The sequence below is a fragment of the Polyangium sorediatum genome (genome assembly GCF_029946465.1).
Taxonomy (GTDB): domain Bacteria; phylum Myxococcota_A; class Polyangia; order Polyangiales; family Polyangiaceae; genus Polyangium; species Polyangium fumosum.
In genome coordinates, this window is sequence record NZ_JARZHI010000079.1 from 1 (window position 1) to 47,811 (window position 47,811).

The following is a 47,811-nucleotide window of genomic DNA, read 5'->3' on the forward strand; positions in this document are numbered from 1 at the left end:
GGCGGTGGCGGCGGCGGCGGCGGTGGCGGCGGCGGCGGCGGTGGCGGCGGCGGCGGTGGCGGCCCCGGAGGAGGCGGTGGCGGCGGCCCCGGAGGAGGCGGTGGCGGCGGCCCCGGAGGAGGAGGTCCCGGAGGAGGAGGAGGTCCCCCCCGCGCCCTTCGGAGATCCCGCGCCACGCCGACGCCGCCGAACGCGGTCGTACCCCAGACGTACGCCGGGTGATCGGTAACGCGCGTGATCACGTCCGCGACCTCCTGGTACCCGAGCCCCTGAGCAATCGCTGCCGTGTACCCGGCCGCCTTGTCGGCGAACGTGAGCCCGCGCGAGACGCGGTCGTACAGCCTCCACCATTTCGAGGGGTCCGCCGCGCCCGTCGGCGCGAGGATCGTGACCCAATCGACGACCTCGCGGCCAACGTAGAACCACTCCGGCAGCTCGCCCGAAAACCTCTTGGCCAAGACCCGCGCAGACGGGCCGCCGTAAACCACCGTCTCGCAGCCCGTCTTCAGCTTGCCGTCACAGACGGTCTCCTCCTTCACCCGCGCCGCGAGTTCCTGGTTGATGAGGATCGTCGCGCACCCGGTGGCGATCTTCAGGTCGTGACATCGAACCTTGTCGCGCGCACGCGCTGCGTTTCTTCCTGGCTCCCCGACGAATACGTTCGGGGACCCCTCCGACACGTCCCCCGCTTCGTGCTTCAGGTTCTTGAACGCCTTCTCGCCAGCGTTCGAGAAGTAGACGGCGACCCCCGCGGCGGCGAGCCACCCGAGCGGGCCCGTACCAAACACGAGCAGGCCAAGCGCGAGCCCGCCGAGGGCGCCCAGGACCGCGCCGAGGAACGCCAACGAATGTTCGACCGCGTCGTCGATCCGAACCGCTTGCTCGAGCGGCGTCGCTTCGCTCATGCCCCTACCCCTCCCTTCAGGCCCCGCTCGGCCGCGCCCGCAACGAGAGCGTGGACGCCGCGCGCTCGAAAATGGCGTCCGCCTCCGCCTGCTGCGAAAGCGTCGCCGTGACGCCCAGCGAGACGAATCGCCCCCCGATCACGAACCCCAGCGTCCGCTGGTATATCTTCTGCTTGGAATCCTCGTAGGTCACCTTCACGTCGATCGCCGGAAGGCCCGCGCAGAGGCGCTCCGACCGCCCGAGGAGCTCGAAGAACGGGAGCTTGCGCCGCTGCTCCACGTGCCGCTCCTCCACGCACGCGGCGAGGTCCTTCCCGCCGCGCTCGCTGCGCGACACGCCCACCCGGATCGTGCCCTCGGGGCGCGCATATTCGAGGAGGTTGACGGTCCCATCGACCCAGTTCGCGGGCAACTCGAAGCCCGCCTCGTGCGTGATGTAAAGGCTCAAAGAAAGCTCCTCCTCGCCCTATCGCTTCTTCAATCGCAAGCTCGTGAGCAGCCGCTCGACGACGGCGTCGCACTGCGTGCTCTGCGCCCGCGCCGAGGTCGCGATCACCGAGATGAAGGTGCCATAATGGCCGACGAAATAATACCGCTGGTAGACCGGGTGTCCCTGCTGCGTCGCGTGCGCCCGCGCCTCCCGGCCCGGGAGCGCGCCGAGGGGCCGATCGCGCTGCGCGATGATCTTGAGGCCGGGGACCTTGGTCGAGAACACCTTCAGGATCCTCGCCGCCTGCTGCACGACCGTCTCCTCCGTGCGCGGCTCCCGCGTGATCACGAGGTTTTGCGTTCTCACCCGCGTCATGGCCTCCCGCGGGAAGAACAGGTTCATGCTGCGATCGACGTACCCGTCGGGCACCTCGAACGAAAACTCGTCCACCTCGTAGATCGCCATGCCCTCACCCGAGCCGGATCACTTGATCCGCCTGCACGCTCGACACGAGCGCCGCCGATTGCGTCGCCACGATGAGCTGGTTGTTCGTGCCGAGCGTCGCGAGCGTCTTCACGAAGTCGCGCGCCTCCGCGTCGCCGAGGTGCTTCTCCGGCGTATCGATGAGCACGATCGATTGCCCGACGCCCGCCCGCACGAACGTCGTCGCGAAGAGGAGCGCGTCGAGCTCGCTGTCCGAGAGCTGCGCCAGGCTGTAGGCCCTGCGCTGGCCGTCGAGGAAGACCGGCAGCATCGCGTCGTTCGCACGATAAAGCCCCCCGAGCTGCTTCGTCGGGCAGAGCGCCTCGAAGGCCTTCTTGATGCGCCCCGGGGGCTTCGGTTTGCCCTCGGCGTCCACGTCGAGCCCGAGCCCCGCCTCCACGATGAAGCGCACGAGCCCGCTGTACTTCATGTCGTCGCGGCCGAGCCGCACCATCCGATCGAGGCTGTCGCCGGCCGACCGCGAGAGATCGATCGCCGACGCGAACGGGAGCCGTCGCGAGGCGTGGAAATACTCGACCTTGCCGAACGCCGGATCCGGGATGTACTCCGCGAGCAGCGCCGCGAGCGCCGGATCCGGCTCCGGCGGCTCGAGCACGAGGTCGCCGAAGATCGACTCGCTCACGAGGGCGCGCGCGCCGGTGCCATACCGATCCCGCTCCCCGTTCGAGAGCTCCCATTCGACGCGCACCTTCGCCGTGGTGACGCCGGGCCGCAGGAAGCTCGACGACGGCGCGGCGGGGCCATAGGGCCCGACTTGCTCCTTCGCCGCGAGGATCGCTTCGAGGAAGCTCGTCTTGCCGCTCGCGCGCGTGCCCGTGACGACCACGAGCTCGTGGGCGCCGTCCGTGCGCGTGTTGATCAGGGAAAACTCCTGATCAGGCAAACCTCGGAATCCGTCGACTCGTACCTTGCGAACTCTCATGGCGCTCCGATGTATCCCGTGACGGCCGTCGCGTCCTCGATCGCCGCGGGCTGCGGCGGATTCGGGACCCGGAGCATGCCCGGGTTGATCTGCACGATCGGCGATTGAATCGTGATCCCGCTTTGCGAGATCACGATGAACGAGTCCGGCGAGGTGGAGAGGATGATCATCTCGCTGAAGAGCCGGATGGCCTGCTTCGACAGGTGCGTCGACACGCCGTTCACCGACTGCACGAGGATGTTCTCGCCGACCTGGTGCTGCTGGTCGAGCTTGACGCGCACGGTGCGCTTCTTCGCGACCTTCACGGTCTGCTCGCCGACGACCGACTCCGCGTCGTTGTTGCCGACGTTGTGCGTGCGGTCGTTCTGGATGTTCATCCGGAGGTCGTGCTTCACGAGGCCCGTGAAGTCTTTCTCGGCCTGGAGCCGCATCAGCTCGCGGCCCGCGGCGTCCTCGAACATCAGCTCGTTGTAGCCGCCCGTCGCGGGCGACGAGGCCGAGCGGAGCCCGCTCTGCGTCTTGTTCGCCGGCAGCGGGTACGGCACCTTTTGCAGGTTCGTGAAGACACGACCCACGATGATGGGCCGGTCCGGATCGCCGCCGAGGAAATCGACGATCACCTCCTGGCCGATGCGCGGGAGCTGCACGCCGCCGTAGCCCGCGCCGCCCCACGATTGGCTCACGTGGATCCAGCACGAGCTGTCCTGGTTCATCTGGCTCTCGCGATCCCAGTGGAAATGGGCGCGCACGCGGCCGAACTCGTCGGTATGGATCTCTTCGCCCGCGGGGCCGACGACGGTCGCGCTCTCGACGCCGCTCACCTTCGGCTTCGGCGTGACGAGCGGCGGGCGGTACGGGATCTCGGCGCTGCGCGTCTCCAGCCTGTGGACCCACTCGCCATACGAGGTGCCCTCGTAGGTCGAATGCACCACGAGCAGCCGGTTCGAAAGCTCGCGCCGCGGATGATCGACGACGCGCATGACGGTCCCGGGCCGCAGCTCGACGAGGTTCGTGCGGAACGTGGCCTTGCGGGCCTCGGCGCGCTTCGCCTCCAGGCGGATCTTCGCGATTCGCTTGGCCTCGCCCTCGTCGTGCCGCGCCGCGCCCTTGTCGTCGGCGCTCGGCGTGGGCTCGCGCCCGTCGGTGCGGAAGAGGGAGGCGCCGGGCACGTAATGGAAGCGCTCCATCTGCTGCTCGAACGCCTCGCCCTCGGCGTGCGTGCCCATCAGCTTGTAATTCGCGGGGCGCCGGTAGTCGTGGTCGAAGATCGTGTACTTGCCGGGCCGCGTGCGCTGTCCGACGCGCACCTCGGTGACGAACTCGAGATCCTTGTCCACCATCGGTTTGTCGACGAACCGGACGGAGGGCTCGCGGGTCGGATTGTCCTGCGGGGCGTCGTGGAGGACGAGCACGGTCGTCTCGCCTTGCTGGTCGAAGTAAAACGTGATGCCCGCGTCTTCGAGCAGGCGGCAGAGGAACGCGTAATCGCTCTCGCCGTACTGCACGCGATATTTGCGTTTCTTGTAGGTGGCCGCGTCGACCTTCTGCACGGGCTCGATGCCCCACTCGCGGAGGAGCTGGAGCACGACGTCGAGGTCCGAGAGCTGCTGGAACATGCGGTGGTTGCGGCGCTGCGTCAAAAACCAGAGCTTCGGCACGATCACGAGCTCGTACGTGGAGAGCCCCGCCTCCTCCGTCTCGACCTGCTGGATGTGATGGCAGATCCCGCCCCACGTGCGGTAGGCGGTGGCGAGGAGCTGGTTGCGGGAGAGCGTGAACGTCGCCTCCCGGCCGAGCACCGCGTCAAAGTCGATCTCGGGGTTCGGCGAGAGCGCCACGAGGCGGACCTCGAAGAGGTCCGACACGCGCTCCGTGACCTGGAACTTGCGCACGTCGAGCGTGTCCCCGGACGCGACCTCGAGCTGCAAGTTGGGGCGCAAGGCCTCGGCGGGCGCGAACATCACCATGGTTGTCTCTCTCCTCGGGCGACTCTACGCGCGGATGATAAGGGAAGATCCTACGAGACGGAAATGTCCTCCTTGCCCCAACTTGCTCCCATGCGGCCGGCTTCGTGGTATGGTCCGCGCCCCCATGAGGAAGACGAGCCTCGACACCGTACTTCGCGTCAAATGCAAACACCGCGTGGGCCAGCTTGCACGCCTCGCGACGGCGATCGCCGAGCAAGGTGGTTTGCTGGGTGACCTCACCACCTTGCGCAGCATGGAGGGCGATACCCTGCGTGAGGTCACGGTCGAGACGCTGGACGAGGAGCAACGCGACCGCGTCATCGAGGCCGTGCGCGCCGTCGACGGCGTCGAGATTCTCGACACGATCGACCGCGTCTTCGACCTGCACAAGGGCGGCAAGCTCCACATGACGAGCCGGATCGAGCTCCGGCATCAGCGCGATTTGCGTTACATCTACACGCCCGGCGTGGCGCGCGTCGCGCGTGCGATCGAGCGGGAGCCCGAGCGCGCGCGGCACCTCACGGGGATCGGCAACTCGGTCGGTATCTTCACGAACGGCACGCGTGTGCTCGGCCTCGGCCACGTCGGGCCGCTCGCCTCGCTGCCGGTCATGGAAGGAAAGGCCGTCCTCTACGACAAGTTCGTCGGGATCAGCGCCTCGCCGATCCTCGTCGACACCCTCGATCCGCGGGAGTTCGTGGACACGGTCATGCGCCTCTCGCTCACGTTCGGCGGCATTCACCTCGAAGACATCCGCATCCCGGATTGTTACAAGATCGAGGAGGAGCTCATCGAGCGCCTCGACAAACCCGTCATGCACGACGACCAGCACGGCACGGCGACGGTCGCGCTCGCCGCGGTGCTCAATGCCTGCAAGATGACGGGGGTGGCGCTGGAGAAGGCGCGCGTCGGGCAGATCGGGCTCGGCGCGGCGGGCAGCGCGATCGCGCGGCTCATGATGGCGCACGGGGCGCGCGACGTGCTCGTGACGGACCGGTCCGAGGAGGCCATGAACTGGCTGAAAGGCATGGGCGCGCACCCGGTCGATCTGCCCACGCTCATGCGCGAGGCCGATATCGTGATCGCGGCGACGGGCAGGCCCGGCCTCATCGATCCGAAATGGATCCGGCCGGGGCAGGTGATTTTCCCGCTCTCGAACCCGGACCCGGAGATCGAGCCGACGGACGCGATCGCGGCGGGCGCGGCGTTTTGCAGCGACGGGCGCAGCATCAACAATGCGCTCGCGTTCCCGGGCCTGTTCCGCGGCGCGCTCGCCGTGGAGAGCCGCGCCATCACGCCGGAGATGCGTATCGCCGCGGCGCGCGCGATCGCGTCGTGCGCCGAAAAGGGCGAGGTCGTGCCCTCGCCGCTCCTGCCGCACGTGCACGAGGCCGTGTGTGAGGCCGTCGTCGAGGCCGCGCGCGCGCAGGGGCTCGAAGGCACTGCGCGCCTGACACCTCGCAAGCGTTCCTGAATCAGCCCGCCTCGCTGGTGATTGCCACGACGGTCACCAGCATCCCCTGCACCTTGTAAAGCAATCGCCGCGCGCCCATGCGGCTTTGCAGGTGTCCGTCTTTCCGACCGTGGAACGCCATCACCCCGCGCGGCACCGGATCAAAGGCGAGCGCGTCGATCTCCAGCGAAATGTCCTCCCGCTCGGCCGCCCCGAGCGCTTCGAGGTCGCGCACCGCGCGCGAGAGCAGCTCGATGTCGCGCACGTCCCTCCCCCGCCCGCGCCGGCTCGAGCGCGCCGCGCTTCCGCGCCACGACACCGGCTCCTCGTGCCCTTGCTCGGCCCAGGCCGCGCCAATCGCCTCGTCGTCGATGCGGAGCGCAAGCTCCTCGGCGAGCTTGGCCACGAACTCCGCGGGGAGCAGCGTGTCCCCCTTCGAGAGCCGCCCCGCGAGCGCCGAAAGCACCTGCGCTTGGGCGGCCCGTACATCTTCGTCACCGCGCATCTCGTCCATGGGGAGCACGATACACGAACGTGCCCGGCACGCGCGAGCCGTGGTAGGGTCGGCCCATGCGCCCGGCGGCCTTCGCGTTCGTCTTCGCCCTCCTCGCGGCGGGCCCACGTCCGGCGTCGGCCGAGGCCCCGGCGGTGGAGGTCGACACGCGCCGCTGGTGCGCGGCCGAACTCAAGGCGCTGGCGAACGAGGTGTGCGTGTTCGTCCCCGAGAAGCCCGCGCCCGGGCCTCGGACGCTCATCATCCACCTCCACGGCGTCATCCAGCCCGATACGCACGATCAATGGAACTCGCAGCGCAACGCGGCGCGGGTGGGCGCGACGTACGGGCATACCGTGATCATGCCGCGGGGCCGGCGCGGGATCGGGCCGAAGACGATGGAGAGCTGGTGGGCGTGGCCGACGGGCATGGACGCGCGCCGGATCCACGAGGACGCGCTCATCGCCGAATGGACGGCCGCGCGCAATGCGCTGGAGCAAGCCGCGGGCACACCGTTCGAGCGCGTTTATGTGTTTGGGTTCTCGAACGGCGCGTATTATGCGACCTCGCTCGCGATGCGCGGCCGGCTCGACGTCGCGGGGTATGCGCTCTTCGCGGGCGGCTCGGGCGCGCCGTACCACGAGATGGAGGCCAAGGGGACGAAGAAACGCGCGCCGATCGTGGTCGCGTGGGGCGCGGGGGATCCCACGCACGACAAGCAGCAGGCGCTCGCGAAGATGCTGAAGCGGATGCGCTGGCCGCACCTGGAGATCGGGCGTCCGCGCGCGGGCCACGCGATGACGGACGAGCAGGTCGAAAAGGCGCTCGCCTTCCTCGGCAAGCCCTGATTTCTCCTTTTACGAAGCGCGCCTGGCCGGTGTCTCTGGCCGCATGCGCACATCCATCCTCGCGATTCCTCTTTCCATGGGTCTCTTCGCCGTCCTCGCGGCCGCGTGCGGCGGCGGCGACGGGAGCACCGGCAGCTCGGGGACGACGCCTCCTCCGGACACCCCCGTGACCGTCCTCGACCCCACGTGCGGCGTCGAGGCCACCGTCTCGAAGACCCCCACGTATGCCGAGGATGTCGCGCCGATTTTGATGAAGAACTGCGCGACGTGCCACACGAACGGCGGCATCGCGCCCTTCCCGCTCCTCGATTACGAGCAGACGAAGCCGCTCGCGGGCCTCCTCGCGGAGCGCACGACGGCGCGCGAGATGCCGCCCTTCAATCCGAACAACTGCGGCCATTGCAACACGTTCCAGGACGCCCGGTGGCTCACGTCGGAGGAGATCGCCACGATCTCCGCGTGGGCCGAGGCCGGCGCGCCCGCGGGCGACCTCACGAAGGCCCCCGCGAAGCCCGAGCCGCCCACGGGCCTCGCGGACGCGAACCTCACGATCGACATGGGCGTCGCCTACACGCCCGATGGTTCGAAGGTCGACGATTACCGCTGCTTCCTCGTCGATCCGGGCATCACGGCCGACAAGTTCCTCACCGCGTACGAGGTCGTCCCGGGGGATCCGCGCGTCGTCCACCACGTGATCGCATTCGCGCTCGACACGGCGGCGGCCGAGGCCGAGGCCGAATCCCTCGACGCTGCCGAGGCGGGCCCGGGATACACGTGTTTCGGCGGTCCGGGCGTCGGGGCCTCGCGGTTCGTCGTGGGCTGGGCCCCGGGCGGCGGGCCCACGCGTTTCCCCGCGGGCACGGGCCTAAGGCTCGAAGGTGGGCGCAAGATGGTCGTGCAGGTCCATTACAACCTCGCGAGCGGCGCGTTCCCCGATCAGACCCGCATCGCGGCCGTCGTGCAGGACTCGGTCGAAAAAGAGGCGACCATTTCGCGGATCGCGGCGCAGGGGATCAACCTGCCGCCGCAGCAGCCGATGACGACCGTGACGAACGACGAGCCCGTCCCGGCGGGAGCGGGCACCGTGACCTTGTGGGGCGTGGCGCCGCACATGCACGGGACGGGGAAGACGCTGCACGTGGAGGCCGAGCACGAGGGGCAGAAGCAATGCTTGCTCGACGTGGGGAACTGGGATTTCCACTGGCAATCGTTCTCGATGTACGAGACGCCCCCGAAGGTGCAGGGTGGCGACACGATCCGGATCACCTGCGGCTACGACACGACGGGCCGGGACACCGTGACGAAGCAGGGCGAAGGGACCGAAGACGAGATGTGCATCGCGTTTTTCTATGTGACGCGTTGAGGGGCACCACGAATCTCTCCCCTCGCGACGAGCCTCGGCATGGGCGCGCCCGTGACCCGCCCCGTCACGCGCCGAGGTGCAACCGCGCCGGGGAATGTGCTAGCCTCGGCGCGTGGTGAAGGAACGGGGGCGCGAGCTAGGGGCGGGCGTGATCGCGCTCCTCGCGCACGTGCTTTTCCTGTCCGTCGCCCCGCGCGCACCGGCGCCGGGCGCCGAGCCGTTGCCGCCGCGCGTCGAGCCTTCGGCGGATACGACGGTCGATATCGAGGAGGAAAGCCCGCCCGGCGCGGTGACCCGCGCGCCGGCCCCCGCACCCGAACAAGCGCCCACGCCCGAAGCGGCCCGCGTGGCCGTGCGTGCACCTGCGCCCGTGCCGGCGCCCGCGCCCGAATCCGCGCCCGCGCCCGCGCCCGAATCCGCTCCCGCTCCCGCGCCCGAATCCGCTCCCGCTCCCGCGCCCGAATCCGCTCCCGCTCCCGCGCCCGAACCCGCTCCCGCGCCCACGCCCGCCGCGCCGAGCCCTCCCGTTGACGAATACGGCGGTGCGCCCGCGCCGGCCCCCGTCGTCGGCGCGCTTCCCGGTCTCGGTTCGCCCGTATGGGCCGTCCCGGGCGTCGTGCCCGGCGCGCCGGCGGCGCGGCCCGCGCCCACCACCATCGAGGCGCCACGCCCCGTCGATTCCGACATCGCGAGCCGCGTCATCGCCGGCACGCTCCACAACAAGGACAAATCCAACGGCATCGACGTCCCCGCGGCCGGCGTCGTCGCCTCCACCATTGCCTCCGCCGTGCGCGCGTCGGCGGTCAAGGACGCCCGCGCCACGTTCGAGGTCAAGCTCGACGCGCAAGGCAAGGTCGAGGGCGTCCGCCTCGTCAGCACCACGGACGCGAATGCGAACCACTGGACCGGCGTCGTGGAGGCCGTGAAGAGCGGGCTCTCTGCGCGGTCCTTGCAAATGGGCCCGGACAAACAGGGCGTCACGGTCGTCGTCAAGATCGAGTCGAAGGTCCAGTATCCGGCCGGAAGCGTGGTGAAGGGCGAGATCAGGCCCCTCTGCGCGAACGAGGTCATCGAGCAGATCGCGCAGGCGGTCCAGGACGGGATGTCGGCGGGCGGCGGTGGCTATACGCGCGGCGTCCGCGACGATACGGGCCGGTTCATTCCGTACAGCGACCTCGACGAGGAGCGCAAGCGCCTCTTCTGCATTCCGATCGGCATCGCCGGCGGGGGCGACCTCTCGAATTTCGGCGGCGCCCACATGTACAACGTCGTGAGCTCGTCGTTCACGATCAAGCGCGCCGGAGAACAAGCGTTGCCCGCGGATACGCCGCTGCCCGTGGATCGGAGCGCCCCGTGGACCCCCGCCGCGCCGGGCAAGACGCGGCCGCCGCCGCCGCCGAAGAAAAAGAAGAAAAAGAAGCGGTGAGCTTCGGGCGCGGACCCGACGCGCCTATTTGCCGGCGTTCGGATGCACGGGGCTCACGACGACCTCGACGAGGCCGGGCTTCTGCCCTTTGACGTAGACCAGCGGCTGCTTGTGGACCGCATACCAGAACTCGCCGTCCGGTGCGACGACGAAGCCGCTGACCGAGTAGGTGTCGAACATGTCGAATTTGGACTGATCGGCCTGGATCTCGAACGCGTAGGGCGCCGGCCCCGAGAGCTTCTTCGTGATCTTCCCGAGCTCCACGTGCCCGGTCTTGCCGCCGGTGACCGTCAGGCGGAGCTCGAAGTCGGATCCCTCGATCGGCTTTGCATTCTCGGCCAGCCGGACGACGCCGGTGATGGTGCCGCCCGTCCACTCGGAATGCTCCACCGGCGCGTCGTCGGCGGGCGGCGTGGCGGGCAACGAAGGTTCCGGCGTCGCAGGGTCGGGCTCGGCAGAGCCTCCGCAACCGAGGAAGGCGACGGCGGCCAAGGTCATCACGAAGCACTTCATCCGCCACCCTTACCCCGGCTGCGCGGGCCGTTCAACGGACGAAATGCATGCTCAGGGCGCGGCCTGCGGCGCGGCGCGTTTCTTCGATTCGATCGCTTTTTGCGTTTCGAGCGCCTGGATCTGCACGTCGAGCGTTTGCTTCTGCCTGCGCAGCCGCTCGAGCCGCACGAGGGTGTCGACCGTGGAGAGCGTTTCCTCGGTCGCGGCGCCGTCGACCATGCTGGCGAACCCGAGCGCGCCGCTCGCGCTGGCGAGGCCGTCCGCGACCGCGCCGGTCGCGCTGGGGAAGGTCGAGGCGCTGCTCTGCTCCAGTCGGACGAGGCGGCCTTTCGTGTCGAACCCGAGCGCGAGCCTGCGCTTGGCGAACGCGGCCGGATCAAAAGAGATCGTCGCCGCCGGCTCGCGGGGATCCATCACGTCGATGATCCTGGCGTCGACGATTCGAATCCCCTCGTACGACTCCCCGATGCGCGCTTCCTCCGGATCCGCGACTTTCCCTTGCGAGAGCAGCCGCAGCGTGGCCGCGCGCGACGGACGATAAAACACGCGCCCTTCCGCCTCTTCCTCGGCCGGCGCCGCGCCCTTCGGTTTTTTCGGCGGCGCGCCGCGATCGGGGGTCAATGCGATCGCGATGCGGGTCGCGTTCCAGAGCTCCCGCATGGCCGGGTGCTGCGCGAGCTTCGCCGGCACGTCGGCCGATTTCGTGCCCTCGGGCAGCGTGGCCTCCTCGGGGATCTCCGCGACGTCGAAGACACGCACGACGTCCCGCGTGATCGACGCCGGCGCGAACCGTTGCTCCTCGGCAAATGCCTGGAGCCGAGCCTCGAACGCGGCGCGCACCTCCTTGTGCTCGTCGAGGGCCGCGCGGAGCGAGGCGTCGAGCATGGCGCGCTTCGATTCGAGCGCGGCGAGCTCTTTCGCGTCCGCGGCGCCGATCCGATCCTCGACCTCCTTCTTCGTTTTCCTGCGCTCGCTCGCGACCGCGTCGAGCTCGTGGCCGCGCAAAAAGAGCTTGCGCCCCTCCGCGCTCGCCGCGAGGAAATACAAGGTCTGCATGGGCAACCCTTCGAGATCCTCGCAGGGAAATTTCGCCGCGGAGGGATCGGCGCGGAGTTTTCCGCAGACGCTCGTCCGCGCGGCCTCGGTCCCGCGGTCCGCGAGCCCCACGAGAAATCCCGCGATCGTGGCCGCCGCTTCGAGCGTATCGGTGACGACCTGCCCTTCACGCCCCGCGCTCTCCATGTTGATGGACTTGAGCAAGCCATTGCCATACGTCTCGACGGCCAGCGCGTCGTCGGACGTGCGGCCCGGTTCGAGGTGGAGCGCATAAAACGCACGCGTGTCCGGCACGTGCAAGACCGTGACCGTCGCCGCGCTCTCTTCGACGTCGAAGGGCAGGCTCTTCACCTTGAACTCGTAGAGCCCCGCGTCGTTTTTCTCGTACGAGACGCTCCGCCGCGACGTGAGCGTGGTCCGGACGCTGACCTCGATGAGCGTCTTCGGCAGGTGATACCGGATGCCCTCGGGCGCGGCGTCCCCGTACGCGTGCGGGCCGCTCCCGATCATCCGCGTGCCCCCGCAGCCGGACAGCGGCAGCACGAGCGCCGCCGCGGCGAGGAACCATCGTGCAGCGTGTTTGATTCGCATCAGAGAATCACCATCGTCCCGAGCGTCTGCCGCATGTCCCGGAGGTCCTGCGCGTACCCCGGCGGCGCCGTCACGAGCCACGCCTCGACGAGGCCGAGCCAGCGCACACGAATCTCGTCCACCGCCTTCGGATCGAGCGTATCGACGACCGCGCGCACGGTCTCGGCGTCGAACTCGCGCCACCGCTGCCGGCCCTCCGGCGAATGCCAGCGCGGTTTGCCCTCGAACCCGACGACGAGGCGCGCGCCGAGCCCCGCGAGCCGCGCGAGGAGCGGGCCCGCGCCCGTGTCGCAGCACATGAAATGCAAGGCGCGGTTCTCCGCCCAGAGCCGCAGCTCGTCCTCGGGAAAGTCGTCGGCGAGGAGCAGGCCCTTGGGCGAATTCGTGTCGAGGACGCGGCTCGGCTCGCCGTGCGAGGTCACGAGGATCGCCGCATAAGGTCGCGCCTCCTCCGCGGCGACGCGGAGGGCCGCGAGGACGGTGCTGCGCTCGGTGAGCGTGCGCCCGAAGCGCACGACGCCGCCGCCGAGGCCCGCATACAGCGAATCCCGCATCCGCTGGACCTCGACGGTGTCCTCGTCGTACGCGCTGTCGATCGAGAGGACGCGGCGCTCGCTCCGCGGGCCGATCTCGACGGGCAACGTCATGCCATGCCCTTCGCTTCGAGCCATTGCCGCGCGAGGCCGTCGATCTCGGCCTCGAGCGGATGAAAATCGCGCCGAAGATACGACTTGATGCCCCGCACGAAGACCCGCTGGCCAATCGGATGCTCGCGGAGCTTTCGAAGCTCGGCCCGGAGGTCGACATCCCCGCGGCGGCGGTCCTGATCGAGGAGCACGAGCGTCCCGGCGATCCAGAACGCCGCGAGCGTGGAGGCGGCGAGGGCCATGCCGGCGACGCGCAGGGCATAACTCGGCGCGACCTTCCCGAGCACGTCGAAGGCGACGGCGCGGTGCTCGATCTCCTCGGCGGCGTGCCAGAACAAGAGATCGCGCAGCGCCGGGTGGGCCCGATCGAGGAACCGCTCGCGGAGCGCATTCTCGGCCATGATGGCGGTGAAATGCTCGGCCGCGGCGGTGACGGAGAGGCGGAAGGCCGGGGGGAACGCAGGTTCGAGGACGCCGTACGCGATCTTCTCGTAGATGCGGAGGAACGGCTGGATCTCGTAGCCTTGCTCCTCCAGGCGCTCGAAGAAGCGCTCGTGCGTGCGGGCGTGGCGGCCCTCCTGGGCGAAGAAGCCCTTCACCTGGGCGCGGAGCTCGGGGTCGTCGAGTTTGTCGAGGTAATGGTGGACGCTGCGCACGAAGAAACGCTCGCCCGCCGGGAACAGCAGATTGACGCCGTTCGCGATGTGCGTGGCGAGCGCGTTGCCCCCGAACCAGTGGCGCGGGACGCTCTCGTCGAAGTCGAGGCCGGGATCACGAGGCTTGAGGGCGGGGCGTTCGTGGGAGGTCTGCATGGCCGACTCCAGGGACGATTCGAGGGTACCCTCACGCCCTTGCCCGGTCAACGCGATGCTCCGGACAATCACGGCAAGCCGGATGCTCCGAGGAAGAGGCTTCCGCCGAGCGTGATCCAGCCATTTTCATCTCCCGCGACTTGCGCCAAACTCGCGCCCCGCGATGTCTGCCCGAAGCGCCCTCCTCCTCGCCACGCTCTCGCTCACGGCCTGCTCGGCCGCGGAAATCCCGACACCCGAGCGCGCCGCTCCACCCGCCGCCGCTGCCGCGCCAGCGACCACGACCGCCTCCGCCGCCGCGCCTGCGACCGCCTCCGCCTCTGCGTCCGCCGCCGCCCCCGCGGTCGTTCCCCGTGATCCGAACGTCGACAAACTCCAGAGCGCCGCGCAGACCAACTCGCGGGCGTACGACATGGTGCGTTCGCTCGTCGACGAGGTCGGGCCGAGGCTCGCGGGGTCGCTCGGGGACAAGGCCGCCGTCGCCTGGGCCCTCCGGACCCTGAAGGACAAGGGGCTCGAAAACGTACGCGCCGAAAAGGTCATGGTCCCGCATTGGGAGCGTGGCCTGGAGAGCGGCCGGATCGTCGCGCCGTTCGCGCATACGCTCGCGCTCGCCGCGCTCGGCGGGAGCGTCGGGACGCCGCCGAAAGGGCTCGAAGGCGAGATCGTCATGGTCGAGTCGCTCGACGCGATGGCGGCGATGGACGAGGCCAAGGTCAAAGGCAAGATCGTCTTCTTCTCCGCCCCCATGACCCGCACGAGCGACGGCTCGGGCTACGGCAAGGTCGCCGGCATCCGTCACCGCGGCGCCGTCGCCGCCGCCAAAAAAGGCGCGATCGGCGTGCTCCTCCGCTCGATCGGCACCGACCACGACCGGCTCCCCCACACGGGCGCCATGGGCTACGAGAAAGACGTCCCCAAGATCCCGGCCGCTGCACTCGCGGTGCCCGATGCGGAGCTGCTTGCACGGCTGGTCGGTCAGGGCAAACCCGTGCGCGTGAGCTTCTCGCTCGGCGCGAAGCTCTTGCCCGACGCCGAGAGCGCGAACGTGATCGGCGAGGTGAAGGGGCGCGAGAAGCCCGACGAGATCGTCCTCCTCGGCGCGCACCTCGACGCGTGGGACCTCGGGCAAGGCGCGATCGACGACGGCGCCGGGTGCGCGGCGGTCGTCGAGGCCGCGCGGCTCGTGCTCGGCCTCGGCACGCGGCCGCGACGCACGATCCGCGTGGTGCTCTTCGCCAACGAGGAGAACGGCCTGCGCGGCGCGGTCGCATACGCGAAGGACCACGCGGCCGAGCTCGACAAGCACCAGCTCGCCCTGGAGATCGATCTCGGCTCCGGCCGCGTGCACACGACGCGCTTCCTCGTCGCCGACGCCTCGCGGCCCGTGGCCGAGCGGATCGCGAGCCTCGTTTCGCCGCTCGGGATCCAGTACGACAAGGCCCCGGCGCGTGGCGGCGCCGACCTCATCCCGCTGCACGCCGCGGCCGTGCCGATCGTGGATCTGCACCAGGACGCGACGAAGTACTTCGACGTCCACCACACGGCGAACGACACGCTCGACAAGGTCACGAAGGAGGACCTCGATCAGGTCGTCGGGGCTGTGGCCACGGTCGCATGGGCGGCTGCCGAAGCCCCCGAGACGTTTGCCCGCGTGCCAGAGGAGCTCCGGAAGCGCTGAGCAACACGCTTTTCCGGGAAGCCCGCGCCGGCCTATAGTCGCTCGATGCGGATCGGAATTGTCTGGACAATCCTCGTCTTCGGGACCTCGCTGGGGCTTTTTGCATGCGGCGCGGAGGAGCCCCCTCCCTCTTCGACGACGACGAGCGGCTCGGGCGGCAGCGGCGGCGGCGAGCCGAAGTTGCCCCCGGCGAGGTGCGGCGAGCTTTGCGACCACGTCTCGCAGATCAAATGCTTCGTGTGGCCGAGCTGCGCGAAAGATTGCGCGGACTACCTCCGCGCGGACGAGGCGTGCGAAAGCGCGTTCGAAACGCTGCTCGGCTGCTGGGCCGATCAGAAAGCCGATTTCACGTGTCTGCCGACGCAGGTCGTGCCGCCGGCCGGCTGCAAGGCCGAGGAGGACGCGTTCCGGGCCTGCGCGCAGGGACAAACGCGGAGTGATACGGCCGCGTGCACGGGACAAAGTGGCACGAACGCGTCCGACGCGTGTACGAGCTCGACGTTCTGCGCAGGGGTCGGCGAGCTGCGCACGTCGTGCACGCGCCTCGGCGACGGGACGTGGCAGTGCACCTGCCGCTCGGATGTGTCGCTGCTCGGGACGTGCACGGAGCCGACGGGCAAATGCGACAATCTCGAGGGATGTTGCGCGGCATTTTTCTTCTGACGGTCGGGACCACGCCCGGGAAAACCTCCTCGGCGCGGCGCGCGTTTCGGGGCCATCGATGGCGGGTACGTCATGGCCGCCCTCGGAGCAACGCGTCCCCCGCGCCCCGCAGCGAGGCCTCGGGGATTTCCGTATACGCGCGGGACACGCGTGACAGCGCCCCCTGAACGGAGGGCACGGGGGACGAAAAACCCGTCATCGACTCTCGACGCGGGCCCGCCTCCGCGTTAGAGGGGCGAGCCATGAAAACCACGGTATCGTTTGTCGGGATGCTCTCCCTCGTCGTGAGCGCTTTCGCGTGCGGCGGCGCGGAGACCGAGGTGAAGGAACCGTCGCAGGACGAGGCGAAGCCGGCGGAGACGACGGCCGCGAAGACGCCCGAGCCCGCGGCCACGACGGCCACGACGGCCGCGACGACGACGGCCACGACCACGACGACCGAGGCGAAGCCCGCGCCGCCGCCGCCCGTCGTCGAGGACATGAAGCCGAGCGAGGACCCGAAGCCGCTGCCGAGCGTGAAGATCACTGCGCCGAAGAACGACGCGTCGATCGGGGACCTGGCCAAGGCGAAGGACTTCGAGATCAAGCTCGACGTGAAGGACTGGGCCACGGTCGAGAAGGGGCCGCACGTCCACCTGATCCTCGACGATCTCCCGTACAAGGCGATTTACGACACGAAGAAGCCCGTGAAGGTCTCCGAGCTGCTGCCCGCGGGCACCGAGCTCAAGGAGGGCGAGCACACGCTCGTCGCGTTCGCGAGCCGCGCGACGCACGAGTCGGTCAAGGGCAAGGGCGCGCAGCAGCTCGTGACGTTCTGGGTCGGCAAGAAGGGCAAGAGCACGTTCGACCCGAAGAAGCCCCACGTCGTCTACAGCCGCCCCAAGGGCGAAAACAAGGGCGCGATGGGCAAGGAGCTGCTCCTCGATTTTTATCTCTTCGGCACGGCGCTCGACAAAGGCGAGAAGGTCAAATACACGATCGCCGGCGCGGGCCTCGCCACGCCGCTCACGGGCGAGTTCACCACGTGGGCCCCGAAGGTCGCGAAGAACCTGCCGAAGGGCGACTATGAGGTGACGGTCGAGCTCGTCGACAAGGACGGCAAGCCCCTCGAAGGTCCGCTGACGAAGACGACCCGCAAGGGCATCTCGGTCGATCCCGAGGCCGCCGCGAGCGACCCGCACGCCGGCCACGGCGCCGAGCCCGCTGCGCCCGCCGCCGCGCCCGCCGCCGCGCCCGCGCCCGCCAAGAAGTAACGCGCCCAGCGATTCGTTGGACGACCAACCGTTCGTGAGGAAGGGGGGTCGTCGCGCAGCGGGTGTTCCACAGGCGTCGCGAGCGGCTCGAGGCTAGCAGCCTGTGGACTTATCGTCGCGAGCGCCCCGAAGCTAGGGCGACGGAGCGAGGAATCCTCAAGGATTTCGAGCGATGTCGACCGACGATTCGGGGCGCGCAGCAGATAAGTCCACGGGCTGCTAGGGAGGCCGAGCGAGGCGTACACTGTACGTCGAGCGAGGCCGACCGACGCATCGAGCCGCGCAGCAGCCTGTGGAATACCCGCTCAAGGATCCAGCGCGAGCCGGCCCATCCAAAGTGCACCGTCGTTGCGAGGAAGGAGCCCGTCCTTCCCCTCGGAATACCCGAGGACCGCACTCACGAGCGACACCTCGCCCGCCCCCACATCGAGGACGGCGAACCGCCCCCCGTTGCACGAAAGCACCCGATGGCCGAGCGGCGCGCCCGCGGGGTCGAGGACCAACGCAAACAGCGCGCTCCCGAGGCCCCCGCCGATCGTCGAGGTGCCGCCCGGGAGCGGCTGTCCGCCGACGCTGAAGCTCGACGTCGCGCGGCCCGCGAGCACGACACGCCCGTCCTCGGCGACAGCCACGTCGGCGAGCGTGAACGCCTCCACGACCGGGTTCGGCGGATGATCGAAGTGCTGCCCCCAGATCGGACTGCCGGTCGCGTCGAGCGCCACGACGAACCCATCGTTGCCCGGGCCCGTGCTCACGAGCGGCTCCATTCCAACGTCGATCACGCCGGTAAAAGCCCCCGCCACCACGACCCCGCCCCCGGGCCGCACGGCGAGCCGCACCTGGTCGTTCGTACGGAGCAGGACCTGCCCGAGGTCCCGCGCGAGGATCGGCGTGCCTTGGGGATCAAACGCCGCGACGAAGAGCCTTGTCTCCGGCGGCGAGACGATCCCCGGCCCCACGATCGGCGGCAGGCCATGGCCGAAATCGAGCACGCCCTCGGAGACCCCCACGAGCCAGGTGGTGCCCTCGTCGTCGACCGCGACGTCGAGGGCTTGTTGCGCGTACGCGTCCCCGAAGCGGCTCGCGTAGAGCAGCGCACCCGTGGCGTCGTACGCAGCGACGAGCAGGTCCGGGCCGCAGTCGCCCACGGGCGGCGTCACCTCGATCGGGCCGCTGGCGAACGAGATCGTTCCGTGGAGGCTCTTCACGAAGCTCACGCCGCCGTCCGGGCGGGCCGCGATACGCGGGTAGGGCAAGGAGCAAATGGTGAGCGGAGGAGCCACGTCCTCGATGAACCCGGCGCTCCACACGGTCGTGCCCGCCTCCGACATGCGCGCGACGAAAGAGCCGTATCCGCTGGTCGGGTTCTGGAGCACGCCGGCCCCGAGATCGATCGTGTAGTCGTAATGCCCTCCCACGAAGAGATCCGCACCGTCACGCTGCGAAAGGGAGGAGATCCCTTCCATGCCAATGTTGCTGAACTTGTGATCCCACAGGACGTTTCCCTGCGCGTCGAAACGAACGAGCACGGCGTCGCCCGCGCCGTCTGCGGAGATCTGCCGATCCCCGAGGTTCAGGCTCGAGAGGAGCGAGCCGCCGAGGACGAACCCGCCCCACGCGTGCTCGACGTCGAGCTCGGTGAGGTCGCCCAAGCCCTGCGGGAAGCTCGACGCGAAGCGCGGCGGGAGCGGCCGGGAGGTGGAGTCCTTGCGAGAGAACATGATCTCGTGCATCGGCCCCTGGAGCTGCGACGCCGCGTCGTAAAACGACTGGAAGGCGCCGGTCTCGGCGTCGTACACGGCGCCCTGGAGCTCCATGGGCCGGCCGATCGAGCAGAGCCATGCGAGCTCGTCGCCCGGCATCTCCAGGCTCGTGCCCGTGAAGGGGACGCGGACCGTGCTGTAGCTGTACTCCCCGACCGCGAGCGGGAACAAAGACGCGCCCTCGGGCACGCGGATCTCTCCCACGACCGGCGCGTGCGTCGCGTCCGGCGTCGTCACGTCGAGTTTGTCGAGCCAGATCTCGGCCTCGGTCTCGTCGCTCCACGTGGAGAGGGTGGCCGTGAGGTCGAACGCGCCGTCGAGGTGAACGCGGCCGTCCACACCCGTGGAAAGCTCGACTTCGGGGTGCAGGAAGTCGACGTGCACGCTGTCTCCGTCGCCGCGGCAAGCGATGAGCACGAGCGTGGAAAGGGTCGCGGCGAGGAGGGGCGCGGCGGACGAACGGGGGGCCATGGCAGTCAGTAGCGTACCGTGAACTGCGCCGAGGTCGGCCCCACGCGCAAAGAAGCGGCGGTGGGGCTCGACGCGTCACGCCCGCCGTAAATCCAGAAGCCGAGCCCCGCAGCGGTGCTCGCGAGCGCGAACGCGAGAGCCCGGGGGATGAACGGGGCCGCGAGGCCGTCGACATTCTCGTTATGGGCCATGGCGGCCGCGAGGCTCACGCCGGCGAGGCCCGCGCCGAGGGCCGTCGCGAAGATGCCGAGCTCCGTGAAATGGTCGCTCCGGCGGGGGACGGGCTTTCGGTCGGACGCGAGCCCCACCGCTGCCGCCGTGCCGGCGGCGAGGCTCATGCCGATGCCGCCGGCGAGCACGAGCTGGCCGACGAACTCGAGCTTCGGATCGAGCACGCCATAACAACCCGCGACCCCGCAGCGCTCGACGTGCGTGTCGGCGACCCCCATGAGGACGCCGCCGGTCACGACGAGCGCCGCGCTGAAGCCGAGCAGGCCGAGGCTATACGGCACCGTGGGCGTGCGCGCCGGTGGCAGCTCCTTCGGCGCGGGCGCGGGCGCGGGCGTAGGCGGCGTCGGCCGCAGGGCCGGGCGCGGCGGCGCGGAGGGTTTGTCTTCAATGCTGATTGTCGTGTCCTCGCGCGCGGGCGTGGACGACGGCGCGGGCGGCGCGGGTTCGTCCGGGCGCGCCGCGGCCGGCGTGGTCAGGACCAAGAGCGCGCCCGCGAGCGTGGTGGAGAGGAGACGGTGGCCGGTCCGCCGCACGGGAGCCTCAGGAGGACGCCGCGGCTGCGCAGCCCACGGACGCGTGCTCCGCGCAGCGGAAGCCGGTGATGTGACGGACCCTCTCCATACCTTCGTGCTCCCCTTTCGGACGCGCGGATGGCGTGCTCGTTCGCGCCCTTGGCGCGCATCCACGTTCTCAAAGTTTCACGCCGCGGACAAGCCGGCGACACGTTCGCCTCGGGCTGGATCGCGTACGAAGCCACACGAAAAAGACAACCACCTCGAACAGCCTTCGATCGCCGCAATGTTCTTGATCCGCTGGAGGATCGCCCTGTAACATCCCACACGATGCGGTGTGTATTGTGGTTTCTCGCGGGCCTCGCGGTGTTTCACGCCGGAACCGAACGAGCGTGGGCGCAGGACACGAGCGGGGATGCGCCTGCACAGGCGAAAAACGCGCTCGACAAGGCGCAGGAAGATCTCGACGCGGGTCGTTACGCCGAGGCGTGCAAAGCGCTCAGGCAGATGTACCGCGAGGATCCGCGCCCCGCGACCCTCTACCGCATCGCGCAGTGTTACGACAAGTGGGGGCGCATCGCCACGGCAGCGGTGCACTACGACGACTACCTCGCCACGTTCGGCCAGCTCTCCGACACCGAGCAGAAGGCAGAACGCGACCATGAGGAGACGGCCTCGGCGCGCCGCGAGGCGCTCGAAAAACGTATCCCCAAGGTCGTGCTCCGGGTCCCGCGCGAGGCGCCCGGCACGACACGCGTCCTGCGCAAACCCCTCGACGAGGGTCCGCTCGTGCAGGTCGCGATCGGCGTGCCGCTGCTCATCGATCCGGGCGAGCACGTGCTCATGACCGAGGTCCCCGGCCGCGCCACGACGTTCACCAAGTTCACGCTGCGGGAGGGGGAAAACCGCATCGTCGACGTGACGATTCCCACCGAGGGGACCACGGCGGGCTCGCCCACGAAGACGGCCAAACCCCTCCAGCCCGTGCCTTCCCTCATGCCCGCGCTCGATCCCGGGATCTCGGCGCGGCGGGTCGCGGCCTACACGCTCGGCGGCATCGGCGCCGTGGCGATCCTCGGCGGCGCGGTGACGGGCGCCATCACGTGGGCGCAAATGGAGCCCGCCGAGACGAATTGCCGCGAAACGACAGACGGCACCGTCTGCAACACGACGGGCCGGGGAGCGAAGGACACCGGCGCCGCCACGGGGCTCATCAGCACCGTGCTTTTCCCGGTCGGTTTCGCGGCGCTCGGAGCGGGCGCCCTCCTTTATTTCACCGAGCCCCCGCCGTCCAAGTTCGAGAGCGGGGCGCCGAAGGTTCGTGTCGGAGCGACCATGGGCCCGAACGCGGGTGCCGTGGAGGTTGATGTAAAATGGTGAGCACCAAGCACTTCGCTTCCTGGCTCGTGCTGCTTTTTGGCCTCGGCGTGGTCACGAGCTGTACGAACCTCCTCAACTTCGATACCGACTACGTCTCGAACCCGTGCGACGAGGAGAACCTCCCGCCGCTGAGCTGCGGCGACGGCGCCTGCCGGGTCTCCGTGCCCGCCTGCGTGAACGGGCTGCCGAACCAATGCGTGCCCAAGCAGACGCAGGCCGAGGAGATCTGCGACGGCATCGACAACAACTGCGACGGCCAGATCGACGAGGGCTGTCAGTGCAGCGGGATGCAGTCGTGTTACAGCGGCGATCCGCTGACGCGCAACGTCGGTCTCTGCACGGACGGCCTCCAGAGCTGTGAAAACGGCATCTGGTCCGATTGCTTGGGCGACGTCATGCCCGAGATCGAGATCTGCGACCAGCGCGACAACGATTGCGACGGCCAGGTCGACGAGGGCTGCGAGTGCAGCGGCACCCAGGAGCAGGAGTGTTACAGCGGCTCCAAGGACTCGTTCCTGACGGGCACCTGCAAGCCCGGCAAGCAGAAGTGCGAGAACGGCACGTGGGGCGACTGCAAAGGCGACGTGCTCCCGACGTTCGAGGATTGCGACGGCTTCGACGACAACTGCAACGGCGTCATCGACGACGCGAACCCCGTCTGTAGCTGCATCGGCAACGAAGAAGAGGCGTGTTACTCGGGCGACCCGACCGACATCGGCAAGGGCGCGTGCAAGGCCGGCAAGCGGCAATGCATGAACGGCATGTGGGGCCCGTGCGTCGGTGAGGTGACGAAGCAGCCCGAGATCTGCAACACGATCGACGACGATTGCAACAACTCCGTCGACGATGGCGTGCAGGGGCTCGGCCTGCCTTGCGTGAACGGCATGCAATCGGGCCCGTGTGCCGAGGGCACGACGATCTGCACGTCCGAGGGCCTCTTCTGCAAGCCGAACGTCTCGTCCTCGCCGGAGGTCTGCGACGGGATCGACAACAACTGCGACAGCACGATCGACAACGGCGATTTCTGCTGCCCCGACGGCTTGAAGAGCGGCTCGGAGCCGGACGTCGACTGCGGCGCGGCCTGCCCGCTCAAGTGCCCGGTCAACAAGAAGTGCTCCACGAGCGGCGACTGCGAGACGGGCGTCTGCCAGGGCGGCGTCTGCCAGGGCGCGAACTGCGCGGACAACGTGCAGAACGGCTCGGAGAGCGACGTCGACTGCGGCGGCACGAGCTGCCCGCCCTGCGTCACGGGCTTCACCTGCAAGCAGCCGAACGACTGCGAGAGCTCGATCTGCATCGCCACCAAGTGCGGCGCGGGCACCTGCAATGACGGCGTGAAGAACGGGCTCGAGACGGACACGGATTGCGGCGGCCCGGCCTGCGCGGATTGCCCGATCGGCAAGGGCTGCACCGTCGGCGCCGACTGCCTGAGCGGCGTCTGCGTGAGCACGACGTGCGCCACGCCGGAGTGCAACGACAACGTCAAGAACGGGACCGAGACGGACACGGACTGCGGCGGCCCGAATTGCCCCGACTGCTCGGACCTCAAGAAGTGCCTGACGGACGGCGATTGCACGAGCAGCGTCTGCACGGGCGGCTTCTGCCAGACGCCGACGTGCGGCGACAGCAAGCAGAACGCGTCCGAGACCGACGTCGATTGCGGCGGCCCCGCCTGCTCGAAGTGCGGGACGGCCAAGAAGTGCTCAGCAAGCACGGATTGCTCGAGCGGCGTCTGCACGGGCGGCTTCTGCCAGGCGTCGACGTGCAGCGACAGCGTCAAGAACAGCTCGGAGTCCGACGTCGACTGCGGCGGCGGCACGTGCCCCAAGTGCCCGCTCGGCAAGCTCTGCAAGCTCGACGGCGACTGCCAGGCGAACTTCTGCAAGGACGGCTCCTGCCAGGCAGCGCAGTGCAACGACGGCATCAAGAACGGCTCGGAGACGGACGTCGACTGCGGCGGCCCGGCCTGCGCCGGCTGCGGGGCCGGCAAGGGGTGCACGGGCACCACGGATTGCCAGAGCAGCGTCTGCACGGGCAACCTCTGCCAGGCGCCGAAGTGCAACGACGGCGTCAAGAACGGCAACGAGTCGGACATCGACTGCGGCGGGACGTGCACCGACTGCTCGGTCGGCAAGATCTGCACGACGGACGGTGATTGCCAGAGCGGCGTGTGCAGCCTCGGCACCTGCCAGGCGCCGAAGTGCAACGACAGCGTGCAGAACGGCAGCGAGACCGACATCGATTGCGGCGGCGCCGTGTGCCCCAAGTGCCCGAACGGCGACACATGCGGCCAGCAGTCGGACTGCCAGAGCAACGTCTGCTCCGGCACCCTCTGCCAGTCCGCGACGTGCAACGACGGCGTCAAGAACGGCACCGAGACCGACATTGATTGTGGTGGAGCGGGCTGCGCCAAGTGCTCGCCCTCGAAGACGTGCAGCATCGCCGGGGACTGCACGAGCGGCGTGTGCCAGAACAGCGTCTGCACGACCCCTGTCTGCAACGACGGCGTCAAGAACGGCAGCGAGACCGACGTCGACTGCGGCGGCCCGACCTGCGTCGATTGCCAGAACGGCAAGTCGTGCGGCGCCGGCTCGGATTGCCTCAGCGGCGTCTGCATCGGTCTCGTCTGCCAGGCCGGCGCGTGCAACGACATGGTCAAGAACGGCAGCGAGACCGACGTCGATTGCGGCGGTCCGGACTGCGCCGACTGCGCGACGGGCAAGGCTTGCGTGGTGAACGGCGACTGCCTGAGCAGCGTCTGCAACGGGCTCGTCTGCCTGGCGCCGAGCTGCGGTGACAACACCAAGAACGGCAGCGAGACCGACGTCGACTGCGGCGGGCCCGCGTGCGTCGATTGCGCCGTCGGCAAGCTGTGCAGCTCCGGGAGCGATTGCATCACGGGCGTCTGCCAGAACGGCTCCTGCCAGTCCGCGCTCTGCAACGACGGCGTCAAGAACGGCAGCGAGACCGACATCGACTGCGGCGGTCCGACCTGCGTCGACTGCGGCGTCGGCAAGAGCTGCGCGACGGGGAGTGATTGCACGACCGGCTCGTGCGTGGGCAACGTGTGCCAGTCGCCGACGTGCAGCGACAACGTCAAGAACGGCACCGAGACCGACGTCGACTGCGGCGGCTCCTGCGCGAACAAGTGCGTCAATGGCAAGCTCTGCCTGATGGGCGGGGACTGCCAGAGCAACGCATGCGCCGGCGGCATCTGCCAGGCGCCGCTCTGCAACGATGGCATCAAGAACGGCACCGAGACCGACGTCGACTGCGGCGGCCTCGCTTGCCCCGACTGCACCGCGGGCAAGACGTGCGGGATCGACGGCGACTGCATCAGCCTCGTCTGCATCATGGCGAAGTGCCAGTCGCCGACGTGCACCGACCAGGTCAAGAACGGCACCGAGACCGACGTCGACTGCGGCGGCCCCTCGTGCAGCAAGTGCGCGGTCCTGAAGGTCTGCTCGTCCGGCACGGATTGCGTGACGAACGTCTGCACGGGTGGCCACTGCCAGAACGCAGCGTGCAACGACCTGAACAAGAACGGCAACGAGACCGACGTCGATTGCGGCGGCGGGATCTGCACGGGTTGCTCCCCGGGCAAGTCCTGCAACCTACCGAGTGATTGCTTGAGCACCGTGTGCACGAGCAACGTTTGTCAGGCTCCGACGTGCATGGACGGCGTGCACAACGGCAGCGAGACGGACGTCGACTGCGGCGGCCCGACCTGCGTCGACTGCGCGAACGGCCTGAAGTGCGCGGCGGGCACCGACTGCCTGAGCAACGTTTGCAGCGGCAACATCTGCCAGACGCCCACCTGCCTCGACACGGTCAAGAACGGAAACGAGACCGACGTCGATTGCGGCGGCCCCGTTTGCCCCGACTGCGCCTCGGGCAAGATCTGCAGCGGGGCTGGTGACTGCCTGAGCGGTGTTTGCACCGGCAACACCTGCCAGGCGCCCACCTGCCTCGACACGGTCAAGAACGGCAGCGAGACCGACGTCGATTGCGGCGGTCCTGTTTGCCCCGACTGCGTGGCCGGCAAGGCGTGCAGCGGCCCCGGCGACTGCGTGAGCGTCGTCTGCACCGGCAACATCTGCCAGACGGCGACCTGCAGCGACGTCGTCAAGAACGGCAGCGAGACCGACGTCGATTGCGGCGGTCCCGTTTGCCCCGACTGCGTGGCCGGCAAGGCGTGCACCGGCGCTGGCGACTGCGTGAGCGCCGTCTGCACCGGCAACGTCTGCCAGGGCGCGACGTGCGCCGACCTGGTGAAGAACGGCAACGAGACCGACGTCGACTGCGGCGGTCCGGCCTGCCTCGATTGCGCGAACGGCAAGGTCTGCTCGATTCCCGGGGATTGCCTGAGCAGCGTCTGCACCGCGAACATCTGCCAGGTGCCGACCTGCAACGACGGCGTCAAGAACAGCACCGAGACCGACGTCGACTGCGGCGGCCCGACCTGCCTCGATTGCGCGAACGGCAAGGCATGCTCGGTCCCTGGTGATTGCGTGAGCAGTGTCTGCACCGGGAACCTCTGCCAGGTGCCGACCTGCACCGACCTGGCGAAGAACGGCACCGAGACCGACGTCGATTGCGGCGGCACCTGCCCCCTCGATTGCGGGACCGGCAAGGGATGCACCGGGCCTGGCGACTGCCAGAGCGGCGTCTGCATGGGCAACGTTTGCCTCATGCCGACGTGCGCCGACCTGGTGAAGAACGGCGGCGAGACGGACGTCGACTGCGGCGGCCCGACCTGCACCGACTGCGCCACCGGCAAGGCGTGCAGCGTGCCCGGCGACTGCCTGAGCGGCGTTTGCACCGGCAACCTCTGCATGGCGCCGGCGTGCAACGACCTGGTGAAGAACGGCGATGAGACCGACACCGACTGCGGCGGCACCTGCCCGAACGATTGCGCGAACGGCAAGGTGTGCAGCGTTCCCGGCGACTGCCAGAGCAGCGTGTGCACCGGCAACCTCTGCCAGGTGCCCACGTGCTCCGACGGCGTGAAGAACGGCACCGAGACCGACATGGATTGCGGCGGCACGTGCGCCGCCGATTGCGCGAACGACAAGGCGTGCATCGTTCCCGGTGACTGCCAGAGCGGCGTGTGCACGGGCAACGTTTGCCAGGTGCCCACGTGCTCCGACAACGTGAAGAACGGCGCGGAGACCGACACCGACTGCGGCGGTTTGTCCTGCGTGGGGCAAGGCAAGACGTGCGCGGACACGAAGGGCTGCGGCGACGGCGACGACTGCACGAGCCGCGTGTGCGGCGGGAGCAGCACGTGCTCGGCGCCCACTTGTTACGACGGCGTGCAAAACGACCGCGCACCGCACAACGAAACCGCTCTCGACTGCGGCGGGGCGTGCGGCCCCTGCCGGTTGCTGTTCGCGGCGAGCAACGCGACGGACATGCTCCTCGCCGAGTTCAACGCGGACAGCGCGACGCCGAGCTGGACGACGACGGCGAAGGCCGGCTCGTTCACGGCCGTCCCGCCCGACATCGCGCTCACGACGACGGGTGTCGGCCTGGCTGCGATCCGCGATGAAGGCGCGACCTTCAAGGCGCGGGCCGTGCGGTGGACCCAGGCCGCTGGCTGGGGGAACTTCGCGGACATCAACGCCACGGCGGTCAACTCGACGCCGATGCTCGTGCCCGTCGGCACGTCGAACACGATCCTTGCGACCTGGGAGCGAAGCCAAACCGTCAGCGGGACGACGACCGGACGCGTCAAGTTCGGCCAGTACGACGCCGCTGCCGGGACCTGGAACCCGACGGAGGAAGAGGCGGATCAGCTCGCCATTGGTGCTAGCGTGATCTCGCCCGACATCACGTATCTCGGCACCGAAGCGTCCCCGACGCCCTACGTCGTCTTCGTCGATGATGGTTCGGGGAGCAACAAGGACCTCTTTTTCCGCACGCGAACCGGCGTGAACACCTGGACCAACCAGACCTCGTTCGAAACTCAGGTCACCGCCGCGGGTTTGCCGGTCATCACGCGCCTCAGGGGCGGGACGTTGCTCGTCGTGTTCAAGGACAGCGATGGCGAGTGGAAGTCAAAGCTCCGCAGCACCGGTGGAACGTGGAGCGGAAACTCGAACAACCTCGGCGCGTGGTCGAGCCGGCCTTCGTTGACGGCGCTCGCCGACGGCAGGGCGATGCTGGCCTACATCGACGGCACCAACATCGTGCGAGCGAGGACCTTCAATCCGACGGACTCCACGTGGTCGGGCGCGCTGGACGTCTCTGGCACGGCCGTGACCGGCTCGGTCTCCGTGACCCGCGGCCTCAACACGGCCACCGCGGAGATCGTCTACGTCCTCAACAACGCGACCAAGGACGTGATGCACGCGCGGTTCGTCGGAGGCTCGTGGGTCGTGACGGCGATCTCGGGCGTCACGGACCGCCCGCACCTCGCGATCACGTCCCCGCCCCTGCTGCCCTGACGCCCGCCTCCTCCCCCTCTCCCGCCCCGGGAGAGGGGGCCGGGGGGTGAGGTAAAACCTCCCCTACCGCTTCCCCGCCGCCACCGCCGCCGCCTTCTTCTTCGCCAGCTCCGCCTCTTCCACGAGGCAACGATGCGGCTTCGTCCCCGCGCTCCCTTCCCCGCAGATCAAACAAAAGAACGCCGTCACCGGCTCCGGCGGTGGCGCCTGCTTCCCCGGCCTCCGCGACGGCGCCGCGGAGAGCGGCTTCCCCTCCGCCGCCGCCGCCGCAGCCGCCGCCTGCTCCGCGGCCTTCTTCCGCCGCTCCAGCTCATCCCGCAGCGCCCGCACCTCCACCGCGAACGCGTCCTTCTGCACCGACAGCGACTCTGCGTCCTGCTCGGCTTGCCTCAGGGCGCGGGAAAGCTCCTCGATGCGCCGCGCCGCCGCGGAAACGTCCCCGGTCCGGCCGTCGGGCTTGTCCCGCGCGGCGGCGAGCTCGCGGTCGCGTGTCGCGAGCGCTTCCTCGGCCGCGGAGAGCGCACGCTCGCGCGCTTCGAGCGCCTCCCGAAGCTCGGAAAGCTCCCCGTCACGTTTTGAAAGCGTTTCCCGAAGCTGGAACAGCTCTCGTTCGCGTTGCGCAAGCTCCTCCCGAACCTCGGAACGCTCGCGGTCGCCTTTTGCAAGCGTTTCCCGAAGCTGGAACAGCGCACGCTCGCCGTTCGCAACCTCTTCCCGAAACGCGGAAAGCTCCCGCTCCCCTTTCGCGACCGTTTCCCGAAGCTGGAACAGCGCACGCTCGCCGTTCGCAACCTCTTCCCGAAACGCGGAAAGCTCCCGCTCGCGTTTCTCCAGGTCTTCCCGCGCCGCGGAGAGCTCTCGCGACCACGTCTCCGCCTCCGCGCGCGCCTCCGCCGCCGCCGCCGCAGCCGCGCGCGCCTCCGCCTCCGCAGCCGCGCGCGCCTCCGCCGCCGCTTCCGCCTCCGCCTCCGCCTCCGCGTCCGCAGCCGCCGCCGCTTCCGCCTCCGCCGCCGGCAGCGCCTTCTTCGCTTCCTCGGCCGCCTTCGACAGCGCCCGCGCTTCCTCCCGCGCGGCCTGAAGCTCTCGCGCGAGCGCCCCGCGCGACCGCAAGAGCACCCCGATCACCAGCGCGAGCGCGGAGACCACGGCGACCAGAATCAACGACAGCCCATCCATACGCGCGACCGGCGAGCGCGCAGCATGCGGCCTATCGGCCCTTCAAGGCAAACACTTGCGCCCGCTCCCCGATCCCGCCAAGGTGGCCCGCCCTTCCGGAGGACGCGCGTGGCCGTCGCGAACGAGGATTATTTCTACGAGGCCCTGCCCTTCGCCGAGACGCACCCCGATCACCTCGGCGCGATCGGCGTCCTCTTTGGCCTCCGGCCCGCCCCGCCCGCTCGCTGCCGCGTCCTCGAGATCGGCACCGCCACCGGCGGCAACGTCCTGCCCATGGCCGCCGCCTTCCCCGAGAGCCGCTTCGTCGCCCTCGACCGCGCCGAAGACTCCCTCGCCGTCGCCCGAAAACACGCCGAAGGCGCCCGCCTCCGCAACGTCGCCCTCCACCTCGCCGACATCCGTGAATTCGAAGACGAGCCCAACGCCTTCGATTACATCGTCTGCCACGGCGTCTACTCGTGGGTACCCGACGACGCACGTGAGGCCATTCGACGCGTCGTCCGGCGCCACCTCGCGCCCCACGGCCTCGCGTACATCAGCTTCAATACCCTCCCCGGCTGGCACCTGCGCGGCGCGATCCGCGACATGCTCCGCCGCGAGGTCCCCGCCGAGGGCTCGGCCGCCGAGCGCGTGGAAAAAGCGCGCGCTTTTTTGCGCTTCCTCGGCACGGAGACGCTTCGCTCCGATCCCACGCGCGCCTGGCTCGCGAGCGAGCTCGAGACGATCGCCGAGCTTTCGGATCATTACCTGCTCGGCGAGCACCTCGTCACGTACAACCACGCCGAGTACTTCGCCGACTTCGCCCGCGACATGAAAGACGCTGGGCTCGCCTTCGTCACCGACGCCCAGGTGCCGCTCGTTTTCCCCGAGCGCCTCGGGCCCGCCGCCGCCGAGGCCGTCCGCGCGCGGGCAGGAAACGATCTCGTCGCCGTCCAGCAATCGCTCGACCTCCTCGAGCTCCGGTGTTTTCGACGCGCCATCCTCTGCCGCGACGACGCGCCGCTCTCGCCGCGCGTCTCGGCCGATCGCCTCTCGTCGCTCGTGCTCGCCTCGCCGCTCTCGCCGGGGGCCATGGCGCCGGACCTCGCCGAGGGCGTCGAGGAGACGTTCGTCGGGCCGGGCGGCGCGATCGGCACGGACCAGGCGACGCTCAAGGCCGCGCTCGTCACGCTCGCCGCGTACGCGCCGGGCGGGCTCTCGTTCGACGCGCTCGCCTGGGAGACCGGCGAAAAACTCGGGCTCGCCGCATTCGAGGGCGAGGCGCGGGCGCGGCTCGCGCGAAACCTGCTCGGCCTCTACACGAAGGGCGCGATCCGGCTCTGGGCCTCGGCGAAACCCGCGGCGCGGGCGCCCGACGAAAGGCCACGCGCCTTCCCGTTCGCACGTTATCAGGCGAGCATCGGCAGCCCGTTTTGCACCACGCTCCTGCACGAGGGTGTGCAGGTCGATTCGTTTGATCGGGTGGTCCTCGCGCGCATGGATGGCACGCGCGACGCCGCCGCGCTCACGGAGGCGGCGCTCGACGAAGCGCGGCGCGGCGTGGTGTCGGTGGAGATGAACGGCGCGCCTTGCGTGGACGGAGACGTCTTCGCCGAGATCATGGAGCAGAAGCTCCTGCGCTTCGCGCGCATGGGTCTTTTGATGGAGTGATCGGGCGCCGCGGCGTGTATCATCCCCTGCGGGATCGCCATGGCAGGCATTACGCACGAGGTCAAACCGGGGGAGTGCATCGCGACCATCGCGGCCAAGTACGGCCTTCCCTGGAAAGCCGTGTGGGAGGCGCCGGAGAACGCGGCGCTGCGCAAGACGCGCAAAGACCCGAACGTGCTCGAGCCCGGCGACAAGGTGACGCTCCCGAAGCCGGTGCCGAAGCAGGCGCAGATCCAATCGGGCAAGGCGCACAAGTTCATCATCAAGCGCGAGAAGATCCGCATCTACCTCAAGCTCACGGCGAGCCGAAAGCCGCTCGCGAGCGAGCCGTGGAAGCTCACGTGCGGCGAGCGCGTGTTCGAGGGGACGACGGGCAGCGACGGCATGCTCGAAGCCGAAATTCTGGCCGAGCAACCGGAGATCGAGCTGGAGCTTTCGAAACGACAGATGACGTACAAGCTCGCGCTCGGCGAGATCGATCCGATCGACACGATCCGCGGGGTGCAGGCGCGCCTCTACAACCTCGGGCTCTACGGGCGTGATCGCTCGGGCAAACTCGACGAGGCGACGACCGCGGCGATCGAGTCGTTCCAGCGCATCGAGAAGCTCCCCGTCACGGGCAAGAACGACGCGGCGACGCAGAAGGCGCTCGCCGACAAACCGATCCTGGTCAAGGGCATGACGCTCGTCGCGCGCTCGGCGGACGGGACGAAGCTCGTCAACGCGCTCGACGTGACGCCGCGGTTCGAGCTCTCGGTCTGAGACGGCCTTTTACTTCTTGCCTTCCGCCGCGATCCGATCTTCGAGCCAGCACTTGAACTCGGCCACGATCTTCTTCGACAGCTCCGTGATCTCGGCGAGCTGGCCCTGGTAGTCTGCCTCGGCCTTCCTGTATCGATCCCACGCCTCGGATCCCCCGTAACGATCCGGGGGGACGGGCTCATGCGGCATGAGGCCGCGGAACCCGCCGTAGGCGCGCATGAAGCGGTCGACCTGGTCCGGCAGCTTGTCCCAGTCGACCATCTCGTTGAACGTCGAATACCGCTTGCGGAAGTGCACGTGGGGCACCCCCTCCGTCATGAAGACGGGATCGCAATAGTATTTCGTGAGCACCTCGCTCACGTTCGTGTCCTCGAAGGACGGATACGCGAGCCCCAGCAGGAACCCGTCGATGTCGCCCACGAGCTCCGCGTCGGTCGCCTCGGTGTCCGTGGCGTGCCCGCCGAGCAGACGCGTGGTCGCCTCTCCACGCTTGGTCTTCTGGTAATGGTAGTACTGGATCGCCGACTGTCCGAGGTCGCCTGAGATCGTGACGGCGTAGAGGTTGTCGACGCCGTGCGCCATGGTCACGGACTCGTCACGGTGCGGCCCCGCCGACATCCCCGAGAAGACGTGCCCCAACGCCAGCGCTTGGCCGCGACAATCCTTGACCACGCCGAGCTCGTTCCCTGCGTTGTCGTGGCCGTGGATGGCTCGCCGCCGGATGGCGTCCGAGACCGCTTGGTCGGAGATCACGTTGCCATCCGTCCAGTCGGCCCACTTTCCGGCCATGACCGTGCCGTAGAAGTACCGGAACAGCATGGTGTCCGTCGCCGAGAGCCTGCGAAGAGCGTTCAGCGTATCCTCGCCGTCCCAATCGGCCGCGAGCGCCTCCGCCCTCCGGACGAGCCCGATGAACGCGCAGATCCCGTCGTCGGGCCCCTGCTCCAGCGTCACGGTGATGCTCGCGCCGTCGGTCTTCGGGTCGGTGAAGAACGCATGAATCGTGAGCTTCGTGCCGATTGGCAAATCCTGAAGCGTCGAACGCTCCACGAGCTCCGTGAAGGGCAACGTCACGTCCGCCGGGGAGGGCGGCGACTTTCCGTTCCCCTGGGCGGAAACGATGACCGGTTCGAGGGCATCCCACAGGACATGCCCCTTGTCCGTCGAGACGCGCCAGCGGAGGCGCAGTTTGTCGTCTTCCGTCGGGTTCCCCCGGAACCCCGTGACCTTGAAGACAACATCCCCGCAGCACGCGTCAAGCTTCGCGGGTCCCTCCACCTTCGTCACGCCGAAGCTGCCCGACGGGGTGGTCGAGCCTCCGCCCGCAGGATTCGCCTTCTTGCACGTCGGGCATCGGCACCGCTCGTGATGGGTGTACGTCGTTGCCGTCGCATAGCTGCCGTTCTTGAATTTCGGTCCGTACGCGAGGTCCTCCGGCCGCTTCTTCGGCGTGATGTGCACGTCCGTGGCGATGACGATCTGGTTTCGATTCGGCTTGCCGGTCTTCGCTGGGTCCGTGTAGCTGATGTGGAGCCAGCCGTCGGGGCCGTGCTCGTAAATGAGCTGGTCGAAATCGAGGCCCGACTCGAAGGCGATCCAGTTGTAGACGTCGATGTTCGCAGTCGCCTTGACCCCGAAGTCGGCCGCCTCGCCCTTCATGTGCTGGCTCGTGGCCGACGCGCCGTTCGTCTTGTCGTTGAGCGCCTTGCTGCGGTAGCCGCTGCCGACGCCGATCGATTTGCCGAAGTGCGCGCGGATGGGCTCCAGGATGTCGCGGCAGAGGTGGATCGCGGCGGTCTTGTGCTCCGCCGTCATCGAGTTGTCGATCTTGAGCTGCGTCGCCTTGTAGGAACGGATGAACTCGGGGTGCGTGAAGTTCGGCGAGAGGTACTCCACGCCGTCCTTCACGGTGGACGTGTACGGCGGCCCGAGCCCCTTCACGCTCGTGCTGCCGCCGCCTCCGGACGAGGACGACGATGACGACGACGACGACGAGCTGCTGCTGCTCGCGCTGCTGCTGCTGCTCGACGTGCTCTGGTTTGCCGGGGGCGCGTCGGCGAAGTGCATCGTCACCCAGTACTCCGCCGAGCTCGCCTTCTGCGAGGCCAAGCGCTGCGATTTGCCGATCACGAGCGGGGCATACGGCGGCATCCAGGCGTCCTCGATGATGAGGTCGTCGTCGATCGTGTCCTCGTCGTAGATCCGCAAGAGGACCGTGCCCGAGAAGGGCATGAGATCACGGAGCGGGATCTTGAACGTGTGCTCCTGCCCGTCTTCGAGCGGGACCGGCTTCGTGAGCGTCTTCCTTCCATTTGACGCGAGCTCGACGAAGACGTGATCGGCGCCGAACGTGTCCTCCGTGTCGACGACGTGCACCTTCACCACGACCTCGCGCTTGGCGAGCTCCTCTCGGGCCGCCCAGTGATTCGCGGCCTGCTTCGGGTCGTTGAGCACGGCGGCGATCTGCGTGGACTTCATGCCCTTGTAATCGGGCGCCTTGGGCGGCGTCTCGGCCGACGCCTCGAACATGCACGTGATGTGGTAATGCGCGCCGTCGCCCTTGCCGTCGACGAAGAGGCGGTCATACGGCGGCTTCCAGGTGAACGTGGTGATGAGGTCGTCGAGGCCCGGGTCGTTCTCGTACACCTTGACCGTGAGGGGCCCGTCGAAGGGCAAGACACCCGCGAGCGGGACCTCGACGGTGCCCGACTCGCCGTCCTCCAGCGACACGGTGGAGCTGATGCTCGTGCCCTTCCCGCTCGACATCTCCACGTAGATCTCGTCGCCGTCCCATTCCTGGCTCTCGATCACCTGGAAATGGACGTTCGCGCTGCGATTGCAGAGGACCTCCAGGATGGCCTCGCGCGCCGGGCTCTTCGCCTTGCCGAGCTCCGCGAGCAGCGCCTTCGTCGTCCACGGCTCGTAGTCCGGGAGGTTTTGCGTGAGGGGCTTGATCGGGCCGTCGACGTCGTACTGGATGATCTGCGTGATCTTGTCCGTGAGCACGACGCCCTGGCCCTTGCTCTTGCCCGGGTCGTTGATCACGTAGCCGCCTTGCTCGTTGCGGCCGAAGACGACCACATAATGCGCCGAGCGCACCTGGATGACCGTGGGGACGCCGCGCGCGATCTGCGCGTCGAGGGCGACCTTGAGGTCGGCCTCGGTGTACTTGCCGCCGCCGGGTTTGTCACCGTTCAGCCGGACCGAGTTCAGGACGTTGCGAATGGCAGGGCCCGTGGTCGCCTTGGAGGACCATGCGTCATCGCCGCTCGGATCGCCTTGTTTCCAGGGACGATAGGCGAACGCGGTGCCCCAGTAGACGCAATTGTTTTCGTCGTAGCCGCCTTTCGCGTCGAGGAAGGCGTCGAGGTGCTTCGGGTTCACGTCGCGGCCGAAGTAGGCGAGCACCATGGCGATGGACGAAATCGCGCAGCCCGCCTGCTTGATTGATTGCGAACCGACCTTGTCGTTCAGCTTGATTGCGGCCCACTTGTCGTCGGCCTGGCAGAAGAAGGGGACCGTGCCCGTGACGGCGCCTTCGCCTTCGAGGATCGGCGGCGGTTGGCCGTCGACGGGCGAGGTCTTCACGCCCGCGTGGGCGAGCTCCTGGACGAAGGCGACGGGGTTGTAATGCCACGAGAGCTTCGGCGGCAATTTCAGCCGGCTGATCTCCGCGTCGGTGTACCAGGTATAAGGTTCGAGCGCGTCCCGGAGGCCCCAGGTATCGAAGCGGCCTTCGAGCCGTTCGAGCGCCTTGTCGAGGTTCGCGCCCCACTCCGTCGTGAACTTGCACGCGAACTTGCGGACCTTCTGCGCCTTGTCGGAGCGATAAAAGCCCGCGAGCTCGGCCGCGGTCAGGTCCGCCTTGTCGCCCATGAGGTCCTGGTCGACCATGTCGATGAGCGGCTTGCAATCGATGGTGAAATCCTCGTCCTTGTCCTCGACGGCCGAGAAATGCGGGAAGAGGTTCGCCTCCGAGAAGATCTCGACATGCACGACAGGGGCACGATTCGCCACGTTGCCCTGCTCGCCGGCCACCCAGAGCACCTCACCGGCCCGGACCGGGCGGCGAACCTCGGCGAACTCGCCGGCCGCGAGCTTCTTGACGAGGGCCGCATCAAAATCGCCCCCGGCCGGCGCGCCGGGCCCCTGGTTCAATTGCTTCCAGGTATTGCCTCCGACGTCGACGCGGCCGTCCGCCGCGCTGAGGATCTTTTGCTTGACGAGTGGCTCCTGGAAGGCGGCGATGGCGGCCTTGGTCTTGCTGCCGCAAACCCCATCGGCGCCCGCGGAGCCGAGATCGGCCCCGTGCGCAATGAGAAGCTCTTGCACGGCCTTCACGTCGGCCGTGCGGTTCGTCGCGCCCTCGCCGACCGAACCTGAAATGGACTTCCCGCCGGCGCCCGCCGCCCGGAGCCACCGCACATCCGCGAGCTTGGCATTGCCCTTTTCGAGCGGCTGCGGATCGAGGTGCATGTAGAGCGTGAAGAACGGATACAGCTTGTTGTCGTCGAAGACGTCGCCCTTGTTCGCGAGCGTCTCGAGCGCGCGGCCGAGCAGGGCGTGGCGAACGAGGATGAAATTGCGGCTGCCGTAGGCCTTGATCGCGTCGGCCCCCTTTGGCGCGAGGCGGGCGGCGACGATCTCGCCGTCGGCGATCGCGCGCACCGGGGCTTGCTTGTCGACGTGGAAATGCACGCCGCCGTGCCAGACCGTATTGACGCCGAGCGGGAAATAACCGCCCGCGTGGTCCTTTTCGGTGTGCTTGAAGGCCTTCGCGAGGGAGGCCTCGGTCACCTGGATGCCGTCGCCGAGGTCGACGGGCAGGACCACGTCGCCGAGGAGCGGGACGTACGTCTCCGAAGGTTGTTCGATGTTCGTCGGCGCGCCGCCGCCCGTATCGACGACCTCCACGGTGCCCGTGCCCGCGCGGGCGAGCGCCGCGTCCCTTAGCAAATGGTGGCGGAGCGCCTGCGTGACGGCACTGACGCCCTTCGTCCAGCTCTGCTTTGCAGCCTCTTGCCAGTTGCCGTTGGCGATCGCCTTGAGGCAGCTCGGCCATTCCTCGGTGAAGCGGCGGGTGCTGAGGCCGTAGCACATATCGACCATGCAGACCCAGGCGAAGAACGGGAGGTCGTCCTTCTTGGCCTTGAGCTGCGCGGCGTTGTTCGGAAATTTCAGCAAGGCATCCTCGAATGCCTTGAGCATCTTCTGGCACTGCGCGCGGCTCGCCTCGTGCGAGAGGCGGCACTTCGTGACGCCGGTATAGGCCGTGAAGAGGGGCGGCGAGCTCGAATTCTGATCGTAGACGGCCTTGCACGCCTTCTTGTCGGTCTGCCGCTGGGCCGAGGTCGCGGCCTTGCCGCCAAGCGTGAGGGGCAGCTCGTCGATCATCGCCGCATTCTCGGCGTCGATCATCGTGCCGATGCCGACCGTGAGCAGACCACGGGAGTCGACGTACATGTGGTCGACGAAGCCCTCGTGCGCCTCGACGACTCGGGCGATGATCTTGAGCCGGTCGTCCTGGTTCGGAAAATCGCGCAGGGTCTTTTTCGCGTACGGCGCGAGCACGTCGCGAAAGAGCTCGCGGACCTTGGTCTCGGCGCCGCTGATGACCACGTCGCGATAGCGGAGGTTGCCGTCCTTGGCCTCCGAGCTTTGCAGCCGGTTCCTCACGTCGGCATACAGCGTGAGGTTCTTGTAATCGACGGCCGCCTGCGTCCCGCCACCCCCCGTGCTGGGGGTCGGATTCGTCGACGGGTTCGTCGACGGGTTCGTCGTCGGCGTCGTCGGCGTCGTCGGTGTGGTCGTCGGATTTGACGGCGTCGTCTCGCCCGTCGGGCCCTTCGAGTCGCCCTTGACGTCCTTGCCGAGCTTGCCGGCGTCGAGCTCGAGGACCTTCTTGTAATCGAAGACCGGGCAGGACTTCGTCGACACCTCGCAATGCCCGTGGAACGTCACCTTGCCGTCGTAGGCGTCGTGCAAGGTGCGGGCGAGGCCCCGCACGGCCTTGTATTGCGCCTCGGTGAACTTGTCCTTGGCGAGCCCGTGCAGGCAGATCGCGATCGAGCCCGTGTTGTGATCCGCTTGCGCCGTGGGGATGTATTCGAGGTTCCTGCCGTGGAGGACGGTGCCGTCCTTCTTGATGAACAGGTGGTAGCCGATGCCCGGCCAGCCGCGCTCCTTGTGCCACGTGTCCATCGTCTCGACATTGTCGTGGTTCGCGTTGTCGGACGCGGAGCAATGCAGGTAAATCTTGCTGACGGCGCGCTTCGGCTTGACCCATTTCAGCTTCTCGCCGAAGCCGGCGAACTGCCCCGTGGTCTGCGTGCTCGTCGTGGTCTTCGACGGCTCGGTCGGCTTGGGCGTGGCCGGCTTGTCAGCCGGCGCCTCCTCGAAGCCCTTGGCCGTGATGGGCTTCTTGTTGTTGAGCGCGGCCTCGTCCTGGACGAAGTACTCGGGGCCCATGTAATCGGAGCCGAGCTCGCGCACATCCATGTGCACCCAGGTCGGCGCGATGCTCGCCGGCTCGAGCCCCTTCTTGCCGGCCACCCAGCCGTCCGTGCAGTTGCATTTGTCGACGGCGACCTTCCGGACCTCGTTGGCACGCTTGGCGTCGGTCTCCTTGGCGCCGTCCGTGTCGAGGTCGATCGCCTTGCCCATGTGGTTCGTGCTCTTCCGATTGTGCTGCTCGTTGTCGTGCCAGCACCGGTAGCAACTGTTCACCTTGAGGGCATACGGCGAATAAAAGCGGAGCGCCCGTACCGTGAAGAGCAGGACCCGGTGAATGCCGGGATACTCATACTTGTGGTACATCTCCACTTTGGGGGTGTTGTTGTACTCCTTGTTGTACCGCCCCTTGCCGAACCCGCCGCACTTGCCGCAGACGCATTTCAGCGCGGCGAAATCGATCGGGTACTTGGCCATGAAGCCGTCGATCGACTCGTACGTGGCCTTGTCGACCTCGCCCGTGGGCGGGATCTTCATGTAGTCCTTCTGGAACTGCTCGACCGATTTCTTCGTACCCGGGCCGAAATCGCCGTCGGGGAGCTTGCCGGAGAAGCCCGCGAGCCGAATTTGCAGCTCCCGTACGTCCGGGCCTTTCATGCCTTCTCGGAGGAAGCGCTCGCCGTACTCCATGGATTCACCCTCTCGAAAAACCGATCAGCCCGGGCCCCACGCGCCCCCGTCGACATCCGGGAACGTGATCGTCCCGCTGCCCGGCGCGACGCCCTCGACGCGCGCCTTGCCCTTGTCGTCGAGCGTCCCCTCGATCACCTTGCCGTCCGCGAGCTCCAGGCGATACCGCGCGCCGGGCACCGGGTTCGGCGGATCGGCGTCGTCGACGAGCTCGATCTCGACGAACGACGTCTCGTCCTCGCTCTCGCTCGCCGCAGACGACGCGCTCGCCCCCGCGCTCCCCGGGACGGTGTCTCCCCAGAGCCGCCCGTCGATGTCCGGGAAGGAGAGCCTGCCGCTGCCCTCCGGAATGCCCTCGACGCGCGCCTTGCCGTTCTCGTCGAGCGTCCCTTCGACGACCTTGCCGCCCTTGAGCTCGATCCGGTAGCGCGTGTTGGCATACGGCTTCGGCGGATCGCCGTCGTCGACGAGTTCGATCTCGACAAACGTCCCTGCGGCGCCCGCCTCGTCGCTCTTGACCGGCCCTGCCCCGACGGGATTGTCGAACCTGCGCGAGGTGTCGACGCGCGCGAGCGGGAAGATCAGATCGATGATCCCCTTCGCCGCCGGATGCGGCCCGGCCGCGATCTCGGCCGCGGCCGCGACGTACGCGTCCTTGACCTGCGGATCGGGGACGATGGCGCCGCCTTGGGGATGAAGCTGAAGCGTCAGGTCGAGATCGACCTTCGTGTTCGCCGTCTTCACGCCGCGCGCCTCGTCGGCCGCGAGGAGCACGAGCTCCTTCGCGAGCGTCGAGGGGCGTTTTTGCAGGCCAAACGAGCCGAAGAGCAGATCGGTGAGCTTCGCGATGAGCTTCAGCGTGGAGTCGATCACCTGATCGGACTCGACACGCGCGAGCACCGGATACTCGGGCGGCACCTCGGGCGCGGGGCGCAGATCACCGGCCTCGTTTTTCGGTCCCGTGAGGGGCGTCGCGTCCGCGCCCTCCACCATGAAGCCTTCGAGCTCGACGTCGTGCGGGCGCACGAGCACGAGCGAGAGCGAGCCGCGCAGGTATCGCTCCGCGAGCTGCTCGATCACGACCTCGTCGCGGAGGTGATGAATCGAGGAGCGATGCAGCTCCTCGGCGAGCAAACGTCGCAGCTCCAGCATGCCGCGACGATCGAGCGCGACGTTCCGCAAGAACGCGAGGATGCCGTGCCGATCGAGACGCCGCGGGCGGCCCAGCAAGACGTTCCCGAAGCCTGTCGTCTCGGCGCTCATTCGACAGGACTCGCGTTACGCGGACGCACGAAGGGCGTTGGGCGGAAGAGGTCGGCGAAGCTCTTGCCGAGCGAGTCGACAGCGCCCTTCGTCGTCTGCGCGGTGCCGCTCGCGACGTTGACGAAGGCGTCCGGCACCGCGGGCGCGGGGCGGCTCGACGTCGGGGGCGACGCCGGGCCGAGCGAGGCGGAGAGCTTATCGATCGCGAAGCGCGCGCTCTCGCCGGTGCTCTTCGCGGCGCTCTTGTATTCGACCGGCACCGAGGGCTTCGGCCGACCGAGGCCGCCGCCGGGCCACCGCGCCGTGTCGAGCGCGATATCGACCGTGCTGCGCGCGCCCTGGATCCGCGTGCCCTCCTCGCCCGCGACGAGCACGTACGTGCGTGCGATCGTCGATTCGCGTTTCTCCCGGGCGAACCTGCCGAAGAGCAGCGCCGCGAGATCCGCGACGAGCTTCGCCGTGGATTCGATGACCTGATCGCTCTCGACGCGCGCGAGCACCGGATACTCGGGCGGGACCTCGGGCGCGGGGCGCAGATCGCCGGCCTTGTTTTCCGGGCCCATCACGGCGCCCGTCGCGTCGCCCTCGACGAAGAAGCCCGGCGCGCGGATGTCGCGCGGGCGCAAGAGCACGAACGTGATGCGCCCGGTCGTGATGCGCTCGGTGAGCGAAACCAAGACCTCGTCGTCGGGCATCGCCTCGACGAGGGTCTTGGGGACGTCGTCGGCGAGCACGCCTCGCAGATACCGCGCGCCGCCCGGCTTTTCGGCGATTTGCGCGAGGGTCTCTGCGGCCTCGTCGCGGCTCGGGAGCCTGGGGCGGCCGAGCTGGAAGAGCCCCATGCCCGTTCGGAAGAACGTCATCGGCTGGTCTCTCCCCAGAAGCGCACCACGGTCGGGTGATCTTCGATGAGCGCGCGCCGGAGATCAAGCCTCTTGCCGAAAGCCCGAGAAGCCCGGTACGCTCTTTCCGAGATCCATGCCTTATCCGCAGGGCAGCCTCGGCATCGCCATCTCGACGCCTTTCGGCGCGGACGCGGTTCTGCTCGTCGATCTGCACGGTGAAGAGCGGATCTCGGGGCTCTTCCGCTTCGAGCTCGAGCTCGTGTCGCCAGAAAAAGCGCTCGACTTCAAGGCCATCGTCGGCAAGGGCGTGACCTTGACGATCCGGGGCATGGCGAAGGAGAAGCCGCGCTTCATCCACGGGATCTGCACGCGGTTCGTCCAGGCAGGTCGCGTCGGCAAGCAGACGCGTTACCGCGCGGAGCTGCACCCGTGGTTGTGGCTCCTCGGCAAGACCAGCGATTGCCGCATCTTCCAGGAGAAGAGCGTCCCCGACATCCTGAAGGCGCTCTTCCAGGAGCTCGGCTTCTCGTCGGGCGAGCACTTCAAGGATTCGCTGAAGGGCTCGTACACGCCGCGCCCCTACTGCGTGCAGTACCAGGAGACCGCGCTCGATTTCGTGTCGCGTCTCATGGAGGACGAGGGGATCCACTATTATTTCACGCACGAGGACGGCAAGCACGTGATGGTGCTCTCGGACGACAGCGCGTCGGCCGTGCCGTGTCCGAACCTCGACAAGGCGCGGTTCGTCGAGCAGTTCTCCTCGTCGACGGACGAGGACGCGGTCGTCGAGTGCACGCTCGAAGAGGAGATCGTCGCGGGGAAGTACGCGTCGACGGATTACAACTTCGAGATGCCGAGCACGTCGCTGCTCGCGGAGGTCTCGGGCGAATCGGGCAAACTCGAGCTCTTCGAGTACCCGGGCGGGCACATCGAGAAGAGCCCGGGCGACGCGCGCGCGAAGCTCCGCATCGAGGCGGAGGAGGCGCGGGCCGTGCGTTTGTCCGGCTCGTCCAATTGTCGCGCCTTCACCGCGGGCCACGCCTTCAAGCTCGACGAACACGATCGGGACGACGCGAACACCGACTGGGTCCTCGGCGGCGTCGTGCATCGGGCGAGCCAAGAGGGGTACACGAATACCTTCGAGGGCTTCCCGAAGAAGACGCCGTACCGCCCGCCGCGCATCACGCCGAAGCCCGCGATCCCCGGCACGCAGACGGCTGTCGTCGTGGGCAAGAGCGGCGAGGAGCAGTGGACGGACGAATACGGGCGCATCAAGGTCCAGTTCCACTGGGATCGCAAGGGCGCGAAGGACGACAAGAGCTCGTGTTTCGTGCGCGTCGCGCAGCCCTGGGCGGGCAAGAGCTGGGGCGCGTGGTTCTTGCCGCGCATGGGGCAAGAGGTCGTCGTGAGCTTCATCGACGGCGATCCGGACCGGCCGCTCGTGACGGGCTCGGTGTACAACGCGGAGCAGACGGTGCCTTATGGGCTGCCGGGCGCGCAGACGAAGAGCACGATCCTGAGCCGCTCGACGAAGGAAGGCGACGCGGGGAACGAATTGCGCTTCGAGGACAAGAAGGACAGCGAGGAGTTCTACGCGCACGCCCAGAAGGACATGCTCTTCGAGGTGGAGAACGACTGGACGGTCAAGGTCCTCCACGATTACACGAAGAACGTCAAGAACGAGCGGAAGGTGACGATCGAAGAGGGCAACGAGTCGCTCACGGTCACCAAGGGCAACCGCACGATCAAGGTCGACAAGGGCGACGAGACGCACAGCGTGAAGGGCAAACGCACGCTGGAGATCACCAAGGACGAGGCGCACACGAACAAGGCGAACCTCGATTACAAGGTGACGAAGAACTACACGATCAAGGTCGACGGCGACCTCGTGATCGAGGCGAAGAGCGTCACGATCAAGGCCAAGCAGGCGTTCACGATGAAGGCGGGCACGGACTTCAAGGCCGAGTCCGGGACGGGGATGACGCTGAAGGCCGGCACCGATTTCAAGGCCAAGGGCGGGACGAACATGACGCTCGAGGGCGCGATCGCGCTGAAGGCGAAGGGCGGCGCGCAGGCGGCGGTGGAGGGCGGCGGCATGCTGACGTTGAAGGGCGGCATGGTGAAGATCAACTGAGCGAGGGCCCGATGCCGACCGACCACGAAGAGCGCGACGAAAACGGCAAGCTGATCTCCCGGTTCCAGATGGAAGAGGGCGTGCTGCACGGCGAGTTCGTCCAGTACGGGGAGACCGAAAAGCAGATCGCGCACCGGGCGAATTACGCGAACGGCAAGCTGCACGGGCTCTCGATCTCGTACGACCCGGAGGGGCGCGAGGTCGAGCGTTCGTCCTTCGAGAACGGCGTGCTGCACGGCGAGACGAAGCTCTTCGACGAGCACGGCAAGATCTCGCAGATCGTCACGTTCGTGAAGGGCGAGCAGCACGGGCCGACGCGTCTTTACGACGAGGGCCGGCTGCGGACGCTCATGCATTTCGAGAAGGGCAAGCAGAACGGCCCGTTCCTGTCGTTCGACGAGCAGGGCAACGAGGTCGTGCGCTCGTTCTACAAGAACGGCAAGCTCGAAGGCGAGTCCTTGTTCTTCGACAGCAAGGGCAACACGCTGCGAAAAGCGAACTACAAGGCGGACAAACTGCACGGGGAAGTGATCGAGTACTTCCCGAACGGCGAGGTCCGCGAGCGCGCCACGTACGACAACGGCAAGAAGCAGGGCGAGTCGTTCAGCTACGACGTGCAAGGCAAGCTGAAGGCGAAGGCGACGTACAAGGACGGCGAGAAGCGCGGCGAAACCGAGTACGACGACAAGGGCATTCCGAAGTCGAAGGAGGAGAAGGAGACGTCCTTCTTCGACAAGATCGTGAACAAGCTCGCGGGAGGCTGACGATGGGCCAGCACGTATGCATGGGCGGGATGATGCAATGTAGCTTCGGCGTGGCGCCGAGCACGCTCACGGTGCTGCCCGCGAACCGCACGCTGAACAGCGCGGGACCGCTGGCAAACATCATGGATGGCAAGCCGATGCTGAACGTGCTGCCGTTCGGGATGTGTCAAAGCCTGGCGAACCCGATGGTGGCCGCGGCGACGGCGGCGGCGATGGGCGTGCTCACGCCGATGCCGTGCATTCCGAACACGCCGGCGCCGTGGATCGTTGGTGCCCCCACGGTGCTCCTGGCGAACATGCCCGCGCTGAACAACAGCTCGAAGCTGATGTGCATGTGGGGCGGCGTGATTCAGATCTCGTTCCCCGGGCAGGTCACGGTTCAGGTTCCGTGATCGCGGCATCCGGGCGTCGCGGCGAGACGCGGTCGGACTACATATCGTGGACGACCGCGGCCGTCTGCTTCAGCGCGCGGGTGTCGCGTAGCGGCGCGTCGCCGAACATGCGCGAATACTCGCGGCTGAACTGCGAGGCGCTCGTGTAGCCGACGCGGAACGCCGAGACCTCGGCGCCCGCGCCCTCTTCGACCATCAGGCGGCGCGCCTCCAGCAGGCGCAGGCGCTTCTGGTACTGCAGCGGGCTCATCGCGGTGGCCTCCTTGAACCGCTTGAAGAACACCGCCCGGCTCATCCCTGCGGTGCGCGCGAGCGAGGCGATATCGACGTCCTCGGCGAGCGATGCCTGCAGGTGATGGACCGCCTCGGCGATGCGGTGCGCCTGGCTGCCCGCGCGCACGAGCTGACGAATCGCCGGGCCGTCGGGGCCTTTCAGCAGGTGAAAGATCAGCTCCTTCCTCACGAGCGGCGCGAGCACGGTCGCATCGTCGGGCGTCGCGAACAGCGCGCCCAGCCGGCTCGCGGCGTCGAGCATGCGGTCGCTCGCCTTGCCGATGAAGATCGCGCGCCCCGTGTGCTCGACGTCGTCCGGCCGCGCGCGGTCGAGCTGCGCCGCGACCTCGCGCAGCGCGACCGCATCGAAGTCCATCTTCAGGCCCAAGAGCGGCCGCGCCGACGACACCCCCGCGACCCGGCTCGTCACGGGCAGGTCGATCGGGCTGACGATGTAGTGCGGTTCGCGCTCGCGATAGACCTGCCCCTCGAGCAGGATCTCCTTCGTGCCCTGCACGGCGATGCAGAACGACGCGCGCCAGTGCCGCTTCGCGCGTTGCTGCGGGCGCGAGACTTTGATGCAAGAAATTCCGGGCACGGGCGAGGCGTGCACGCCGTCGCTGGGGCACCACCAAGTGATGAGGTCCTTCAACGTGTCGCGCCCGGGGATCACGGTGGAAGCCTAGCCCCCGCGTAGACGATCGGGCAAGAACGGGAGACGGCCGTGTATTTCGCGAGCGCCGCGGCGGTGCCATCGTGGATCGCGAACCAAGGAGGTTCCCTATGCGTGTCTTCCTCACGGGAGCCAGCGGCTTCATCGGCTCCGCCATCGTCCCCGAGCTCGTCCGCGCCGGCCACCGCGTGCTCGGTCTCGCGCGCTCGGATGCGTCCGCCGAGAGGCTCGCCGCCGCTGGCGTCGACGTGCACCGCGGCTCGCTCACGGATCTCGATGGCCTGCGCCGCGGCGCCGCCGCCTGCGACGGGGTGATCCACTGCGCGTTCTCTCATGACGACTTCAACGACTACGCCGGAAACTGCGAGAAGGACCGCGGCGCGATCGAGGCGCTCGGCAGCGCGCTCGTCGGTTCCGATCGCCCGCTCGTCATCGCCTCCGGCCTCGCGCGCTTCACGCGGGGCCACGTCGCCACCGAGGACGAGACGCCCGACGCGTCGACCGGCGGCCTGCGGACCGCCTCCGAGCGGCTCGCCTTCTCGTTCGCGAGCCGCGGCGTGCGCGTCTCCTCGCTGCGGCTGCCGCCGTCGGTTCACGGGGATGGCGACCACGGGTTCGTCCCGATGCTGATCGAGATCGCGCGCAAGACCGGGCGCTCGGGGTACGTCGGAGAGGGCGAAAACAGGTGGCCCGCGGTGCATCGGATCGACGCCGCGCGGCTGTTCGTCCTCGCGCTCGAGAAGGCGCCGGCCGGCGCGCGGCTCCACGCGGTCGGCGACGAGGGTATCCCGACCCGCGACATCGCCGACGTGATCGGTCGCAAGCTCGGCCTGCCTGTCGAGTCGGTCCCCGCACCCCACTTCGGCTGGCTCGGCGCGTTCTTCGCGCTCGACACCCCTGCGTCGAGCGCGCTCACGCAGGAGCGGTTCGGCTGGAAGCCCGAGCAGGCGGGCCTGCTCGCCGACCTCGAGCACGGCACGTACTTCGCGCGCGCATAGCTACCGTTTTTACCCGTACGCGCGGGGCGCCCGCGGCCCGACCCCGCCTCGCCATCCCGGAATGGATTTCTGACGCGCGGAGCTAGAACTGTTCGACGCTCTTAGGCATTCGGTTTGCCGCTGCCGGGCCATTTGGTGCCGGGCGCGGCGGGCGTGGCGGGCTTGGCGCCGGGAGATACGGGCGCGCCGGGAGATGCGGGCGCGGACGGAGGCACGGGGGCGCCGGGCGTGGGTTTGGCGCCGGCAGGGACCACGGGGGCGCCGGGTGCAGCAGGCGCGGGTTTGGCGCCGACGGGGACCCCGGGCGCCGCGGGCTTGGCAGCAGGGGCCGCGGGGACGCCGGGCGCAGCAGGCGCGGCGGGTGCAGCGGCTCCCGCGGGCACGACGGGTTTGTCGCCGGCCTTCGGCGCTGCGGGGGCACCGGGAACGGCGGGAGCACCGGAGGCCGCGGGGGCTGCGGGTGCACCGGGGACGCCGGGCGCAGCGGGTGCAGCAGGAGGCGCGGCGCCCGCGGGCACGGCGGGTTTGTCGCCGAACTTCGGCGCTGCGGCGGCCGCGCCATCGGCGGCAGGAATCGCAGGTTTGTCGCCGGCCTTCGGGGCCGCGGGCACGGCCGCGCCGCCCGGGATGGCAGGCTTTTCACCGGGCTTCGGCGCTGCGGCGGCGGCCGCGTCCGCGCCCGGAACCGCCGCAGGGGCGCCCGGAACTCCCGCAGGGGCGCCCGGAACCGCCGCAGGGGCGCCCGGAACTCCCGCAGGGGCGCCTGGAACCGCCGCAGGGGCGCCCAGAACCGCCGCAGGGGCGCCCGGAACTCCCGCAGGGGCGCCTGGAACCGCCGCAGGGGCGCCTGGAACCGCCGCAGGGGCGCCCGGAACTCCCGCAGGGGCGCCTGGAACCGCCGCAGGGGCGCCCGGAACTCCCGCAGGGGCGCCTGGAACCGCCGCAGGGGCGCCCGGAACCGCTGCCTTCGCGTCCGGAACTCCCGCAGGGGCGCCCGGAACCGCCGCAGGGGCGCCCGGAACCGCCGCAGGGGCGCCCGGCACCGCTGCCTTCGCGTCCGGAGCCGCCGCAGGGGCGCCCGGAACCGCTGCCTTCGCGTCCGGAACCGCTGCCTTCGCGTCCGGAACCGCTGCCTTCGCGTCCGGAACCGCTGCCTTCGCATCCGGAACCGCTGCCTTCGCGTCCGGAGCCGCTGCCTTCGCATCCGGAGCCGCTGCCTTCGCATCCGGAGCCGCTGCCTTCGCGTCCGGAACCGCTGCCTTCGCGTCCGGAGCCGCTGCCTCCGCAGCCGCATCCGCCGCCGCCTCGCCTTCAGGCGCCGCCGCGCCGTCCGCGCCGCCTGCCGCCGCGTCCGCTCCGCCTGCCGCCGCGTCCGCGCCGCCTGCATCCGCGCCTGCGCCCGCCGCCG

33 protein-coding genes are annotated in these 47,811 nt (G+C 68.7%); 15 read left to right on the plus strand and 18 right to left on the minus strand.

Features of this window, described 5'->3' with window-relative positions; translation table 11 throughout:
• The 5 genes from QHF89_RS42970 to QHF89_RS42990 form a co-directional block, all read right to left on the minus strand.
• Window positions 1-905 (minus strand): PAAR domain-containing protein (locus QHF89_RS42970; protein ID WP_284721681.1); only part of this gene is annotated, 905 nt, incomplete at its 3' end.
• A 16-nt stretch (window positions 906-921) separates the two neighbouring features.
• Window positions 922-1,353, minus strand: coding sequence for a DcrB-related protein (locus tag QHF89_RS42975; protein ID WP_136935533.1), 432 nt, complete (start codon window positions 1,351-1,353; stop codon window positions 922-924).
• 18 nt (window positions 1,354-1,371) lie between these two features.
• On the minus strand, window positions 1,372-1,800 hold the full coding sequence (locus tag QHF89_RS42980; protein ID WP_136972594.1) for a DcrB-related protein: 429 nt from the start codon (window positions 1,798-1,800) through the stop codon (window positions 1,372-1,374).
• Window positions 1,801-1,804: 4 nt separating this feature from the next.
• Window positions 1,805-2,761: an OLD family protein gene (locus tag QHF89_RS42985; protein ID WP_136972593.1), complete on the minus strand. Its 957-nt coding sequence runs from the start codon at window positions 2,759-2,761 to the stop codon at window positions 1,805-1,807.
• Window positions 2,758-4,728 carry a type VI secretion system Vgr family protein gene (locus QHF89_RS42990; RefSeq protein ID WP_136972592.1) on the minus strand — a complete coding sequence of 657 codons (1,971 nt, stop codon included), beginning with the start codon at window positions 4,726-4,728 and terminating at the stop codon, window positions 2,758-2,760. The genes QHF89_RS42985 and QHF89_RS42990 overlap by 4 nt, the downstream gene beginning before the upstream one ends.
• Before the next feature lie 124 nt (window positions 4,729-4,852).
• Between QHF89_RS42990 and QHF89_RS42995 the strand changes: the two genes are divergently transcribed.
• On the plus strand, window positions 4,853-6,202 hold the full coding sequence (locus tag QHF89_RS42995) for an NAD-dependent malic enzyme (protein ID WP_136972591.1): 1,350 nt from the start codon (window positions 4,853-4,855) through the stop codon (window positions 6,200-6,202).
• A gap of 1 nt (window position 6,203) precedes the next feature.
• On the opposite strand, the gene QHF89_RS43000 is transcribed toward QHF89_RS42995, so the two are convergent.
• A complete protein-coding gene (locus QHF89_RS43000) occupies window positions 6,204-6,695 on the minus strand; it encodes a type II toxin-antitoxin system RelE family toxin (protein WP_136972590.1) in 492 nt (163 codons plus the stop codon).
• A gap of 56 nt (window positions 6,696-6,751) precedes the next feature.
• Here QHF89_RS43000 and QHF89_RS43005 point away from each other — a divergent pair, with 56 nt between their 5' ends.
• The 3 genes from QHF89_RS43005 (at window position 6,752) to QHF89_RS43015 (ending at window position 10,311) form a co-directional block, all read left to right on the plus strand.
• Window positions 6,752-7,522, plus strand: coding sequence for an alpha/beta hydrolase (locus tag QHF89_RS43005; protein WP_136972589.1), 771 nt, complete (start codon window positions 6,752-6,754; stop codon window positions 7,520-7,522).
• Between the two features lie 76 nt (window positions 7,523-7,598).
• Window positions 7,599-8,885, plus strand: coding sequence for a monooxygenase (locus QHF89_RS43010; RefSeq protein WP_284721682.1), 1,287 nt, complete (start codon window positions 7,599-7,601; stop codon window positions 8,883-8,885).
• 112 nt (window positions 8,886-8,997) lie between these two features.
• On the plus strand, window positions 8,998-10,311 hold the full coding sequence (locus QHF89_RS43015; protein WP_284721683.1) for a hypothetical protein: 1,314 nt from the start codon (window positions 8,998-9,000) through the stop codon (window positions 10,309-10,311).
• Window positions 10,312-10,335: 24 nt separating this feature from the next.
• Here QHF89_RS43015 and QHF89_RS43020 read toward each other — a convergent pair whose 3' ends face one another.
• The 4 genes from QHF89_RS43020 to QHF89_RS43035 are packed head-to-tail and all read right to left on the minus strand — an operon-like array spanning window position 10,336 to window position 13,930.
• A complete protein-coding gene (locus QHF89_RS43020; RefSeq protein WP_136972587.1) occupies window positions 10,336-10,824 on the minus strand; it encodes a hypothetical protein in 489 nt (162 codons plus the stop codon).
• Between the two features lie 51 nt (window positions 10,825-10,875).
• On the minus strand, window positions 10,876-12,471 hold the full coding sequence (locus QHF89_RS43025) for a hypothetical protein (protein ID WP_136972586.1): 1,596 nt from the start codon (window positions 12,469-12,471) through the stop codon (window positions 10,876-10,878).
• Complete coding sequence (locus QHF89_RS43030) at window positions 12,471-13,118, minus strand: hypothetical protein (protein WP_136972585.1); 648 nt, start codon at window positions 13,116-13,118, stop codon at window positions 12,471-12,473. Before QHF89_RS43030 ends, QHF89_RS43025 begins: the two co-directional genes overlap by 1 nt.
• Window positions 13,115-13,930, minus strand: coding sequence for a metal-dependent hydrolase (locus QHF89_RS43035; protein WP_136972584.1), 816 nt, complete (start codon window positions 13,928-13,930; stop codon window positions 13,115-13,117). The genes QHF89_RS43030 and QHF89_RS43035 overlap by 4 nt, the downstream gene beginning before the upstream one ends.
• A gap of 163 nt (window positions 13,931-14,093) precedes the next feature.
• Here QHF89_RS43035 and QHF89_RS43040 point away from each other — a divergent pair, with 163 nt between their 5' ends.
• From QHF89_RS43040 to QHF89_RS43050, 3 genes are all read left to right on the plus strand, one after another.
• Complete coding sequence (locus QHF89_RS43040) at window positions 14,094-15,611, plus strand: M20/M25/M40 family metallo-hydrolase (protein WP_136972583.1); 1,518 nt, start codon at window positions 14,094-14,096, stop codon at window positions 15,609-15,611.
• Between the two features lie 45 nt (window positions 15,612-15,656).
• The gene (locus QHF89_RS43045; RefSeq protein WP_136972582.1) at window positions 15,657-16,274 is read left to right on the plus strand and encodes a hypothetical protein; all 618 of its coding nucleotides are present in this window, start codon (window positions 15,657-15,659) and stop codon (window positions 16,272-16,274) included.
• Window positions 16,275-16,516: 242 nt separating this feature from the next.
• A complete protein-coding gene (locus tag QHF89_RS43050; protein ID WP_284721684.1) occupies window positions 16,517-17,527 on the plus strand; it encodes a hypothetical protein in 1,011 nt (336 codons plus the stop codon).
• A 305-nt stretch (window positions 17,528-17,832) separates the two neighbouring features.
• On the opposite strand, the gene QHF89_RS43055 is transcribed toward QHF89_RS43050, so the two are convergent.
• Window positions 17,833-19,761 (minus strand): hypothetical protein, encoded by a 1,929-nt coding sequence (locus tag QHF89_RS43055; protein WP_136972581.1) that lies wholly within the window; start codon window positions 19,759-19,761, stop codon window positions 17,833-17,835.
• 5 nt (window positions 19,762-19,766) lie between these two features.
• Window positions 19,767-20,525, minus strand: coding sequence for a hypothetical protein (locus QHF89_RS43060; RefSeq protein ID WP_136972580.1), 759 nt, complete (start codon window positions 20,523-20,525; stop codon window positions 19,767-19,769).
• Between the two features lie 309 nt (window positions 20,526-20,834).
• Here QHF89_RS43060 and QHF89_RS43065 point away from each other — a divergent pair, with 309 nt between their 5' ends.
• The gene (locus QHF89_RS43065) at window positions 20,835-21,884 is read left to right on the plus strand and encodes a tetratricopeptide repeat protein (RefSeq protein WP_136972579.1); all 1,050 of its coding nucleotides are present in this window, start codon (window positions 20,835-20,837) and stop codon (window positions 21,882-21,884) included.
• Entirely contained in the window at window positions 21,878-28,333 is a 6,456-nt protein-coding gene (locus QHF89_RS43070) for a MopE-related protein (RefSeq protein ID WP_136972578.1), read from the plus strand. Before QHF89_RS43065 ends, QHF89_RS43070 begins: the two co-directional genes overlap by 7 nt.
• Before the next feature lie 63 nt (window positions 28,334-28,396).
• Here QHF89_RS43070 and QHF89_RS43075 read toward each other — a convergent pair whose 3' ends face one another.
• Entirely contained in the window at window positions 28,397-29,509 is a 1,113-nt protein-coding gene (locus tag QHF89_RS43075; protein ID WP_284721685.1) for a hypothetical protein, read from the minus strand.
• Between the two features lie 108 nt (window positions 29,510-29,617).
• On the opposite strand from QHF89_RS43075, the gene QHF89_RS43080 reads away from it, so the two are divergent.
• Window positions 29,618-31,159: a methyltransferase regulatory domain-containing protein gene (locus tag QHF89_RS43080; RefSeq protein WP_284721686.1), complete on the plus strand. Its 1,542-nt coding sequence runs from the start codon at window positions 29,618-29,620 to the stop codon at window positions 31,157-31,159.
• A gap of 39 nt (window positions 31,160-31,198) precedes the next feature.
• Window positions 31,199-31,921 carry a peptidoglycan-binding protein gene (locus QHF89_RS43085; protein WP_136972576.1) on the plus strand — a complete coding sequence of 241 codons (723 nt, stop codon included), beginning with the start codon at window positions 31,199-31,201 and terminating at the stop codon, window positions 31,919-31,921.
• A gap of 9 nt (window positions 31,922-31,930) precedes the next feature.
• On the opposite strand, the gene QHF89_RS43090 is transcribed toward QHF89_RS43085, so the two are convergent.
• The 3 genes from QHF89_RS43090 to QHF89_RS43100 are packed head-to-tail and all read right to left on the minus strand — an operon-like array spanning window position 31,931 to window position 41,187.
• Window positions 31,931-39,061: a peptidoglycan-binding protein gene (locus QHF89_RS43090; protein ID WP_284721687.1), complete on the minus strand. Its 7,131-nt coding sequence runs from the start codon at window positions 39,059-39,061 to the stop codon at window positions 31,931-31,933.
• A gap of 24 nt (window positions 39,062-39,085) precedes the next feature.
• The gene (locus QHF89_RS43095) at window positions 39,086-40,324 is read right to left on the minus strand and encodes an MSCRAMM family protein (RefSeq protein WP_136972574.1); all 1,239 of its coding nucleotides are present in this window, start codon (window positions 40,322-40,324) and stop codon (window positions 39,086-39,088) included.
• A complete protein-coding gene (locus QHF89_RS43100; RefSeq protein ID WP_136972573.1) occupies window positions 40,321-41,187 on the minus strand; it encodes a hypothetical protein in 867 nt (288 codons plus the stop codon). The genes QHF89_RS43095 and QHF89_RS43100 overlap by 4 nt, the downstream gene beginning before the upstream one ends.
• 115 nt (window positions 41,188-41,302) lie before the next feature.
• Between QHF89_RS43100 and QHF89_RS43105 the strand changes: the two genes are divergently transcribed.
• Genes QHF89_RS43105 through QHF89_RS43115 form a run of 3 tightly spaced genes read left to right on the plus strand, consistent with a single transcriptional unit; the run spans window position 41,303 to window position 44,459 of the window.
• Window positions 41,303-43,303 (plus strand): type VI secretion system Vgr family protein, encoded by a 2,001-nt coding sequence (locus tag QHF89_RS43105; protein WP_136972572.1) that lies wholly within the window; start codon window positions 41,303-41,305, stop codon window positions 43,301-43,303.
• An 11-nt stretch (window positions 43,304-43,314) separates the two neighbouring features.
• Window positions 43,315-44,067, plus strand: a complete 753-nt coding sequence (locus QHF89_RS43110) for a toxin-antitoxin system YwqK family antitoxin (protein WP_136972571.1) — start codon at window positions 43,315-43,317, stop codon at window positions 44,065-44,067.
• A gap of 2 nt (window positions 44,068-44,069) precedes the next feature.
• Entirely contained in the window at window positions 44,070-44,459 is a 390-nt protein-coding gene (locus QHF89_RS43115; protein WP_136935506.1) for a DUF4280 domain-containing protein, read from the plus strand.
• Between the two features lie 37 nt (window positions 44,460-44,496).
• Here the strand turns inward: QHF89_RS43115 and QHF89_RS43120 are convergent, their stop codons facing one another.
• Complete coding sequence (locus QHF89_RS43120; RefSeq protein ID WP_136972570.1) at window positions 44,497-45,405, minus strand: AraC family transcriptional regulator; 909 nt, start codon at window positions 45,403-45,405, stop codon at window positions 44,497-44,499.
• 110 nt (window positions 45,406-45,515) lie between these two features.
• Between QHF89_RS43120 and QHF89_RS43125 the strand changes: the two genes are divergently transcribed.
• Complete coding sequence (locus QHF89_RS43125; RefSeq protein ID WP_136972569.1) at window positions 45,516-46,403, plus strand: SDR family oxidoreductase; 888 nt, start codon at window positions 45,516-45,518, stop codon at window positions 46,401-46,403.
• A gap of 101 nt (window positions 46,404-46,504) precedes the next feature.
• On the opposite strand, the gene QHF89_RS43130 is transcribed toward QHF89_RS43125, so the two are convergent.
• Window positions 46,505-47,014, minus strand: a complete 510-nt coding sequence (locus QHF89_RS43130; protein ID WP_284721688.1) for a hypothetical protein — start codon at window positions 47,012-47,014, stop codon at window positions 46,505-46,507.
• Window positions 47,015-47,811: the final 797 nt, after the last annotated feature.

Bases quoted from the DNA above. Each gene is read 5' to 3' on its own strand.
- QHF89_RS42990 (WP_136972592.1), bottom strand. From the start codon at position 4,728: ATGGTGATGTTCGCGCCCGCCGAGGCCTTGCGCCCCAACTTGCAGCTC.
- QHF89_RS43050 (WP_284721684.1), top strand. From the start codon at position 16,517: ATGAAAACCACGGTATCGTTTGTCGGGATGCTCTCCCTCGTCGTGAGC.
- QHF89_RS43105 (WP_136972572.1), top strand. From the start codon at position 41,303: ATGCCTTATCCGCAGGGCAGCCTCGGCATCGCCATCTCGACGCCTTTC.
- QHF89_RS43075 (WP_284721685.1), bottom strand. From the start codon at position 29,509: ATGGATGGGCTGTCGTTGATTCTGGTCGCCGTGGTCTCCGCGCTCGCG.
- QHF89_RS43055 (WP_136972581.1), bottom strand. From the start codon at position 19,761: ATGGCCCCCCGTTCGTCCGCCGCGCCCCTCCTCGCCGCGACCCTTTCC.
- QHF89_RS43070 (WP_136972578.1), top strand. From the start codon at position 21,878: ATGGTGAGCACCAAGCACTTCGCTTCCTGGCTCGTGCTGCTTTTTGGC.
- QHF89_RS43045 (WP_136972582.1), top strand. From the start codon at position 15,657: ATGCGGATCGGAATTGTCTGGACAATCCTCGTCTTCGGGACCTCGCTG.
- QHF89_RS43035 (WP_136972584.1), bottom strand. From the start codon at position 13,930: ATGCAGACCTCCCACGAACGCCCCGCCCTCAAGCCTCGTGATCCCGGC.
- QHF89_RS43030 (WP_136972585.1), bottom strand. From the start codon at position 13,118: ATGACGTTGCCCGTCGAGATCGGCCCGCGGAGCGAGCGCCGCGTCCTC.
- QHF89_RS43100 (WP_136972573.1), bottom strand. From the start codon at position 41,187: ATGACGTTCTTCCGAACGGGCATGGGGCTCTTCCAGCTCGGCCGCCCC.
- QHF89_RS43095 (WP_136972574.1), bottom strand. From the start codon at position 40,324: ATGAGCGCCGAGACGACAGGCTTCGGGAACGTCTTGCTGGGCCGCCCG.
- QHF89_RS42995 (WP_136972591.1), top strand. From the start codon at position 4,853: ATGAGGAAGACGAGCCTCGACACCGTACTTCGCGTCAAATGCAAACAC.
- QHF89_RS43085 (WP_136972576.1), top strand. From the start codon at position 31,199: ATGGCAGGCATTACGCACGAGGTCAAACCGGGGGAGTGCATCGCGACC.
- QHF89_RS43110 (WP_136972571.1), top strand. From the start codon at position 43,315: ATGCCGACCGACCACGAAGAGCGCGACGAAAACGGCAAGCTGATCTCC.
- QHF89_RS43010 (WP_284721682.1), top strand. From the start codon at position 7,599: ATGGGTCTCTTCGCCGTCCTCGCGGCCGCGTGCGGCGGCGGCGACGGG.
- QHF89_RS43125 (WP_136972569.1), top strand. From the start codon at position 45,516: ATGCGTGTCTTCCTCACGGGAGCCAGCGGCTTCATCGGCTCCGCCATC.
- QHF89_RS43115 (WP_136935506.1), top strand. From the start codon at position 44,070: ATGGGCCAGCACGTATGCATGGGCGGGATGATGCAATGTAGCTTCGGC.
- QHF89_RS42980 (WP_136972594.1), bottom strand. From the start codon at position 1,800: ATGGCGATCTACGAGGTGGACGAGTTTTCGTTCGAGGTGCCCGACGGG.
- QHF89_RS43090 (WP_284721687.1), bottom strand. From the start codon at position 39,061: ATGGAGTACGGCGAGCGCTTCCTCCGAGAAGGCATGAAAGGCCCGGAC.
- QHF89_RS43020 (WP_136972587.1), bottom strand. From the start codon at position 10,824: ATGAAGTGCTTCGTGATGACCTTGGCCGCCGTCGCCTTCCTCGGTTGC.
- QHF89_RS43065 (WP_136972579.1), top strand. From the start codon at position 20,835: ATGCGGTGTGTATTGTGGTTTCTCGCGGGCCTCGCGGTGTTTCACGCC.
- QHF89_RS43025 (WP_136972586.1), bottom strand. From the start codon at position 12,471: ATGCGAATCAAACACGCTGCACGATGGTTCCTCGCCGCGGCGGCGCTC.
- QHF89_RS43005 (WP_136972589.1), top strand. From the start codon at position 6,752: ATGCGCCCGGCGGCCTTCGCGTTCGTCTTCGCCCTCCTCGCGGCGGGC.
- QHF89_RS43000 (WP_136972590.1), bottom strand. From the start codon at position 6,695: ATGGACGAGATGCGCGGTGACGAAGATGTACGGGCCGCCCAAGCGCAG.
- QHF89_RS43040 (WP_136972583.1), top strand. From the start codon at position 14,094: ATGTCTGCCCGAAGCGCCCTCCTCCTCGCCACGCTCTCGCTCACGGCC.
- QHF89_RS42985 (WP_136972593.1), bottom strand. From the start codon at position 2,761: ATGAGAGTTCGCAAGGTACGAGTCGACGGATTCCGAGGTTTGCCTGAT.